The sequence below is a fragment of the Tetragenococcus halophilus genome, from assembly GCF_001712815.1.
Lineage (GTDB): Bacteria > Bacillota > Bacilli > Lactobacillales > Enterococcaceae > Tetragenococcus > Tetragenococcus halophilus.
Genome location: NZ_CP012047.1, coordinates 2,076,177 through 2,133,847, shown reverse-complemented (window position 1 = coordinate 2,133,847; position 57,671 = coordinate 2,076,177). Strand labels below are relative to the sequence as shown.

Here is a 57,671-nt window from a genome sequence, read left to right as displayed (position 1 = left end):
AAGAAAGGATATAAAAAATGAATTCAGCTTTATATGACGCAACAGAATTTACAAAAGTTAAGCAAAACGTTATTGATCGATGTATTAGTGATTATGCTAAAGAACGATTAGAAAACAAGCAACCTGCTATTAGTTATAATATGGTGCAAAAAAGGTTAACCGAGACGCAAGAAGCATTGGCAATCTTAAATTCGAATCAACATGTCCCATTTATGGGTTTGAGTCAAATTAAATATTTAACGAAGAAAATTGAAAATGGGGCTATCTTAGAAGCAAGTGAATTAACTGAATATAGCGATTTTTTACGTTCCTTTCATTTGATTGCTGCTTTCTTTGAAAAAAATCAATATCAGACGCCGACTTTATTTCGTTATGCAAATGATCTAACAGAATTTAAAAAGATTATTACGACTATTCAAGAAAAGGTCGATGGAAACCGTGTAAAAGATGAGGCTTCGCGAGAGTTAAAGAAAATCCGCGGGAAAACAGCTGATATCCAGGCAACTATTGAAAAAAGTTGTGATAAGTTGTTGAAAAAAGCGACGGCAAATGGTTGGGTACAAGAGCGACTGTTCATAAAAAAAGAGGACCGTTATACTTTACCTATTCAATCAACTTTTCAATCAAAAATCGCAGGGACGATTATTGAGCGATCCAATTGAGGAACTACCGTTTTTATTGAGCCCGAAAGTGTACGCAAGTTAAATGATCAATTAATTATTGCAAAAAGTGAAGAAACAGCAGCGGTTTATCAAATTTTAGCGACATTAACAGGAATAATCGCTGAACAAGCAACGGCGATTGGTTATTGTATAGATATTGTGGTGGAGTTGGATAGTATTTTTGCTCGGGGAAAATACAGTCAGAGCATCGATGGCAAAAAGATCGCGATAAATGATCAAGAAGAACTTATTTTCGACCAGGTAAAACATCCACTATTGCAAGATGCTGTTCCACTAGATTTGACCCTAGGGGTAGATAATCGCGGGTTAATTATTACTGGACCGAATGCCGGCGGGAAAACAGTGGTATTAAAAACGATTGCCTTGGTTTGCTTAATGACAGGATTTGGGCTGTGTGTTAACCATGGTGGAAATTCCTCCATAGGAATTTTCAAGAAAATTTTTATCGATATTGGAGACCAGCAAAGCTTGGAAAATTCATTGAGTACTTTTTCTGCCCATATGCAAAATATCAGTTATATCTTGCACCAAACAACGGACAATACTCTTATTTTATTAGACGAATTTGGTAGTGGCACAGAGCCTAATGAAGGGGCTGCTTTGGCGATTGCTACCATGGAATATATGTATAAAAAGAAAGCTATCATTATTGCTACCACGCATTATGGTGAGATTAAAGATTTTGCTTTGCAGCATGAAGATTTTCAAACGGCAGCTATGGCCTTTGATTCAGCAACTTTAACGCCAAAATATCAACTTTTACTCAATCAAGTAGGTCAAAGCAACGCTTTTTGGATTGCTCAAAAAATGGAAATTTATCCGGAAATTTTGCAGAATGCGCAACAGTATTTGGTAGATAAAAATTATACGACGGCAAAAATTGAGCGGAAAAGACCACAACGCTCTTTAAAAGAATCTTCTGCTCAGCCAGTTTTTCAAAAAGGGGATCGCATTGGAGTCAGGAGTTAAAAGAGAGCGGCCTTTTCTATAGCTACCAAGATCATGATCATGCACAAATTTCTATAAACAAACAATTTTATACGGTGCTTTTGAAGCGTTTGACACTAGAAATATCTAGGGAACACTTATATCCGGAAAACTACGATTTAGAGCAACTCTTCATTGATTTTCATGAAAGAAAATTCAATAAAGATATTGACCGTGGCTCTAAAAAAGTACAAAAGCAACTACGCAAACAAGCCGAGGATAGGAACAAACATCGTTAATAGATTATACATTTCCTGAAAGATAAAACCGGAAACAAAGAATCATAGTTATTCTATGGTTCTTTATTTCCGGTTTTTTTGTAAAAGGATAGCATAGGAATCGTAGCAACAAAATTTAAACAAGTACAAGTCGAAGGATGTTAAATACGGCAAACAATAGCAATGTACTTCCGGCTCCAATGCCTGTTATAGCGCTTGCTCTGTAGGAAATGTTTTTCATTCGTTGTATCGTAACAATTGTCGTAGCGACAAATAAAAGAGCTAATAGATGCATCGTAGGTTCTTGGAAGATAAAAGCCAAAGGGGAGAAATGGATTCCTACAATAAGACAAATCCATGGCGCAATGTAATTATCTGATTTCTTTTTATATAACAAATAAGCACCAATGCCTCCAACTAAAAATTCGATAATAACGATAATATAATACCATAAGGATAGTCCATATTCTGTTAATACACTGGCTTCTTCTTGATAAGTAAAAATTAGATAAACGCCTAATACGCCGAGTAAGAAAGAAGTAGCGCAAGCAATAATTAAATACTTCTCCCAACTCTTTTTAGGACCTTCCAATGCCCACCCAAACCAAACAAATGCAAAAAAACCATAAATAACAACTGACGTGGCAATATCTCTAAGATAATCCATTGGACATCCTCCTTAGGAAAAAGCTTGCTTAGATAAACTAGGTTTCTACATTTGATGGTGTTTTATAGCTTGCTAACATTTACAGTGTACTTATTTAACTTAAGTATAATTGACGCCTGCAAATAGTACAAGTTTTCTATGCCTATATTTGAAAGCCTTTTTATATGCGTTTGTTCATGGTAAACTATACAAAAGATGATCATTTCGAAAAATTAGACATTTTGTTTACTTAAGCCAATCGGTACGACTTCCAGTAGGTGGTACGAGGAGGTAAGAATATGAAAATCCAACGTATTGATCATGTTGGTATTATTGTCGATGACCTTGCTGATGTTAAAACTTTTTTCATTGAATTTGGGCTTAAGGAGTTGGGGGAAACCGAAGTAAAAGGCGAGTGGGTAGAAAAAATCATAGGACTTAGTAATGTAAAAGAGACCGTGGCGATGTTAGCTACACCAGAAGGAGAAACGATGATAGAGTTGGTAAAGTTTCATTCGCCTGCTGACAAAAATGGAATTCAATACCCTGGATCAAATACTTTAGGAATTCGCCACATTGCATTTGCCGTCGAAGATATTGAAGCTATTGTTGCCGATGTAAAAAAGAAGGGCGCAGTGCTTATTGGTGAAATACAAAACTATAAAAATATGTATAAACTGTGTTACATACGCGGACCAGAAGGTATCATTTTAGAATTGGCGGAAAAGATTGGTTAACTTTTTGTTGTAGACATTTTACAATTTTTATTTTAATAATAAGAAGAGTTTAATCTATAATCATAGCTAAGAAACTTTTCTGAATAGGTCAAAAGGAGGCTTTCTTATGAATCAATCGACAAAAATTGAAAATGTGATTAACTATGTTAAAGCACATGATATAGATTTTACTCATTCAAAATACGTTCTTTATGGAAGGACAGGTGCTACTAATGCTAGTCTATTTTTGTTTGGCGGGTTAGGTGCTCTGTCTATGAAACAATATATTATGGTTTTGGGTGAAAATTACCTAACGTTGATTTTGTTATCGATGAGTGGTGATTTTAAAGAAAGCTTCACAACTATTTCTTATGACGATATATTTGATATTTCTTTTAAAAAGGGCTTAATTACGAATTTATTTATTTTTCACACAGATAATGAAAAAATAAAAATCAGATGTAATAAAAAGGTTATAGGAATGCATTGGCAAAGTACAAATATGGATTCCTGTCTTAATCATCCTGCAATAGCTAAATATGTTTAATAAAAGCTTGATGTTTATAAGTTGGATATAAAAAACACCCACTGCTATAGCAAAAGTGGGTGTTTTTTGAACAATAACTTGTTATAAAGCTATACTTGCCCCAGGACCTATTGGCAATCCAAATAAGAACCAGATAACTAATAGAAGTGACCAAGTAACTAGGAATGCCATAGAATAAGCTAACATGGTAGATACTAAAGTACCAATACCTGCTTTATTATCATAACGTTGAGCAAAAATCAAAATCATCGGGAAATAATTCAACAATGGTGAAATAACATTAGTTGAAGAATCAGCGATCCGATAAGCGATCAATGTCATTTCAGGTGCAATGTCTAAATTGTAAAGCATAGGTGCAAAGATAGGAGCTAAGATCGCCCACTTTGCGGATGCTGAACCAATAAATAGGTTGATAAAACCAGCCACGACAATAAATCCTAAAACTAGCGGTAAACCAGTTAAGTGAATAGATTCTAGTAAGTCAGCTCCCGATACTGCTAAAATCGTCCCCAAATTAGTAAATTCGAAATAGTCGATCAATTGTGCAGCGAAGAAAGCTAAAACGATATAATTTCCCATAGAACTCATAGCCTCTGTCATGCCTTTTACAAAATCAGAAGAATTTTTAATTTTACCCACTGTTAGCCCATAAGCTAAACCAGGTAAAGCGAATAATAAGAAAATTGCCAAAAGCAGACCCGTAGATAAGAAATCGTTGATGGACTCTGCGCCAATTGCTTCGTCGAAACTTCTAAATACTGCTCCTTGTGGGAACATCAAAAAGGCCATAATAACAACATAGATGATTAAAACGATTAAAGAATTACGCAGCCCTTTTCTTTCAATATCGGTCAATGATTCAAAATCTGGACGATAGTCTCCTTTGTATTCGCCTAATCGAGGTTCAACAAATTTATCAGTGATCAAAGCGCCTACGATTGTGAGTACAACCGAAGAAACAATCATAAAGTACCAATTTGCTGTAATCGACATTTCATAATTAATACCTGCTGAATTAAGTGCTGCGTTTGTAATATCAACGAGTAAAGCATCAGTAGGACCAATCAGTAAGTTTGCAGAAAAACCACTAGATACCCCAGCAAAAGCAGCAGCAAGCCCTGCAAGTGGATGGCGTCCAGCACCAGCGAAGATAAGCGCGCCTAATGGAATAATAACAACATAACCTACATCAGAAGCGATGTTTGATATAATACCTGCAAATATAACAGCTGCTGAAAGTAAGAAAGCTGGAACATTTGATAATAAACGTTTTAACGTGGATACAATAAGTCCGGTCCATTCTGCGACGCCTACCCCTAACATAGCGACAAGTACAGTACCTAAAGGTGCGAAACCAGTAAAATTATCAACAGCTGAATTAAATATATGATTTAACCCTCCAGCTGAAAATAATGAAACTGCCTCTACTGTAAGGTTCTCTCCTTCTTCAGCGTCAAAGTATTCGACACTTAAGCCTGTTGCACCTGCGATGCCTGATATTACAATGACAATTGCAGCTAAAATAATGAATAACATAACAGGATCAGGCAATTTATTTCCGACTCTTTCTATCCAACCGAAAAAGCCTTTATTTTGCTGTTTTTCTATATCGTTCACGTGAACTCCCTCCTTGAAAAAAATACACAAAGATTATAAAAACTTTGTGAGTTACCAATGAGTTTACTAGTTGTTCACTGAGAAGACAAACAATTTTCATCAAAAATTAAGTAAGAGAAGGTGTTTAAGAAAATCATTATTTATAAACTTATTTTTCTCAATAAATGTTGTAAATCTGTTATAATATAATAAATATTGCGAAATATATCACAAATGTAGTTTTGCAAATAATAAAATAGAGGAGGAATAGTATGGAAATACAAGATATCATGAAAATTTTAGAAAAAGATATGAAAGTGGCTGTAATTTCAACTGTGGATGAAAACAATCAACCTCATGCACGTCATATTAATATCGGTGTGGCCAATGAAGAAGGCGTCTTTTTTATGACCAGTCCTAAAACCAATTTTTATAAGCAATTACAAAGTAACCCTAAAATAGCTATTACTGGTTTTTTAGAAGAAGATTATTTGATACAAGTGATTCGAATCGAAGGAAAAGTCCGGAAATTGGGAAAAGATAAGTTGCAAGAGGTGTTAAGTGGAAATCCTTATATAGAACAGGTCTATCCCGATGAAGATGAGCGTCAAAATGTGCAAGTCTTCCAACTTTATGAAGGAGAAGGCTTTTATCATAGCTTAACGCAAGGGCACAAGTATACATTTGAAATACATGCTTAAACTTTTAAAAGCTACTAATTAAAAAATAAAAGAGGCTGGGACAAAAGTCTCCTTAATAATAAAATATCCGAACTATAAGAGAGATCGTTTCTGCGGTTACTCGTCGCACGAATTGCGTTGCTCCTGCGATTACTCGTCGCACGAATTGCATTGCTCCTGCGGTCCAGCAGGTCCTCGTCGCAAATCCACGACAATTAGAAAATCTCATCAAATATAGTTCGGTTTTTTTCTTGTCTTTATTTATGTCCCCGCCTCTTTTAGCATTTTTTAAATAATTATACTCGCTCCACTTTTAGCTAATGGAACTGATGAAGAAATCATATATGAAATTGATGATATTAAAGTCTGTGGTGGATTTGTTGATGGTGACCGTGGTGCTGACCATAATGTTCTTATAAGCGAAGATGTGGACTGGGCAGATATCATTGAGTGGAGAACGATTGTTGTTCCTGAAATGGAATCCTATATCAGTGACGAATCGATTGAGAAGTATGAGAGCTTGGGGTATGAGAATTTCCCAACAGATAATAATCATATTATGGGCTTTAACGCATTTCAGTTAAGTGATGGTTTAGCATTCTAACTATTGTATGAAACGTGAATTATGTTATAATAGTATTGAGGTGACTTGCATGATTCAAGCTACATTACTTCAATTGTTTGAAGAACATAACGGCATTTTAACAACGGGGATGGCAAATGAATATGGTATCAATGATTCTACACTTAGGAAAGCTGTTGAACGAAACGATATTCAAAAGTATTGTCGAGGCGTTTATTTTTTAAATGACCTCTACTTTGATGATCTCTTTATGCTTCAATTGAAATATTCAAAAGGTGTCTTTTCTCATGAAACAGCAGTTATGCTGCACTGGTTAAGTACCAATTATCCATTTGTCTATCATGTATCTTTCCCCAGAGGGTATCATTTAATCTCAGCTAAGGAACAAAACATCAAGCCTTATTATGTGTCAGCAAATGATTTGACTAGTGAATATGTTGATGTGGTGGACAGTTGGGATTCCAATCCATTAAGAGTTACTAACTTGGAAAAAACAATCGTTGATATGTTGCGCCATGAAAAAGCAGCTCCTGGCATTATTGAGGAGATGTTAGATGATTATCTGAATAGAGAAGATAAAGATATTAAACGGTTAAAAGATTATGGGGAACGATTCAATATAGAAGACTTAATTAACGAAAGGGTTTTGTCCGTTGTTAAGTAAACAGAAAATGAAGAATCTTATTCGACAAAAAGCAAAAGAAACGGGATTGCCATTTCAACAATTATATGGGCTGTATGCTATGGATCAATTTGTAGCTCAATTGAGTGAAACAGAGTATTCAAAACACTTGACTGTGAAAGGTGGCTTTCTTCTTACAACGTCATATGGTTTGGAGAATCGAGCAACTGGTGATTTAGATTTTACAGTTAAAGGGCTTGACTTAAATGAAGAGAACATAAAAGAAATGGTTAATTCTTTACAAACGCCCGACGGTGAATATAAATTTGATTTTAAAGGGTTGAGGGAAACCAGAGAAGCCTTTGACTACAATGGTTATGAATTAAAGTTAATGTTTAATAATGGTAATGTTAAAATTCCACTTAATGTTGATTTAACTACTGGTGAGGACCTTATTGAAATGGATACCGATGAAAAAGTTCGTTCTGTTTTTACAGATGAAGAATATTCCATTACAGGCTATCCTGTTGAACAAATACTGACAGATAAATTTTATACGTTAATGGCTTATGGTGAAATTGACGATAGTAATTCAAGGATGAAGGATTATTATGATTTATATTTGTTGACAAAAGCAAAACTTGATATTGATTTGGATAAGGTTAATGTTGGTTTGGATAAAACGATGAATCAAAGAGATAATGCTATCGAGGCTGAAGATTATGATAGGATTTTAGAATATTTAAAACAATCGAATAAGCAAAAAGAAATGTGGTCGAATTTTGAAGTTAGTAAACCATATGCTGAAGGGATTAGCTTTGATGAAGTTATGGATCAAATTCAAGAATTTTTAGATGACTTAGTTGAAGTACGTAAACAAAATTATATTGATATTGATTTTGAAATCGATGAGATTTAGAACGGTAAAAAAGAAAGGTTGAGGGAGTCAAACGAGTAGAACCAGACAAAGAAGAAAAGTGGAGCAAAGCTCTTGTCCACAGATTTCAATCTGTGGACAAAAATAGCTAAACGTTGTGTTATGATGAAGTCGACAAAAACAAAACATAAATAACGAAAGACTGGCTGTTTTAGGTGGTCAGTATAATAAGACGAATCAGTTTATTGTGAAAAAATATTGTGTCATTGACAAGCCTGTACTAGTTTAAAACTCATTAAAAAGCCCCAGAATTGAATAGTTCTGGGGCTTTCGTTCGTTCTGTCGGTTTATTTATACAACGTAACTACTAAAGAAATGATTGGATTAAACGAATGTCTTTATGACTTATACACTTCCAAAAACTGATAGTTCATATTTTACATTAAAAACGTATTATTATTTAATTTTTAATCAGAACGTTATGTAAAACACGTATATTTCAAAACAAGGTTATTTTTTGAGGGACAAAAAAGGGGCAGAGAGGGAGCAATTTTATCATTTCTAAGCCTATCTAAGCAAAAACAAAAGAGGGGACAATCGTTGCTGTGACAACAATTACCCCCCCCCTCTTAGAACTTTTAAGAATTATACTCGCTCCACTTTTCCTGACTTCAAAGCACGAGCTGATACCCAAACTTTTTTTTGTTTGCCGTTTTCCAAAATGCGGACTTTTTGTAAGTTAGGTTTAACACTACGTTTAGTAGCGTTCATCGCATGTGAACGATTATTGCCACTTTTTGTTTTACGACCTGTATAATGACATACTTTTGACATGTGTAGTTTCCTCCTTTGCCTTGAACTAGGAGCGCTTGTTTTTTCGCTCATACTAGTTGAATTTAGCACAATTTTGAGCTGTTTGCAAGTAATATTTTCTTCTTACATTGACTTTTGCCCTGTAACATTGTAAATTAGACAAGGTTATGAAATTTTTTATGAAAATAATTGATGAAAAACTTGCAGGAGCTGTTTATCTATTAAATTAATTTCTATAAGAATAACTTTCTACATTATATCAACTAATTTCAGTTTTGATATTATATGAATAAAAAACAGCTTTGGATTTTTATAAACTTACCGCCATTTTACTAATAGCTTGTTAAGATAGGCCATCTTCTTTTATTTAGAGGTGGGCTGTGTTAAAATATTGTAGTATAAAATGGACGGCTTGTCGGCTAAGGAGGCTTATCATGGCTGTAAAAATAAATACATCGATAGGAACCATTGAAATAACAAATGAAGTCATTGCAACAGTTGTCGGTGGTGCGGCAACTGATGTTTTTGGTATCGTGGGTATGGCTAGTAAAAACCAGCTCAAAGATAACATTAATGAAATCTTACGTAAAGAAAACTACGCACGTGGTGTTGTGGTACGACAAGAAGAAAATGGTATCGCCGTTGACGTATACACAATCGTAAGTTATGGCACCAAAATCTCAGAAGTTTCACGTAATGTGCAAGAAAAAGTAAAATATAACCTTGAAACAATGCTTGGCGTTGTTGCTAATTCAGTGAATGTTTTTGTTCAGGGTGTTCGGGTCTTGCCTGATTAAAGGCAGAAAACTAGCTGAATATTCAGCGATTGTAACTTAAGGAGGATTACCAGTGAAAGTAACGGATATTAGCGCAAGCCAATTTCAAGAAATGGTTCAAGCAGGCGCGAATCGTCTTCAAACAAATGCAGAATTTGTTAATTCGTTAAATGTATTTCCAGTACCAGACGGCGATACTGGTACGAATATGAATTTATCAATGACCAGCGGCGCTAAGGCGGTGTCTGATTCAATGTCAGACAACATAGGAGAGCTAGCTGATTGCCTTTCAAAAGGACTTTTAATGGGTGCAAGAGGTAATTCAGGTGTTATTTTATCTCAATTATTCCGTGGTTTTAGTAAGCAAATTGGGGAATTGGATGTTTTATCGGCTAATGATTTAGCACAGGCCTTTAAACATGGTGTCAATACAGCTTATAAAGCGGTAATGAAACCAGTTGAAGGTACGATTTTGACAGTTGCAAGGATTGCAGCTGAATATGGCGAAAAAAAAGCAGCCTCTTCTGATGATTGTGTGGAGGTTATGACCGCTATTGTAAAAGGTGGAAAAAAAGCTTTAGATAAAACACCAGATTTATTGCCGGTTTTAAAAGAAGTTGGTGTTGTTGATAGTGGTGGACAAGGTCTGTTGTTTATTTATGAAGGTTTTTTAAATGCACTAAATGGAGAATATGAGGGAGAAGATCCTTTTGTATCACCAGCTGCTATGGACGAATTAGTGAATGCAGAACATCATCGTAGCGTACAAGGGCAGATGTCAACAGATGAAATTAAATACGGCTATTGTACTGAAATCATGATTGAGATCGGAGAAGGCCCTACGGTAGAAAGCGAATTTGATTATGATAGCTTTCGGAATTATTTAAATGAACTGGGAGATTCTTTGTTAGTTGTCAATGATGATGAAGTAATCAAGGTCCATGTACATACAGAATATCCAGGCGAAGTAATGAACTATGGCCAAAAATTTGGATCATTGATCAAGATAAAAGTTGACAATATGCGTTTGCAGCATGAAACCATTTTAAATAAAGATGAAGAAGACGAAGCTAACGCGCAACAGCAACCACGTTGTGCCTATGCTATTATTACTGTTGCTGCGGGCAATGGCGTGAAAGAACTTTTTGAAAGTTTGGGTGCTAAATATGTGATTTCTGGTGGTCAGACCATGAATCCGAGTACTGAAGATGTCATAAATGCTATTAAAGAGGTCAATGCTGATCAGGTGATCATCTTACCAAATAATAAAAATATTTTTATGGCAGCTAAGCAAGCAGCCGAAGTCGTTGAAATCCCTGTGGAAGTGGTACCTTCTAAGACCATTTCTCAAGGGATGGCAGCTATGTTAGGTTTTAATGAACGTCAGTCTTTAAAAGAAAACAAAGATGCTATGGTACAGATGCTTGATACCGTTGTTTCTGGTTCTATTACTCACGCGATCCGTGATTCGAGTATTGAAGGGATCAATATCAAAAAAGATGACTTTTTAGGTATTGTTGATGGAAAAATTGTCGTCTCAGAAGCGGATATGTTAGCTTCTGCTAAAGAGACTTTGAAACAAATGGTCACAGAAGATACAGAAATCATTACCATCATCATTGGAGAAGATGGTTCACAAAAAGATGCCAAAAAACTAGAAGAAGCTGTCTTAGCAGTTGATAGTGAATTAGAAGTAGAAATTCATGAAGGAAATCAACCTGTCTATCCTTATCTTTTTTCAGCTGAATAATAAGACAGCTCTTAAAAAACGTTAAAAGTTAGATAGAGGCTGGAACATTAGTCATTTCCAGCAATGAATCATAAAAGATGAGTTGTTCCAACAGTTCGCCGATTTTTTAGCGATGAGGGCGACTAAGACTGTCAGAGTAATTCTCTAGTCGTTCGGATTTGATCATTGCTGAAATCTTTTGTTTCAGCCTCTTTTTCGAAAGTTGGTGATAAAATGTTGCAAGAACCAATTACAAAACTTAGTGGGGTAGGAGAAAAACGTGCGCAAGCCTTGGCTGACTTGGGCATTGAGACAATTGAGAATCTGTTGAACTACTATCCGTTTCGTTATGATGATATCAAAGAAAGAAATTTGGCAGAAATCAATGACCAAGAAAAAGTGACGATCAAAGGAGTCGTAGTCTCTCCTCCAGTTGTTAATCGTTTTGGTTATAAAAAATCAAGATTGCAATTTCGTATGATGCAAGATCATGATGTTTTTAGCGTTTCTTTTTTTAACCAGCCTTACTTAAAGGATAAAATCGTCCTTTCTGAAGATATTGCTGTTTTTGGTAAGTGGGATGGTAAACGTAAATCATTAACAGGGATGAAAATACTTGGCGCTAAACAAGAAGGCGATTTTGCGCCTATTTATCATGTTAGTAAAGCGGTACGACAACAAACATTAGTTGATTTGATAAAAAAAGCCTTTGTTCACTTTGGCGATCAAATTGAAGAAAATCTTCCACTATCTTTAATTGAAAAATATCGTCTAATGGAAAAAAAAGAAGCGATGTATGCGATGCATTTTCCCAATACGCCAGAAGAACATCATCAAGCGAAGCGACGTGTAGTGTTTGAGGAATTCTTCTTATTTCAAATGAAAATTCAAGGTCTAAAAAAAGAAGAAAAATCAGAAAAACATGGTATCGTCATTGATTATGATGTAGAACGGGTAAAAGCATTTACGCAAAAATTACCTTTCTCATTAACCAATGCGCAAAAACGCGTAACTAATGAGATTTGTCGGGACTTTTTACAAGCTAAACATATGCAACGCTTATTACAAGGTGATGTAGGAAGCGGAAAGACAGTTGTTGCGGCGATTGCTTTATATGCGGCTGTTACAGCGGGCTTTCAAGGTGCTTTAATGGTGCCCACTGAAATTTTGGCGCAGCAGCATTTAGCGAGTTTGAACCAATTGTTTGATCCTCTGGAAATACATACTGCGCTTTTGACAAGTTCGACAAAAGCAAAAGAAAGACAAGAAATTATTGAAAAACTACAACAAGGAGAAATCGATGTTGTGGTTGGGACACACTCTTTGATTCAAGAAGGGGTAGACTTTTCTAATCTGGGTTTGGTAATTACTGACGAGCAACATCGTTTTGGGGTCAATCAACGCCGCGGCTTAAGAGAAAAAGGCTTTCAGCCGGACGTCTTATTTATGACCGCAACACCTATCCCGCGTACTTTAGCAATTACTGCTTATGGTGAAATGGATGTTTCGGTTATCGATGAAATGCCTGCGGGAAGGCTTCCTGTTAAAACACATTGGATCAAACGTGGGCAATTGGAAGATGCTTTAAAAAATGCGCGCTTAGAATTGGAAAAAGGGCAGCAAATGTATGTAATTTGTCCCTTGATCGAAGAATCTGAAAGCTTGGACGTGCAAAATGCTGTAGAGTTATACGAAGAATTGAAAGATTTCTTTTCTCCTAACTTTGTCGTAGGCTTACTTCACGGGAAAATAAAAGCTGAGGAAAAAGAAGAGATCATGGGAGCATTTAAAGATAATGAAATTCAAGTGCTCGTTTCAACGACAGTGATTGAAGTAGGTGTTGATGTTCCAAATGCGACAACAATGCTTATTATAGACGCGGATCGTTTTGGCTTAGCGCAGTTGCACCAGTTGCGAGGAAGGGTAGGAAGAGGACAGCAAGCTTCTTCTTGTATCTTAGTGGCTAATCCTAAAAATGAATTAGGCAAAGAACGTATGAAAATTATGACTGAAACCAACAATGGTTTTCTTTTAAGTCAAAAAGATTTGGAATTACGTGGTCCTGGAGAAGTATTTGGCTTTAAACAATCCGGCCTGCCTGAGTTTGTCGCAGCTGATATTGTAGCTGACGCTAATATCTTAGAAGTAGCCAAAGATGAAGCACAAAGTTTATGGCATAAAAAAAATTGGCAATTATTACCTGAATATGCAGGCTTGCTTGCTTATTTAAAAGAAAAGGATCCAGAGAACCAGTTTTTTGATTAAAGCTTTATGCTATACTAAAAAAAGATGAATCAGAAAAGGAAAGGTGTGCAAATAAAGTGAAGATCGCAGTAGATGCTATGGGTGGCGATAATGCACCAGAAGCAATTGTTTCTGGTGTAATGTTAGCCAAAAAGGATTTTCCTGAGCTTGAATTTCAGTTATACGGAAAAGAAGCAGAAATTAAAAAATATGTAACAGATGAAAGCAATATTACGGTTATCCACACAGATGAAAAGGTAGATAGTGAGGATGAACCTGTTCGCGCGATTCGTCGCAAAAAACAAGCTTCAATGGTTTTAGCGGCGCAAGCTGTAAAAAAAGGTGAAGCAGATGCTTGTTTTTCTGCAGGTAATACAGGTGCACTTTTGGCTGCTGGTTTATTTATTGTAGGACGTATTAAAGGCATAGAACGTCCTGGTTTAATGTCAACATTACCTGTTATTGGTGAAAATAGAGGATTTGATATGCTGGATTTAGGTGCTAATGCTGAAAATAAAGCGGAACATTTGCTTAAATACGGTATTCTGGGATCTTTTTATGCAGCCAATGTTCGAAAGGTAGAAAATCCTCGAGTAGGACTTTTAAATAATGGAACAGAAGAATCTAAGGGCAGCGAAGTAACTAAAAAAGCTTTTGAGCTTTTGACTAATGAAGCTAGCATTAATTTTGTGGGAAATATTGAGTCTCGCGACATTTTAAATGGCGTTGCTGATGTTGTTGTGACAGATGGGTTTACTGGTAATGCTGTCTTAAAATCAATCGAAGGAACGGCTTTAAATATTACTAAACTGTTGAAACAATCCATTCTTGATGAAGGCGTCAAAGGAAAATTGGGCGCTTTATTATTAAAAAATGCACTTGGTGGTTTAAAAAATGAAATGGATTATTCCAAATACGGGGGCGCCGTTTTATTCGGGGTGAAGTCTCCTGTTATAAAAACACACGGAGCAACAGAACCTGAAGCAGTGGCGGCAACAATTAGACAGATCCATACGATGTTGGAGACAAAGGTCGTTGAAAAGCTAACTGAACAATTTGAAAGAGATGATGCAGCTAATTAATGTAATGAAAATGCAACTTTTGTTACAAAAATGAAAAAAGTATAGACAAACGATATAAAAAATCGTAAAATATTGGGTAGCTATTTCTTGCTATGATAACGGCGTGGAGGTGAGTACAATTGACGCGTGATGAAATATTTAATAAAGTAGCTGAAGTGATCGCCAATCACTTTGAAGTGGCAGCTGATCAAGTAAATGAATCCATGAGTATTAAAGATGACTTAAATGCTGATTCAATCAGTGTGATGGAATTTGTGTTAGAATTAGAAGAAGCATTCGGTACAGAAATTTCCGATGAAGACGCAGAACAAATTCAAACGGTTGGCGCAGCAGTTGATTATATTAATTCAAATTTAAACTAATAAACGATCGATCCTCTAATGAGGGTCGTTTTTTTATTAGGGCTTAATTTCTGATTTTTTATTGAAATAAAAAGCCATAAATTTCCCCAAAGTTTTTTGCTTTCTTATCGCACAATCATTTCATTATTTAGTAAAAATCAGTATAATGTAAGAAGGTCAAAAAAGAAAAGGAATGGAAAAATGGACAAACAGTTTTTAAAAGAATTAAAAGAGAACTTTAGTATTGTGTTCCATGATGTCAATTTGTTAAATCAGGCATTTACCCATTCATCTTATGTGAATGAGCACCGTCAACTACAATTATCAGATAACGAACGTTTAGAATTTTTAGGAGATGCTGTCTTAGAATTATTAGTTTCTAGATTTTTATACTTTCAGTATCAAGACGTACCAGAAGGAACATTAACAAAATTAAGAGCGGCGATTGTAAGAGAAGACAGCTTAGCGTCATTTGCTAAGGAATGTCATTTTGATCGTTATATCGCTCTTGGTAAAGGTGAAGAGCATTCCGGTGGGCGTCAGCGTCTAGCTTTATTATGTGATTTATTTGAAGCTTTTTTAGGCGCTTTGTATATAGATCAAGGCTTAGAAAAAGTTGAGAAATTCTTAGAGATGGTTATTTACCCTAAAGTTGTATCAGGTACTTTTTCACATGAGATGGATTATAAAACACGTCTGCAAGAAGTTTTGCAGCGTTCTGGAGACCGTATTATCGACTATCGTTTAGTTAAAGAAGAAGGCCCTGCTCATGAGCGTCTTTTTTGGATTGAAGTATATTGTGATGACGAATTAGTCGGTAAAGGTCACGGCAAATCGAAAAAAATAGCAGAACAAGATGCGGCAGCTAATGCATTAGCCGATCTTGAACGTAAGTGAGGAACCTAGGTGTATTTAAAAAAAATCGAACTAGCCGGTTTTAAATCATTTGCTGACCGTACAGTGATCGACTTTGAAAATAGGCTAACCGGCGTTGTTGGTCCAAACGGCAGTGGAAAAAGCAATATAACTGAAGCTGTACGCTGGGTATTAGGCGAGCAATCTGCCCGCAATTTACGTGGTGGAAAAATGCCTGATGTGATTTTTGCTGGTTCGGATTCACGTAAACCGTTGAATATTAGTGAAGTCACAGTAATATTAGACAATACAGACCATTATTTACCAGTGGATTATAGTGAAGTAAATGTTACTCGCCGCTTACACCGAACGGGTGAAAGTGAGTTCTTTTTGAATAAACAAGCTTGTCGGCTAAAAGATATTCAAGAGTTGTTTATGGATTCCGGGCTTGGAAAAGAGTCTTTTTCCATCATTTCTCAAGGAAAAGTCGAAGCTATTTTTGCGAGCAAACCGCAAGATCGACGAGGGATTTTTGAAGAAGCTGCGGGTGTTTTAAAATATAAACAGCGAAAAAAACAAGCGGAACAAAAGCTTTTTGAAACTGAAGATAACTTAAGCCGTGTGCAAGACATCGTCTATGAACTAGAAGATCAGATGGCGCCTTTAAAAGAACAGAGTAAGATTGCCAAGCAGTATTTATCATTAAAAGAAGAATTCACTCAAATTGATGTCGCTTATACTGTTGCTGAAATGAAGGAAGCAAAGTCTGGTTTTGAACAAGCAGCACAGCAACTAGAAAGTTTAAACGAACAGTTGGCGGCTCTTGCACGGCAAATTCAGGAAAAAGAAAGTAAGTTACAAGAACAGCGTAAAAAACGTAGTCATCTTGATCAATGGTTAGAAGAAAACAATCAGAGTCAAGTTTCTTTGGCTGAAGCGTTAAAACAAGCTGAAGGACAAAAAGAGGTATTACAAGAACGTTCAAAGCATACGCAAAAGAGCGCACAAGAATACCAAGAAAACTTAACGGAAACAAACGAAAAAATTAGCACTTTAGAAAAAGAAAAAGCGAATTTGGTAGAAAAGTTATCGCAAAAAAATGGCTTTGCCCAAACAGTTGAAAAAGAAATAGAACAAGCAAATGCGGAATTACAAAAATACCAAAAATCGACGAAAGAATTAATCGAAGAACTGCGGGCTAAATATGTAGATCAGATGCAAGAACAGGCCAATATTGGTAACGAGCTAAAATATCTTGAACGGCAATATACACAAGAAGTGGCTAAAAACCAAAGTTCTTTGGAAAAACAAGAAAATGCAAACAAAGATTACCAGCAAAAACAAGAAAGTGTTACAGAAGTAAGTAACCAGCTAGAGCAATTGCAAGCTACAATATCTGAAGAAAACAAACAATTTGCTCGTTTACAAGAAAAACAACAATCCTATCAAAAACAATATGAAGATGCACAAAAGAAAATGTATCAATTGATGGATGAAACGCGTCAAATTAAAGCTAGAATTAAATCTTTACAAGATATTCAAGAAAATCATTCTGGCTTTTATCAAGGAGTACGTGTTGTCTTGCAACAACAAAATGAACTTTCGGGTATTGCAGGAGCGGTAGCTGAATTAATTGAGGTACCATCCGATTATACTCAGGCTATTGAAACAGCTTTGGGTGCGCAAGCACAGCATATTGTGGTAGAAAATGAAGTAGCTGCTAGAGAAGGGATCACCTTCTTGAAAAGGCGCCAAGCTGGACGAGCAACTTTTTTGCCGATGACTACAATCAAGCCACGACAAATATCCACTACAGCATTGAACCAAGCACAAAGTGTTAATGGTTTTATCGGCGTTGCTAGCCAATTGGTCCAGTTTTCTGCAGAATTTTCTGCGATTATGCAGAACTTATTAGGGACAACTTTGATCGCTAACGATTTAGAAAGTGCCAATGCTATTGCTCGCGCTGTACAATTTCGTTACCGAGTGGTTTCTTTGAGTGGAGATGTGATGAATGCTGGAGGTTCTATGACAGGTGGCGCGACTAAGCGTGGCAATAAGGGAAACTTATTTAGTCAGGCAAATGAACTCCAGAGTCTAAAAGAACAGGCGCAGCGCAGCGACCAAAGATTACAAACAATTGAAAAACAAGTAGCACAATTTCAAAAACAAGCGACAGATTGTCAAAAAGAACTGGAGAATTTGCGAACAAAAAGTGAATCTTCTCGTTTAGAAGAACAAGAATTACAAAGTCGTAAGAACCATATTTTGGAAGAAATTGAGCGTTTGGATAAAGAGCAGAAAATTTATGAATTTGAAAATCGTGAAGTACAAGACTTTATCAATAGTTATACAGAACAAAAAGAAAGCTTAACAAAACAGCAAGAAAATGTAGGAAAAGAGCTAGAAAAACTACAAAACGAAATGCAAGACTTAAATGAACAAGATGATTTAATAGAAAAAAGACGAGAAAGTCTTAGTCAAGAATTGTCTGAAAAAAAAGCAACACTTGCTGTAAATAAAGAACAAATAAATACACTTAAACAACAGATTCAAACAAATGAGCAATCTTTTTCAGAACAAACACAGCGAAAAGAAACATTGGAAAAGCAATTATCATCTTTAACATCGAACGTTTCAGATCATGAAGTATCCGAAGAATCTTTACAAAAGCAAATTGCATCTTTAACAGAAAAAAAAGATGAACTGCAAGTAAAATTACGTGATAAAAGAGAAAAACGTGACCGTTTGTATCAAGAAATCAATGAACAAGATGAAAGCTTGAGTCAGTTAAACCAAGAACAAAAAGAAAAATTAGCTGAAAAAACAACGGTTGAAGTAGCTAAAAATCGTCAAGAGAATTTACTAGATCATCGTCTTGCTTATTTACAAGAAGAATATCATATCACTTTTGAAAAAGCCGAAGCTGACTATCAAGCGGTAGAAAAAAATGATGAAACAAAAGAACAGATTCAACATTTACGTTATAAGATTGAACAGTTAGGTCCAGTAAATTTAAATGCGATTGAACAATATGAAGAAGTTTCTCAGCGTTATGACTTTTTGCATAAGCAAAGAGAAGATTTACTAGCAGCTAAAAATCAATTGTTTACTACCATGGGTGAAATGGATGAAGAAGTGAAAACTCGTTTTAAGGATATTTTCGAAAAAATTCGACAACAATTTAAAGTAGTTTTCCCTAATATGTTTGGTGGCGGACGTGCTGAATTATTTTTGACAGATCCTAATGATTTATTAAATACAGGAATTGAAATTGAGGCACAACCACCAGGCAAAAAATTACAGAATTTAAGTTTACTTTCTGGAGGAGAACGAGCCTTGACTGCTATTGCGTTACTTTTTTCCATTATTCAAGTACGCCCCGTTCCTTTTTGTATATTGGATGAAGTAGAAGCAGCACTTGATGAAGCGAATATACTACGCTTTGCTAATTACTTACAGACTTTTAATAATAACACGCAATTTATTATTGTAACCCATCGAAAAGGAACAATGGAAGCTTGTAATGTATTATATGGGGTTACAATGGAAGAATCTGGTGTTTCTAAAATTGTCTCGGTTCGGTTAAAAGATGTAGGAGAAAATGGACAAATTGCAGTTGAAGGGAAAGATAGTGTATGATTAAATTGATAGCCATTGATTTAGATGGCACATTGTTAGATGGACAAAAAAAGATTTCTTTAAAAAACAAAGAAGTTTTGCAAGAGGCTAGAGCACAAGGAACTAAAATCGTCATTTGTACTGGTCGCCCACTGGCGGGTATTCGTCCTTATTTAGAGGAATTGGATATGCAAGCTGTTGGGGATTACAGTATTACTTTTAATGGTGGTTTAGTGCAAAAAAATGATACGGGAGAAATTGTTGAAAAAGCAGCGATGAAATTAGAAGATATTATGGATTTGACGCACTTAGCTAGAGAACTAGATCTTCCCTTAGATATATTGTCAGATGATGTGGTGTTGTCTTTGCCAACTTCAGCTCAGCATTTATCAATTTATCCGCAGTTAAATCCGCTGTTAACTTTTCAAGCAGCGTCTGTTGAAGAACTAACAAGCAAACGTTTATATAATAAAGCTGTTGTAGGATATCATCAAGAGTATTTAGATGAGCAAATCGCTAAAATCCCAGCGATTTACAAAGATCGTTATGAAGTGATTAAATCTCGTGGCAATTTGTTGGAATTTATGCCTAAGGGAATTACTAAAGCCTTTGGCATTGCTTCTTTAGCCAAAGATCTTGCTTTTTCTCCTGAAGAAGTAATGGGGATTGGCGATGAAGAAAATGACTTGCCGATGATTGAATACGCAGGATTTGGTGTTGCGATGGCAAATGCTGTAGCACAGGTAAAAGAAAAAGCCAATATCATCACCACTTCTAATGAAGAAGATGGGGTTGCAGAAGTGGTTGCAAAATATGTACTCAATAATTGAGCGCCATTAAAATTTAGGCAAAGGAGTTGAAACATAAATGGGACTTTTTGATAAGATTAAACATGCCTTTGTGAAAGATAAAGAAGAAGAAAAGCAGACAGAAGATACAACACAAGAAACCTTAGAAGACGAAAAAACTGATGAGTCAACTGAAACTGATGCTGCAAAAGGCTCTGAAACAGAAGAAGAGTTTGAAGAAACCACTGAAAGTACGGCGTTTCCTGTTGATGAGCAAGAAGAAACTGAAAAAATAGAAGAAGCGCCAGCTGACACGCAGAAAAAGTATGAAAAAGGACTAAGCAAAACACGTAAAACGTTTAAAGATCGTATGAATGAGTTGTTTGCTAACTTTCGTTCGGTAGACGAAGACTTTTTTGAAGAGGTAGAAAATACTTTAATAGGTGCAGATGTGGGCTTTGATACTTCTATGCGGATTGCCGATGAACTAAGGGAAGAAGTAAAAATCAAGAATGCAAAGAAACCTGCAGCTGTCCAAAATACTATTATTGAAAAATTGGTGGACCTTTACGAAGAAGAAGGAGAGATGGAAGTCAATGAACTTAATGAGCAGCAAAACGACTTGTCCGTTTTCTTATTCGTGGGTGTAAATGGTACAGGAAAAACGACTAGTATTGGAAAACTTGCGCATCAATATAGACAAGAAGGTAAGAAAGTGTTACTAGCGGCGGCGGATACATTTCGTGCTGGGGCTATTGACCAATTGGTACAATGGGGAGAACGTGCTGATGTGGAAGTAGTACGCGGAAATACAGGTAGTGACCCCGCTTCTGTCGTTTTTGATGCCATGACTAGAGCTAAAGAAGAACAAGCTGATGTTTTGCTGATTGATACGGCTGGACGCTTGCAAAATAAAGTTAATTTAATGAATGAATTAGATAAAATTAAACGTATCATCAAACGAGAAGATCCTAGTGCACCGCATGAAGTATTGTTGGTAGTAGATGCTACAACGGGGCAAAATGCTATGAACCAAGCGCAACAATTTAAAGAAACGACTGATGTAACAGGTTTGGTGCTGACAAAATTGGATGGTACAGCTAAAGGTGGCATTGTGCTAGCTATTCGCAATGAACTGCATTTACCCGTAAAATTAGTCGGACTTGGTGAAGGTATTGATGATTTAGAAGTTTTTGATCCTAATGACTTTGTCGTCGGACTTTTCAAAGGACTTTTACAAGAAGAGTAAAAACCTTTATTTTCTTTATAAAAATATAACCAATCAGCTAAGCAAGATGAATGTTTAGCCGGTTGGTTATTTTTGTAAAAAAAGAAACACTCTAGAGAAAAACCTCCTATACAATAATTATCCAGAAGGTTAAAGTCTTTTATTTCTTTACCTGTTCATGCTTAACTGGGCAGCTATTGTCGCAATCTTCACAGTGGCCTCTACCCTTGATTTGTCGATAAATGGCCCAAGCGCTAAAACCGAAGATAATAACTGATAAAATAAATGTTGACATATTATTTCCCTTCTTTCAATGGTGGAAACATTGCTGTGTGAACGAGTTGTTTTTGTTGCGGTTTTCTTACGATAAAATAGATCATTGTAAGTAAGATAATAGTTGCAGCGGCTGTGCCCATAGATATTGCGGCTGTTCCAAAAATAACGGAGCCATATTGATAAGTAATTAAAGCTACAGCATAAGCTAAACCGCACTGATAGATAACCGCCAGTAGCGTCCATTTTGAATTAGCCATTTCTCGATGGATCGCGCCTATTGCCGCAAAACAAGGAGCACATAGGAGATTAAAAACCAAAAATGAATAGGCAGCAATAGCAGTAAAGTCGCCTTGTACAAGTCCCCAAACTTCTCTTCCGCTTTCTGAAACTGAAGCTAAGTTGCCATATAAGATACCAAAAGTACCGATAACATTTTCTTTTGCGATCAAGCCAGTAAGAGTAGCTACGGCACCTCGCCAATGTCCCCAGCCTAAAGGAGCAAATAGTGGTGCGATCAATCGACCGAACGCGGCTAAGATACTTTGATCTTCTGGTACTTGTTGCAAAGTAAAATTGAAACTAGAGGTAAACCAAATAAGAATACTAGAAACTAAAATAATTGTGCCCGCTTTTTTAACAAAAGCAGTTGCGCGATTCCAGGTTTGTTGTAGTACATTTTTTACTTGTGGTAGGTGGTAAGTAGGCAGCTCCATAACAAAAGGCGCAGGATCGCCACCTAGTGCGTGTGTCTTTTTTAAAGCAATGCCGGAAAGTACAATTGCTGCAATTCCGACAAAGTAAGCCGAAGGGGCTACCCAGCTGCTAGTTGGAAAAAAAGCGCCTGCAATCAATGCGATAATTGGTAATTTAGCAGAACAAGGCATAAAAGTTGTTACCATTACTGTCACTCGTCGATCATTTTCATTTTCGATTGTACGGCTAGCCATAACTCCTGGGACTCCGCAACCTGTTGCAATCAACATAGGGATGAATGATTTTCCCGAAAGACCGAACTTACGGAAAAGACGGTCCATGACAAAAGCAATCCGTGACATATATCCGCAGTCTTCTAATATTGCTAAACATAAGAATAAGATAATAATCTGAGGTAAAAAACCTAAGACTGCTCCGACACCAGCAATGATTCCCTCTAAAATTAACCCTTGCATCCAATCAGCAACATTCCAGCTAATAAGGTAAGTTTCAACAAAGTCAGGGACGATTTCACCAAAAAAGTCGTCGGTGACCCAATCTGTACTTATCGTTCCCACGGTTTGAATGGAAAGATAATAAATTCCCCACATGATCATAGCAAAAATAGGTAAAGCTAAAAAACGATTGGTAACGAAACGATCAATTTTATCACTAAGGTTTAGTTTAAAGCCATCTTCCTTGATCATAGCTAAAGAAATCAAGCGTGTGATAAATTCATAACGTTCATTGACTAAAATCGCATCACTTTGATCGTCAAATATCTTTTCGGTAATTTGGATAATATCGTCAATTTCTTTTTTCTGTATAGAACTTAAGTTTAAACTTTCTGTCGCTAATGGATCTTTTTCAAATAATTTGATAGCATACCAACGTACTTGTTTTTCGGAAACAGTATTACCTAAAATATCACTAATTTCATCTAAAGCCGACTCTAGTTTAGGATCGTAGGCAGGATAGGCGACTGTATTTTTCTCGGCTTCTTCTTGAGTTGTTTCAATTAACTTCTCTAAGCCTGTTTTTTTTAGGGCGCTCATTCCTATCACTGGTACCCCTAAACCATAGGCGAGTTTAGACAAATTGATTGTTTGCCCGTTTTTCTTTACTATATCCATCATGTTCATTCCTAGAACAACTGGAAGACCGGTTTCCAAAAGTTGCGTCGTTAAATAAAGATTTCGTTCTAAATTACTACTGTCAATGATATTAATGATCGCATCGGGTTTTTGATTAAGTAAATACTCTTGGGTAATGACTTCTTCTGGTGTATAAGGTGATAAAGAATAGATTCCAGGCAGATCTTGAAGCGCTATCATTTTACTTCTTTTTAATAACCCTGACTTGCGTTCAATTGTCACTCCAGGCCAATTTCCTACATATTGATTGGCTCCTGTTAGATGGTTAAAAGCACTCGTTTTTCCACTATTAGGGTTGCCTGCTAAGGCAAATTGTTTTTCCATTTTTAAATCTCCTTTTCTACCAAAATAAGCGAGGCTTCTTTTTTACGCAAAGTCAGCTCATATCCACGCAATGTTATTTCTACCGGATCACCTAAGGGTGCGAGTTTTCTTACATAAATTTGGACATTTTTTGTTACCCCCATATCCATCAAGCGCCTTCTAACAGCGCCTTCACCATGAATACTAACGACAGTTGCCTGCTCACTAGCATTTAACTGGTCAAGTGGAATCCAAGCACCTCTTTCTTGTACTTCTTCTACAAAAATGTTTTCTAAAATAGAACGATCTAGAGCGATACGACTTTTTTGCAGAAGAATGATACCATTTTGTTGTCCAAGTTGTAACAAAGAAATTTTTTTACCAGGAACAACGCCGATTGTTTGTAGATGTTTTTTTGTGTCGGGAAGTGTTGTGATATCGTGAACTTGATAAACGCTATGATATTCAACATCAATTAATTGTTTCATACGATTCCTTTCTTTATTAGCAATATAGCATTTTTGAATATTGAAAATGATATTCATTATCATTAGCGTACCCCCATTCTTATTTAATGTCAATGTTTATTGATATTAAATTCACAAAACTTCTAATTTTTTATTTTATATAATTAATTTTTTTGTTCGATACAAAATTAAAGCTTCCTATTTTATTGTTTGCTATAATAGCTATAGGATATAAAAAAGAAAGGATTATTTTATGAACGTTAAACCAATTTTAACCAATAAACAATTAAAACCTTACTTATTAAAAGCGCGATACGGTGTCGAAAAAGAAAGTCAGCGCGTAACTAAAGCAGGTGATTTGGTAGCCACAGATTATCCCAAAACGTTAGGTAATCGAAGCTTTCACCCTTATATTCAAACGGATTTTGCTGAGACACAAATGGAATTAGTGACGCCTATTACCGATAGTATAACTGAACTTTTTGATTGGTTAGCGGCTATTCATGATACAGCTTATCGTTCAATGGATTCAGAAGAAATGTTATGGCCAATGAGTATGCCGCCAGCCTTACCAGAAGTTGAAGAAAATATTGTCATTGCTAAACTTGATAACTTTGAAGATGTGCTGTATCGACGTTTTCTTGCCATGTCTTATGGAAGACGTAAACAAATGGTTAGCGGTATCCACTTTAATTTTGAATTCGATGATGAAATGGTACGTAAAATGTTTGAATTACAAGATGAGTATAAAAATTACCATCAGTTCAAATCAGAGGTCTACTTAAAAGTGACACGGAACTATTTACATTACCGTTGGTTTGCCACTTATTTTTTTGCTGCTTCACCATTAAGCGGCCCTCATTACTTTAATGGACATGAACGACCAGAAGAACCGGTACGAAGTATTCGTAATAGTAAATACGGCTATCAAAACCATGATGACGTAAAAGTTACTTATCGTTCGGTTGAAGAATACGTAGCTGATATACAACAAATGGTAGAAGAAGGCAAACTTTCTGAAGAAAAAGAATTTTACGCTCCGGTTCGTTTAAGAGGAGGAAAGAGTGTAGCCGACTTAGCGAATAAACCTGTCCGTTACATCGAATTGCGCAATATTGATTTGGACCCTTACCAACCATATGGGATTAGTAAGGAAGAAGTAGAATTTTTCCATATTTTTATGTTGTTTTTATTATGGACTGATGAAAAAGCAGAGGCTGATGAATGGGTGTTTCAAGGCGATCAATTAAATGAATTAGTTTCATTAGAGTCTCCTTTGTCACAAACAGCTTGTTATGATGAAGCACAAAAACTATTAGCTGAAATTAGAAGTTTTGTTGCACAAACAGGTCTTAATGTTTCTACTGAAATTTTAGATCATTTGGAGGAAATGCTCGAAGATCCAGCTAAAACACTGGCTGGAAGAATTTACTTAGCAAGCAAAGAAACTTCTCAAAAAGAATTAGCTGTACAACAAGGTTTATCTTATTACAGAAAAGCTTGGCAAGCTCCTTATCAACTAGCCGGTTTTACAGATATGGAACTTTCTACGCAAATATTTCTATTTGATGCTATACAAAAGGGTCTGCAAGTTGAAGTTTTAGATAGACAAGATCAGTTCTTAAAATTAACTGCACAAGATCATACTGAATACGTCAAAAACGGGAACATGACTAGTAAAGATACCTACATTACGCCTTTGATGATGGAAAACAAAACTGTCACTAAAAAACTTTTACAACGAGCAGGCTTTAAGGTACCTCAAGGAAAAGAGTTTACGGATAAAAAAGCAGCTTATTCAAGTTATGAAGAATTTCGTGATAAAGGAATTGTTGTAAAACCGAAATCCACCAATTATGGACTGGGAATTACCGTGTTTAAAGACGGTACAAATGAAAAAGACTATATAAAAGCTATAGACACTGCTTTTGCAGAAGATAGTTCGGTGTTAGTAGAAGAGTTTTTAGCTGGCACAGAGTACCGGTTTTTTGTTGTTGGCGATCAGGTGAAAGCTGTATTGTTGCGGGTGCCGGCTAATGTCAGTGGTGATGGGAAACATTCGATCAAAGAACTTGTTGATCGAAAAAATGATGATCCTTTACGCGGTGAAAATCATCGTACTCCTCTCGAAAAAATTCATTTAGGACAAAGTGAACAGTTTGTTTTGCAAGAACAAGGTTATCAAATAGATTCAATTCCTAATAAAGGGGAAACAATCTATCTACGTGATAATTCAAATGTCTCAACCGGCGGGGATTCAATTGATATGACAGATGCCTTTACAGATGATTATAAACAAATCGCAGTTGAGGTAGCTCAAACGCTGGGAGCGGCTATCTGTGGGATCGATATGATTATTACAGATATTAACTTACCTGCTAGTAGCTCAGACGTGTATGGTATTATTGAAGCTAATTTTAACCCGATGATGCATATGCACTGCTATCCCTTTGAGGGAAAAGGTCGTCGATTGACGATGGATATATTGAAGCTTTTATATCCTGACTTTATTCAAAGAAAAGATCGTTAAATAAACAAGAACTTGCTGGTACTTTGTTAATACATACCAGCAAGTTCTTGTTTATTTATCAAATTTTTGGATGTGAATGGTTTGTTTACTACTATCTGCTACTTGTAAACCGGTTAAATTTTCCCACCATTGTTTCATATCCTTTTCGTAAGTAGTAGGGAAGGTATCGGCGATTTCAATCAGTGTACGATTTTGAATTTTAGCCTGTGGATAATACAAAGCTAAATTGTGTTTTAATTCACTTAATAAACTGTAATACTGAAACATCAAAAAATTCATTTCCTCTGAGTCTTCTTCATATAAAACTTTAGGTGCACGATCAAGCATAAAACCGAAACTACGCATCATAAACATGACACCCTCTAAGTGTTTACCTTCAATTGTACTGACATCCTTTAAGATATCGATGTGGGTGTCTAACGCCAAGGTCATCTCTTTTTTCAGCTGCGCATAGGTAGGGACTATCATAAGCGCTTCCTCCTTTAATTATTATGAAAAAGTTTATGCCAAAAACTTTTTTTCTCTGTTTTTTCTTGAGGAGCTTGTGCGTGCTCAGCGGTAAATTTTTCTTGAATATCAATTGTGTCTTCATTGACTGCTTTATCAGAAATGACAAGCAGACCACTGTCCGTATCTTCTTTTAAATCAGTATCAACAACGGTAAATTTTAAGCTAGCTTTCATAACCATTTGGATGTAGCTGCTTTGTAGTGATTCATTGATGTTTCCATTGATCAAAACATTAGCATTAGGGTAATCTGTCAGATGTTTTTCTAAGATTTTTTTATTCTCTGTTTCTTTCATTTGTTGAATAGACATACGAACGTAAACACGTTCACGAAAAGTTCCTAAAAACCTTTTTTGTTCATCAGGATTTACAGAAGGGGTACCGTACATCCCTTTATCTAGATGTTTTTGCACTTCGTCTGTCATCGTAATCCTCCTTGATAAATCGTTAAATCTATTATAACACAGGCAGATTCTTTTTTTAAAATACTTCACAATTTCTTGAAATTGCGTATAATAGGGGATACTTTATAATAAATAAGAGTTTTAGCTAAACTAAGTATTGACGGACGATTAGGGCAGCTAAGACAAGCCTAATAAAACACAATGGGAAAGATGTCATTCGTAAAAGAAGGGTGCTATTTTGGGAAAGTTAGCAGTAATTTCAGATTTACATGCTGATATCAATCATTTAAATGAAGAACTTTATTTTATACGAGACTATTTGGAAAGTTTAAATGTAACCCATCTACATTTTGCTGGAGATGTGGCCAATAAAGTGGATAAAACTTTGGAGGTTGTCTATTTTTTTGATCAAAAAATAGACACGACTTTTCATTGGGGTAATCATGAAATGGCAGATATTGATAAGCAGACAAATTTTGAAGATTTTAATGACCCGCATTTTTTAAATTTTCAAAGTAAGAAACTATCAGATTCAACTGTTCTTTTGGGAGTTAACGGCTGGTATGATTATAGTTTTGTTCCGCGTGCCGAGGAAAAAGAATATCGGCGTAAAAAAAATCTTTATTGGTACGATCGTTTTATTGATCGAATAGGTTCAGATCCACAAATCACTGAATATATCTGTCGTCGGTTAAAAGAAACATTGCAGACTATCCCTGATACTAAAAAGGTCATTTTAAGTACTCACTTTGTGCCAAAAGAAGACTTCATTATACAACATAGCGAAAAATATGAACGTTGGAATCAGTTAAATGCATTTTTAGGTTCCAAGAAATTTGGGGCCGTATTGGATGAATTTACTAATGTTGAACAAGTTGTTTTTGGACATACACATCATCGCTTTACTAAACAAATGTTGCAACAAACGGTGTATCACTGTCGTCCATTTGGCTACTATTATGAGTGGTATTTAACGCGTTCGTTCATTTTAAAAAATCATTTAGCGGATACTTTTAACCCGCTTAAAGCTCGGACATTACTAAAACATTATACTAACGCTTTTGCTGAGTATAAAAAGCGTTATATTCTTAATGAGCTGCAAGAAGGAATGGTTTTACTTGATTATTAAAGAAAAAGCAGGAGGTATTTATGTTTACGCAAGAAAGTTTTAAAGTTTTTGATATTACGGGTTTAGACGAACGGATGGAAGCTATTCGCGAAAAAATTCAACCGATTTTTAAAGAACTAGATGAAAGGATAAAAAAAGAGCTAGAAAAAGAATTGAATGAGACATTATTTATCCATCTTGCGCAACATCGTAGAAGGAGTGTTTATCCCCCAGCGAATACATGGTCAGCCCTTAGCAATAATAAGCGGGGCTACAAAATGACCCCGCATTTCCAACTAGGCATTTGGCCAGAATATGTCTTTATGTATTTATCAATTATTGACCAACCGCCCAAAAAAGAACAAATGGCTGATCTGCTTTTACAAAATAGTTTATTGCTGACACAATTGCCAGTTGATACTGTCATGAATACTGATCATACGAAGGATAATTATGAATATATTGCACAAGCTAATGTTAAACAAGCTTTAGAACGTTTAAAAAACGTTAAAAAAGGTGAGTTTCAAGTAGGTAGAATCATTACTCGAGATAGTGAATTGTGGCAAGAACCGGAACAAGCATTAGAATATATGTTAGCGACTTACCGTTGTCTTGTCCCATGCTATCAACTGTTACAGTTTTAATAAAATACCAGCCCATGTGATTATGGACTGGTATTTTATTAAGTACTGAAAAATTTTTGGGGTAAGCGATGAATCAATAAAACGCTAAACCATCCCGAGCAGATAGACTTGATGATTTCAGGAAATAAAAAGCCTAAAAAGCCAGTAGCAAAAGCAGCCGACCAGGCCATATCGGCAATAAACTTCAGCCAAACTGTACCAAAACAAAGGGCCACAAGAAAGCCTATAAGGTTGGCGATAATTGTCCAAAAAAAGTTATACTTTCTATACTTCATTATGGTACCAATAATGAGCGAAGTAAAAATAAAGCCAATTAAATAGCCTCCTGTTGGTCCAAATAAGGCCGCTACACCACTGGCGCCACCGGCAAAAACAGGTAGACCAATCAATCCTAATAAAAAGTAGATTAAAACTGACCAAGTACCGACTCTTCTTCCTAATAAGGTAACGGATAAACCAATAATAAACGTTTGTAAACTCCAGGGGACGACGCCAACAGGGATAATAATCTGAGAAAAAATAGCAATAATACCGGCAAATGTAGCAGCCATTAGCTGCTGATGCAAAGTTAATTTCATTCGTTCACCTTTTTCGTAAACCTATTTTTTTATTGTTAGTTAACATAAAATATAGCATATTGTTAACCTTTTGTAAATAAAGTGTTTACGAAATTACAGTTGAAAGAAGAGACATCTTATTATGTTGCATATTGTAACCAATATATGCTGTTATGCCCCCTTTTTTGCTCTTTTTTTCGATAAAGCTCGATTGATTTTTCCCACTCTCAGCGAGTTTGAGATACAAGAAATAGCCCAGACACTAACATAAATAATAATAAATATTAACCAAAATTCAATATCATGCATGATATCATCAGCCCATTCGTTGTAAAACATGATTCCGATAGCAAGAGATAGCGTACATATAAAGTGTATTATAAGTGCCGATAAAAAATTTAATTTTTCAATATCAAATAAGATAGCACTGATCCCGATAAGGGCACTCATGAATAAAGTAGCTAAAATACTCTCTCTAGTAGGTGTTATGCCTTGTCTATAGAGTAATATCATTAAGTAAAAAAATGAACCATAACCAATGCCAATACAGGCATATTGAAGTATTTTTTTCAAAGGAAAACCTCCTATTTAATCCCTAGATGTTGCATTAATGATTTGACATATTTTCGACTAACATCTGTCTTCATGTTTTGAGACAATGTAGCAGTCATATTACCCGAAAAGCTATCAGACAAAGAAAGCAGATGGTCCAGATTGATGTAGGCGTGTTTTGAGATTTGGATAAAGTTAATGTTATCTACTCGTTTAGCAAAATGAACCAAGGTTTCTGAAGTGGCAAAGATTCCATCAACAGTGTAAATCAAAAGGGTTGATTGCTGAATATCAGCTAAAATAATAGCTTCAGCTTTAAGCATAATAAGCTGATCGTTTGTTTTTACAGGCAGAATTTTAGCTGAAGATAGCTGGTTTTGATACTGTTCGATATAGGCTATGAGATCTTGTATATCAATGTTTTTACTATCAGCACGAACGATAACTTCAGGTTCTGCCACAGAAAATTGTGGGTCCATTTCAAAACGACATCTAACCAAATCTAAGCCTTCTTTCTTTAAAAATTATTCTCGAAATAATGTATGGTATTTTTTGTATTTTTTAAGCCATTGAGGCAATAAAGCGACTAACAGAGCTATACACATCATAAGTATAACTAAAATGTAAGTTTGTTGAAAGGTTAATAATTCAGTAATTTTTAAACGTACGCCCATAGCCTCTTCAAAAGTTTCACCTACAGTAGGGTTATTTTTGAAAACTTCCGATAATGTAGGAGCTAATAGTATTTGTCGATATAAAGAAGCAATGTAACTTCCTGGAGTTAATTTCATCAAAGCTTGCGCAAAATGAGGTAATGCACCAATAGGAACATACGTCCCTACTAAAAAACCTGCAGCCGTTCCTACGATGGAACTAAATTTTGCGAGGGTATCTACTGTTTTTATTTGTTGTATAATCGCAAGATTCAAGGTAGCTGATAATAGCGCACTAAAAAGCATTAAAAGGAAAACATTTATCAATTGTAACAAATGAATCACTGTATGATTTACATAGTAGAAATAAGTGAACATTACAATGAATAAGATAGCCTGCATAATCATACCAATTAAAGTAGCACTAAGTAAGTAGCTCAATTGTAGACGCCTAGCCCCTATATCAGTTAATGAAAGATCATAAAAAACCTTTGTTTCTCGATCTTTAACAACTTGAGTTAAACTTGTGAGTGTTGTGGTGATTGCTGTTACTGTTAGCGTACCACTAATCAACCAAGTATCCAATAACTGATTGCTTTGCGATAGTTGGGGCCAATCCGGTGTCATTGTTTCTTTTAAAAAGATCAGGTAAAGGATAAAAGAAATAAGCGCACCTAATACAGAAAAAAACACACCCGATTTATTACGGAAATATAAAAGCAAATTACGTTTTATCAAAGCCTTCATTTAACGCACCTCGTTTCCGGTTAAATTCATAAAAGCGTCTTCTATAGTTCCTAATCGAAATTCAAAACTTTGAATATATGTCTGATATTTTGTCAGTAAATGGATTGCTTGTTGTGAACTTTCGGGTGAAAATGTAATTTTATTGGTTTCTTTACAAAAAGTAGAAACTTCTAATTCATCAAATGCTTGTAGGTCCTTTTGTGATTTTAGTTGAACAGATAATAAATTATTTGCGAACCGTTGTTTTATATTTTGGGCAGAACCTTGGGTAATTAATGTTCCGTGGTCGATGATAAAAATTTTGTCTGCCTCATCAACTTCATTTAAATAATGTGTGGTTAAGACGATCGTTAAATTTTGTTTAGTTTGTAAGTCTTTTAGTAAAGCCCAAATATTTGCGCGTGTTTGGATATCTAGTCCAGTTTGTGGGCTCGTCTAAAAATAGGATCTCCGGTTCGTTTAATAATGCCCGGGCGATATCTACTCTACGTTTTTGTCCGCCAGATAAATTACCGTAAGTTTGCTTAGAAAAGCTAACTAAACCTAATTGGTCGATCAATTCTTTTACTCTTGTTTTGGCAATATTGTGATATTGTTCAGCACGAATTTGTAGATTTTCTTTTACAGTTAACATATCGTCTAAAACACTGGTTTGAAAAACTGCACCAATTTTAAGCTGATTTTGATAAGAAATTTTTCCGCTTGTAGGTTGTATCAAGCCAATTAATAGCTGCATTGTTGTTGATTTACCAGCGCCATTTGGTCCCAGAAGAGCTGTCAGACTTCCTTTCTCGATGCTTAGATTTAAATGGTTGATGGCTGTTTGAGCCTTGTATTTTTTAGTGAGTTTATCAGTGGTTAGAATCATATTTATCCCGCCTTTCAAATAAAACTTAGCAGAATAAATATTATTTGTCCGTTGTTTATAGATAAGTGGTTGTTTTTACTTGCCAAGCAGTAAAATACTGAGGACAAAATTAGGGAAAATATTGATGTTGGAAAAAAATAAATGCAAGTGACTAAAGAAGCATAAAAAAAGACCAAAACTCTAATAAGAGTTTCGGCCTTAAAGTTAAAATCTTATAGCAATTGGTTGTAGTATTCAACAACTAGTGCTTCGTCAACATCAGGGGTCAATTCTTCGCGTTCTGGTAAGCGAGTCAATGAACCTTCTAATTTTTCATCATCGAAGCTAACAAAAGCAGGTGTACCTACAACAGATTCAACAGCTTCTGTGATTGCAGACATTTCTTTTGATTTTTCGCGTACGCCGATGACTTGTCCCACTGCTACATGGTAAGAAGGGATGTCCACGCGTTTACCATCAACTGTAATATGTCCATGGTTAACTAACTGACGTGATTGACGACGTGTAGTCGCTAAACCTAAACGATAAACGACATTATCCAAACGTTGTTCAAGTAAGATCATGAAGTTAACACCATGTTTACCTTCTTTAATTTTACTTGCTTTAGTAAATAATGTACGGAATTGACGTTCAGTGAGTCCATACATACGACGTAGTTTTTGTTTTTCTCTTAATTGCAAGCCGTATTCAGAGCGGGCACCACGACTAGTAGGGCCGTGTTGACCTGGTGCGTATGGGCGACGAGCCAATTCTTTTCCAGTGCCTGATAGGGAAATACCTAAGCGACGGGAAACTTTCCAAGATGGTCCTGTATAACGAGACATTAAAAAATTCCTCCAATAATTGTTTTTGGAGTAAAATAATCCGATGAAATATTCATAATTCGTGTAGTGCGCTCTTCAATCTTCACCTTTGCAGCCGCGGCTACGCAATTGAACCTAAATTAGGCGACGAACTGGTGACGAATTATTATATCTCTGCTGCATTATTTTACACGAAAGGTATTATACCTTGTCATTGCGCATGCTGTCAAGAAACTTTAGCCAAACGATCTTAAGGCTTTTATCTTATTTCTATACTGGATTAGTTAAGGAGCTTATTATTTGCTGGGAAAAGGCAGTCAATTTTCCGCTCAATCATAGGTGTTTTTTTATTTCTTAGCTGGAAATTTGTAAGCGATAAAAATAGAAATATAACGATATTAGAGTAAAACTGGGTAGAAACTTCTATAAGTAGGACGTTATTTTTCACGAAATCGCTTTACAAACCCATTTTGGCTCATTAGAATAAAAAGGATGGTTAACATTAATTAAATATTAAAGGTGGGAAAGTAATGAATCCGGTATCGGCATTATTTGAAAAAATAGATTCATCAATCATAAAAAAAGTGGATTTAATTGAAAGTAGTTATATCCGTTATGCGCTTCGCGCGATATTAGCATGTTTATTTCTAACGCTAGGAACCGCTGTTGCATTTGGTACAGCAATGCAGGCTGAGGAAGTTGCAGCAGGTTCGGGTAAGTTTATCTATGCGTTTATGTTTAGTTGGTCTTTAGTGATGATTTTATATATGAATGCAGAATTAGGGACTTCTAATATGCTTTATATGACAGTGGGGGTATATCGTAAAAAAATCAATTTAAAGATAGCCACTAAAATTTTATTTACTTGTATCTTATTTAATTTGATTGGCGGTATTTTATTTGGCTATTTAATTTCATTGACAGGAACTTTTCAAGACTTATCTGCGGATAATTATATGTTTACTTCACTTATAGCTAAGTTAGAAAAATCGACGGTACAAATCTTAGTAGAAGGAATTTTTGCTAATATTGTGGTAAATACAGCAGTTTTAGTTAGTTTAAGAATGAAAGATGATGCTGGCAAAGTTTTAGCTATTATTTTTATTATTTTTATCTTTGCCTTTTTAGGATATGAGCACGTTATTGCTAACTTTCCAGCATTTTCATTGGGATATTTTGCTTCAAACGGCGCTATGGGCGCAATGACTGTAACAAACCTTGTTCATAATATCGTCTTTGCTTTGCTGGGTAATTATATTGGCGGAGGTATAGTTATCGGCTTAGTTTACGCATGGTTAAACAATACAAAATCTGATTATGTGGATTAAATTGGGCAATAAAAATTAAGAACGTAAATATCAGGGTCATTGAAATTCATTGGAATTTGTGATTAAGTATTAAATGAATATAAATTTTAGCGAAAGAGAGCTTGACCTACAAGATGAGACGGAAATTATTTGCTTTTGATATTGATGGTACCTTATTGAATTCTGATAAACTTCCTTTGGCTAGTACTATTGAAGCTTTGCAGAAACTTAGAAAAGCAGGACACTTTGTGACATTAGCGACGGGTCGTACACGTTTTCTAGCACAAGAGTTAATTTATCAATTAGAATTTGATAATTATATTCTTTGTAACGGTTCAGCCGCTTTTTTAAAACACCATCAAGTTTATAAACGTTTACTACCCAAGATGGAAATGCAACGCTTTGTAAACGAAGCCAATGACTTAGGGGTTGATACGGTTTTTGTAGGAATTGACGCTTATAAGCGGAATACTACTTTTAATTTGGCGAACATAGAAGATGCGATGCATTCAGTAGGATCTAGCGCACCTGATTTAGATCCTAATTTTCCACAAAAAGAAGATATTTATCAAGGACTAGCGTTTTACGATACATCATTGGAACATTATTTTGATGAAAAATATCCTAATTTGTCTTTTGTACGTTGGCATGAAAATGGCGTAGATGTAATACCAAAAGGCGGTTCTAAAGCGGCAACGATTCTTGAAATCGCCCAACGATTAGGTATTGAACAAAAAGACATTGTTTCTTTTGGCGATGGTATGAATGATCGCGAGATGTTGCAAGCTTCGGGTTGTGGTGTTGCGATGGGAAATGCTTCTGATGAAGTGGCTTTATACGCTGATCGTATCACAGATGACAATGACCATGATGGTATTTGGCAAGCTTTAGACAAACTGGGCTTTTTAAATAATACAGTTAGAAAAAGAGCATAAATTAATTTTAGCCTTGTAAAACGGGAGTAAATTCCCATTTTACAAGGCTTTTTTATACTTAACAAATGCAGGAAGATATTTAGAAAAAGGGCTTTGCAACTACTTTTCTTTAATCTCGCTATAGTATTTCGTATTTGAGATAATCATGATGGTTCTGTTGCAAAGTTTTAAATAAAGAATAAAATCCCTTACGGTATCTATGATTTAAGCTGGGATTCCCAATAATACCTTGATTTCAGTACAGACCGAAAACCCGAAGAGAGTACCTTCTTTTCGGGTTTTCTTATATAATCCTCGAATGGCTTCCATGCCTTTAATCGTGGTAGAGGCAGTGCGTAAACTTCGATAGAATTTATTGCGTCTCTTTACTGGACGATGGTCTTGTTCAATCAAATTATTCAGGTATTTAATGGTACGATGTTCTGTCCCTTGATAAAAGCCGTATTCTTTTAGTTTCTTAAAGGCACTTGTAATAGAGGGGGCTTTATCTGTGACTACAACCTTCGGTTCATCAAACTGCTTCACTAACCGCTTAAGAAAAGCATAGGCTGCTTGTGTGTCCCGTTTTTTACGTAACCAAATATCCAAGGTTAAACCATCTGCATCGATGGCTCGATACAAATAATGCCATTTTCCTTTAATTTTGATGTACGTTTCATCCATTTTCCATGAATAAAAGGATTTTTTATTTTTCTTTTTCCAAATTTGATAGAGTAGTTTGCCATATTCTTGCACCCAACGATAAATCGTCGTATGAGAAACGTTACTGCCACGATCATATAAGATTTCTTGAACTTCACGATAGCTAAGGTTATAACGAAGATAGTAGCCCACGGCTACAATAATCACATCCTGCTGAAATTGCTTTCCTTTAAAATGATTCACCGTCATTCCTCCTGCTATCTTTTTCTATTATTCTACCTTATTTGATAGTAGATTTAAAACTTTGCAACAGAACCATCATGATGATACCTAGGATAATAATACTGAAAATTTGTGATTCACCAGTCAGCATCGAATAGGCTATTAATAGTAGGATACCAACAAATATCCCGACTTGAGTGAGAGAAAATGTTTTATAAAGCGCTGTTGTCATAATATGACGTTCTCCTTCATCAGACGCCAGTAATAATTTGTCGGTATAATTTTTATCTGATGGTTGAGGCAGATTTCGTTCTGGATAAAGTTTATTTATCAGTTTTGTTGTTCGCGTAAGAAATATGATTGATACAATATAGACAATAAAAGAAAATAAGAGTACTGATAAATTAAAATAGGTGATTAGGGGTATCGCAAGGCTGACTAGCGACAATACAAACCCTATCACACCGTATATTTGAATTTCGTTGTGCTTGTTGTAGCGGTATTTATCATAGGAATCTTCATCCATATATTTTACATAATCTTTGGCCACTGTTAATAAGCGACGATACTGAAAGATTCCTAAAACAATCAAAAAAGCAGCAACTATTGTTGTTGTAATACTGACGCCTAAGTAGAAACGGTCAGTAGAAACATCTCCTCCGATGCTTCGCGCCGTGCTTGAAATGAGTAAACCAACGGCTGCTCCAATAATTAAATATAGAAACATTTTTAAAGTTTTTCTCATCTTATAATTCCTCCTCTTCAAAGATAAAGATATTTTCAATGGGTTCATTAAAAATTTTCGCCATGCGTTTAGCGATTAATAGCGAGGGAATATACTCTTCCCGTTCAATTAAGCTGATGGTTTGTCTGCTAACCTTAGCTCTTTTAGCGAGCTCTGTTTGATTGAGTCTTTGGCGTGCACGCAGCTCTCTGAGTCTAGTCTTCATACTGAGCACCTCCAACTTCAATGTAACACATATAAGTCATAATGACAAATAAATTTGTCAAAAAGAAATTTTTTTTAGTCAAAATAATACATAGAAAATGCTATGATTTTATTTGTTTATCAGATGAAATCTGAGATTTTTTTGTAAAATGCTGACAATGGTGTGTTTAACCAAGCTTTTTCAAAATTTATTTTACAAATAAGACAAAACCTTTTTTTTAAAACATAAAACGATTATAATAGGAAAAAGAAGAAAAAAGAGAAGAGGAAATTCTGTGCGAATTTTGTTTATAGGTGATGTGGTGGGTTCTTTAGGAAGAAAAACAATCACCGAATATTTGCCGAAGTTAAAAAAAGAATACGCTCCGCAGGTAACGATCGCTAATGGAGAAAATGCAGCTGGCGGTAAAGGAATTACTGAAAAGATTTATAAAAAATTTCTACAAGAAGGTATTGATGTTATCACCTTGGGGAATCATGCTTGGGATAATCGAGATATTTTTGAATTTATTTCTGAAGCAAAACGTATGATTAGACCTGCAAATTTTCCGGAACAAGCGCCAGGTAAGGGAATTGTTTTTGTTAAAGTTAATGATATCGAATTAGCAGTAATCAATCTACAAGGTCGTTCATTTATGACAGATATTGACGACCCATTTAAAAAAGCAGATGAACTTGTGAAGATAGCTGCTAAACGAACAAAATATATATTTGTTGACTTTCACGCGGAAACAACGAGTGAAAAACAAGCAATGGCTTGGTTTCTAGATGGTCGTGTTTCTGCTGTAGTTGGTACACATACACATGTCCAAACCAACGATGCACGTGTTTTGCCAAGAGGGACCGCTTATTTGACCGATGTGGGGATGACCGGACCTTATGATGCAATTTTAGGGATGAAAAAAGACCCTATTATCGAAAAGTTTATTACAGCTTTGCCTAAGCGATTTGAAGTGGTAGAACAAGGACGAAATATTTTATCCGCGTGTCTTGTTGAAATTGACCCAAGAAGTTGTACTGCTAAAAGTATTGAGCCTATCGTAATAAATGAAGACCGGCCATTTTTAGCGTAAACAGGAATAATAGAGGTGTAAGTTTTGAACCCTTTAAATAAAGAACCAGAAATCCAAGTAGCCCTTGAACAATTAGTTGATTTACTAGCTGAACATGACAGCATCCAAGAATTTCAAAAGGTTCAACAACGGGCTTTGCAAAATGAAAAACTACAAACTTTGGAGGAGCAAATAAAACAAGTACAAAAAGCGGCAGTGCAATTTGCTCATTATGATAAACCGGAAGCAAAAAAACAAGCGAATGCAGAAATTGACCGGTTGAAAAAAGAATACGAAGATCAGCCGCTAGTTATCAGTTATCGGCAGAAGCTTTTAGATGCAAATGAAATTTTGCATTATATTACCGACAACTTTGAAAAACGAGTAAATGATGCAATCGAGGAGGAAGACTTAAATGCCTCAAAAGACTAAAAACACACCAATGATGGAACAATATTTAAGCATCAAGGAGCAATACCGTGATGCCTTTTTATTTTATCGTTTGGGCGATTTCTATGAACTATTCTTTGACGATGCTTTAAAAGTAGCACAGTTACTGGAACTGACGTTGACCAGTCGAAATAAAAACGCTGAAGATCCTATTCCAATGTGCGGTGTACCTTATCATGCAGCGACAAATTATATTGATATCCTCGTAGAACAGGGATATAAAGTGGCGATTTGTGAGCAAGTTGAAGATCCTAAAACGACCAAAGGTATGGTGAAAAGAGAAGTCATTCAATTAGTAACTCCTGGAACTTTGATGGAAGGAAAGGGCGTGAGTGCAAAAGAAAATAACTTTTTAACGGCCCTTGCTTTTGACAATCAGCAATATGGCTTAAGTTATGTTGATTTAACGACTGGGGAATTATGCAGTACTACACTAGAAGATGAAGATAGTGTTTTGAATGAGGCCTCAGCCTTGCAGACAAAAGAGATCGTCTTAACCGATGACAAAATCCCGGATTCTTTGAAAGAAACTTTAAAAAACCGTTTGGGTGTGGTGTTTTCTACCCAAGAAGACGATCAGACAAATGCCGAACTTGAGTTTTTAACAGATGGGCTTTCTGCTGAGTTAGAAAAAAAAGTGACAAGTAAGTTATTACGTTATCTTTTGTTAACACAAAAACGCAGCTTAGATCATATACAAAAGGCACAAAGTTATGAAGTAGATCATTATTTAAAGATGGATCATTATTCTAAAGCGAATTTAGAGCTCAGTCAGTCTATCCGTACAGGAAAAAAACATGGCACACTTTTGTGGCTTTTAGATGAAACTAAAACTGCAATGGGCGGCCGTTTGCTAAAACAATGGTTAGATCGTCCGTTGATTCAAAAAAGTGCGATTTTAAAACGACAGGATCAATTAGCAAGTTTATTACAAGCTTTTTTTGAGCGAGAAGATTTAAAACAAGCGCTGACGAAAGTTTATGATCTTGAACGTTTGGCTGGGCGAGTGGCTTTTGGCAATGTGAATGGTCGAGATTTATTACAATTAAAAACTTCATTAGAACAAGTGCCGGCGATTCGTAGCATTTTAGAAGGAATCGACCAAGGAGAATGGGTAGAAACGTTAAAAGGCATGGAACCGATGGAGGATTTAGTACAACTGATAGAACAGGCGATCAATGAAGAAGCTCCGATTGCAGTTACTGAAGGCAATGTAATAAAAGATGGCTTTAATGAACAATTAGATAAGTATCGAGAAGCTATGCGTAATGGGAAACAATGGATCGCCGAACTTGAAACAAAAGAGCGAAATAAAACGGGAATAAAGAACTTAAAAGTTGGCTATAATCGAGTTTTTGGTTATTATATTGAAATTACTAGAGCCAATCTAGCGAATCTTGAAGAAGGAAGGTATGAACGTAAGCAAACATTAGCCAATGCGGAACGTTTTATTACCCCGGAACTAAAGGAATTAGAAAAACAGATTTTAGAAGCTGAAGAAAAATCTGTTGATTTAGAATACGAATTGTTTTTGGATGTAAGGAAAAAGGTTAAACAAGCAATTGACCGCCTGCAGTATTTAGCAAAAATGATCAGCACGACAGATGTATTGCAAAGTTTTGCTGTAATCAGCGAGCGTTATCAATATGTTCGACCAGAATTAAGCGATGATAAAACATTAGATATTGTAGAAGGACGTCATCCAGTAGTAGAAAAAGTATTGGGTGCCCAAGAATATATTCCCAACTCTATTCAAATGGATCAAGAAACATTGATATTGTTGATTACCGGACCTAATATGTCAGGGAAAAGTACTTACATGAGACAATTAGCTTTGACAGTGATTTTAGCTCAGATGGGTTGCTTTGTACCGGCACAGTCTGCTGTTATGCCGATTTTTGATCGTATTTTTACACGAATTGGGGCAAGCGATGATTTAATTGCAGGTCAAAGTACCTTTATGGTTGAAATGATGGAAGCTAACCAAGCTTTATCGCATGCGACAGCTAATAGTCTAGTCCTATTTGATGAATTAGGACGGGGGACAGCTACTTATGACGGTATGGCGTTAGCTCAAGCAATTATTGAATACATTCACCAACATGTGGGGGCTAAAACTTTATTTTCTACCCATTACCATGAACTAACTGTCTTGCAAGATGAATTAACTCAGTTGAAAAATATACATGTGGGTGCAGTTGAAAAAGACGGAGATTTAGTATTTTTGCATAAAATGATGGATGGACCGGCAGATAAAAGTTACGGAATCCATGTGGCAAAAATTGCTGGATTACCTGAAGAACTGTTAGATAGAGCAGATATTATTTTACAAGCTTTAGAAAAAGGGAAAACCTTGCAAAATCAGAATATTCCTAAAGAAGCTGAAGTTGTAGAAGAAAATATTGAGCAAAGTCAGCAGTTATCTTTATTTAATGAAGATAGCAAAACAGAGTCTAATGTTATCAAAGAATTACAATCCTTAGATGTTATGGATATGACACCGCTAGATGCATTAAATAAATTATATGAACTAAAGCAATCGGCCCAAGAATAGAAAGAAGGGAAAGTAATGAGTGATAAAATCCTGGAATTATCCGAAAGACTCACCAATCAAATTGCTGCCGGAGAAGTTGTTGAGCGTCCAGCCTCAGTCGTCAAAGAGTTAATTGAAAATGCTATCGACGCAAATAGCACACAAATCAATATTTTATTAGAAGAGGCAGGGTTAAAAAAAATCCAAGTCATAGATAATGGAACAGGTATCAGCCCGGAAGATGCCGAGAGTGCTTTTAAACGTCATGCAACAAGTAAAATACATAGCCGTGACGACTTGTTTCGTATTCGTACGTTGGGTTTTCGTGGAGAAGCTTTACCTAGTATTGCTTCTGTATCAGAAATTACTTTTGAAACAGCGACTGAAAATGCCAGTCAAGGGACCTATCTTTATTTAAAAGGTGGAAAAATTGAAGAAAATCAACCTTCCGTATTACGACAAGGTACGAAGATTATTGTAGAGAATCTTTTTTATAATACGCCTGCTCGGTTGAAATACGTTAAAACACTGCAGACAGAGTTAGCTCATATAGGAGATATCGTTAATCGTTTAGCTTTAAGTCATCCCAATGTCGCCTTTCATTTAGTACATGAGGGAAATCAAATGCTTTCGACTTCTGGAAACGGCGACTTAAAACAGACTATGGCAGGGATTTATGGTGTTCAGACTGCTAAGAAAATGAGAGAAATTCAAGCGGAAGATTTAGACTTTAAAATTCATGGTTACGTCACTTTGCCTGAAGTAACGCGAGCAACCCGTAATTATTTGTCCACAATTGTCAACGGACGTTATATTAAAAATTTTGCTTTAAATAAAGCGATTGTTAACGGCTATGGTTCTAAGTTAATGGTGGGTAGATTTCCGATTGCGGTCATTGAAATTGAGATGGATCCACTACTTGTCGATGTTAACGTTCATCCAACTAAGCAAGAAGTACGCTTGTCAAAAGAACAGGAATTAACAACTTTGTTGTCTAAAACAATTAACGAACGTTTAAGAGAAGAAAATCTTATCCCTAATGCAGCGGAAAATTTAGATTTTAATAAAAAGGTTAGCGAACAAGAAAAAGCACAACAATTATCCATGGATTTTGAAGAATCTACAAAGAATGAAAAAAAAGGATTAGCTTATGATAAGCAGACAGGCGATTTCTACGTAAATGAAACGGTTAATAAGCCTGTGGAAAACTTTGTGGATAAAGTTGGGGATGAAAGTGGAAAAGTTGAGGGCTTTTATGGAAATACATCGGAGGAAGCTGACATATCAACATTTTCCAGTCAAGAAAATGAACTTGATAGTGAAAATAGCTCTCTAGAAACTGTGGAAAAAGAACAAGCGTATCTGAAAAAAAACGCTCAGGAATCGATAGCGGATCATCCAGAATTTGATGTACATCAGAAAGAGAATCGTCGATTGATGGAAAAAATAATGACAGAGAAACCAACTGAAGAACGTTTTCCGCAATTGGACTATTTTGGACAGATGCATGGGACTTATTTATTTGCACAAAATACAGAAGGCTTATATATTATTGATCAACATGCGGCGCAAGAACGTATCAAGTATGAATACTTTCGCCGTCAGATTGGAGAAGTTTCCACAGACCTCCAAGAATTGTTGGTCCCCATTGTTCTTGATTACCCTAATGATGATGCTCTTCGTTTAAAAGAACAAGCTGATTTGTTAGAAGGCGTAGGGATTTATTTGGAGGAATTTGGTGCGAATAGTTTTATTGTTCGTTCTCATCCTACTTGGTATCCACAAGGGCAAGAGGAAGAAACAATCCGTGAAATGATCGATATGCTTTTGACGACAGGAGAAGTCAGTGTAAAGAAATTTCGAGAAAAATCTGCGATTATGATGAGTTGTAAACGATCGATTAAAGCAAATCATTATTTGAACGATTCGCAAGCACGGGCTTTATTAACTGATTTAGCGGCATGCGAAAATCCGTTCAATTGTCCCCATGGAAGACCTGTATTGATTCATTTTGATAATTACGATATGGAAAGAATGTTCAAACGTATTCAAGATCCACATTAATCTATAACTGTAAAAAATAGCTTATTTTATTAGGTAAGCTATTTTTTATCTTTTTAATAATAAAAAATAGAAATTTATAATTGACTTTCGTAAAAAAACGTAGTAAAGTATTCAACGTTGTCGAAAACAACACATTTGTTTTAGCTGAACTTTCGCTCAGGATATTTTTTATAAATGACTAAAATGTTGTTGACATGTAAAATATCGCTTGTTATAATAACGGAGTTGCAAATAAAACATAGTTGAAATTTTGTTATTGAAAGAATAAAGAAAATGTTTGACGATGTGTTGCTTAGATGATATAATAAATGAGCTAATGAAGCAACAAGCAGTAGACCTTTGAAAACTGAACAAAGCAAGCAAACGAACCAATGTGTCGGGCGCTTCTTTAAAAGAAGAAGCAACCAAGCAATAACGCGAACAACACGCGAGCAAAAAGTTGAAGAGCTAAGTACGATCAACGGTGTTGATCGATCAAATTCAAGATGAGAGTTTGATCCTGGCTCAGGACGAACGCTGGCGGCGTGCCTAATACATGCAAGTCGAACGCTGCTTAAGAAGAAGCTTCGGTTTTTTCTTAAGCGGAGTGGCGGACGGGTGAGTAACACGTGGGGAACCTATCCATCAGCGGGGGATAACACTTGGAAACAGGTGCTAATACCGCATATGGCTTTTTTTCACCTGAAAGAAAGCTCAAAGGCGCTTTACAGCGTCACTGATGGCTGGTCCCGCGGTGCATTAGCCAGTTGGTGAGGTAACGGCTCACCAAAGCAACGATGCATAGCCGACCTGAGAGGGTGATCGGCCACACTGGGACTGAGACACGGCCCAGACTCCTACGGGAGGCAGCAGTAGGGAATCTTCGGCAATGGACGCAAGTCTGACCGAGCAACGCCGCGTGAGTGAAGAAGGTTTTCGGATCGTAAAGCTCTGTTGTCAGCAAAGAACAGGAGAAAGAGGAAATGCTTTTTCCATGACGGTAGCTGACCAGAAAGCCACGGCTAACTACGTGCCAGCAGCCGCGGTAATACGTAGGTGGCAAGCGTTGTCCGGATTTATTGGGCGTAAAGCGAGCGCAGGCGGTGATTTAAGTCTGATGTGAAAGCCCCCAGCTCAACTGGGGAGGGTCATTGGAAACTGGATCACTTGAGTGCAGAAGAGGAGAGTGGAATTCCATGTGTAGCGGTGAAATGCGTAGATATATGGAGGAACACCAGTGGCGAAGGCGGCTCTCTGGTCTGTAACTGACGCTGAGGCTCGAAAGCGTGGGTAGCAAACAGGATTAGATACCCTGGTAGTCCACGCCGTAAACGATGAGTGCTAAGTGTTGGAGGGTTTCCGCCCTTCAGTGCTGCAGTTAACGCATTAAGCACTCCGCCTGGGGAGTACGACCGCAAGGTTGAAACTCAAAGGAATTGACGGGGGCCCGCACAAGCGGTGGAGCATGTGGTTTAATTCGAAGCAACGCGAAGAACCTTACCAGGTCTTGACATCCTTTGACCGCCCTAGAGATAGGGTTTCCCCTTCGGGGGCAAAGTGACAGGTGGTGCATGGTTGTCGTCAGCTCGTGTCGTGAGATGTTGGGTTAAGTCCCGTAACGAGCGCAACCCTTATTGTTAGTTGCCAGCATTGAGTTGGGCACTCTAGCAAGACTGCCGGTGACAAACCGGAGGAAGGCGGGGATGACGTCAAATCATCATGCCCCTTATGACCTGGGCTACACACGTGCTACAATGGGAAGTACAACGAGCAAGCCAAGCCGCAAGGCCTAGCGAATCTCTGAAAGCTTCTCTCAGTTCGGATTGCAGGCTGCAACTCGCCTGCATGAAGCCGGAATCGCTAGTAATCGCGGATCAGCATGCCGCGGTGAATCCGTTCCCGGGCCTTGTACACACCGCCCGTCACACCACGAGAGTTTGTAACACCCAAAGTCGGTGCGGCAACCCTTAGGGGAGCCAGCCGCCTAAGGTGGGACGAATGATTGGGGTGAAGTCGTAACAAGGTAGCCGTATCGGAAGGTGCGGCTGGATCACCTCCTTTCTAAGGAAAAATACGGAAGGTCGACACATCGTTTGCGCTTTGTTCAGTTTTGAGAGGTTTACTCTCAAAATTTGGTTCTTTGAAAACTGGATAGAAAAACAACAATCAACACCAACCGAGAATCCGCGTTGAACACGTTTTTTAACGAAGTTTACGCACATGTTCGAAGGGCTTTGATCGCTCAAAGCAAGAACCTTCGAGAAACCCTTGACCGCAAGGTCAAGTCAGGTTAAGTAAGAAAGGGCGCACGGCGGATGCCTTGGCACTAGGAGCCGATGAAGGACGGGACCAACACCGATATGCTCTGGGGAGCTGTAAGTAAGCTTGGATCCAGAGATTTCCGAATGGGGAAACCTCGCATTTTTAATAGAATGCGGCTTGATCTGTGAATACATAGCAGGCAAGCGGAAGACGCAGTGAACTGAAACATCTTAGTAGCTGCAGGAAGAAAAAGAAAAATCGATTCCCTGAGTAGCGGCGAGCGAAACGGGAACAGCCCAAACCAGAATGCTTGCATTCTGGGGTTGTAGGACGTTTATACACGGACAGGACGGTTAGCCGAAGGCTTTGGGATAAGCCGCCGAAGCGGGTAAGAGCCCCGTAGGCGAAAACTGTCAGGTTCGTAAACGGATCCTGAGTACGACGGGACACGCGAAATGCCGTCGGAAACCGGGAGGACCATCTCCCAAGGCTAAATACTCCCTAGTGACCGATAGTGAACCAGTACCGTGAGGGAAAGGTGAAAAGCACCCCGGAAGGGGAGTGAAAGAGATCCTGAAACCGTGTGCTTACAAGGAGTTAGAGCCCGTTTATGGGTGATAGCGTGCCTTTTGCAGAATGAACCGGCGAGTTGCGCTGGCTGGCGAGGTTAAGTCTGAAAAGACGGAGCCGCAGCGAAAGCGAGTCTGAAATGGGCGTTGAGTCAGACGGCGCAGACCCGAAACCAGGTGATCTACCCATGTCCAGGTTGAAGGTGCGGTAAAACGCACTGGAGGACCGAACCCACGTACGTTGAAAAGTGCGGGGATGAGATGTGGGTAGCGGAGAAATTCCAAACGAACTTGGAGATAGCTGGTTCTCTCCGAAATAGCTTTAGGGCTAGCGTCAAGGAAGCAATGATGGAGGTAGAGCACTGTTTGGACGAGGGGCCCGTCTTGGGTTACCGAATCCAGATAAACTCCGAATGCCATTGATTGCCCCTTGGCAGTCAGACGGTGAGTGATAAGATCCATCGTCGAAAGGGAAACAGCCCAGACCACCAGCTAAGGCCCCTAAATGTATGTTAAGTGGAAAAGGAGGTGGGGTTGCTTAGACAACTAGGATGTTGGCTTAGAAGCAGCCATCATTGAAAGAGTGCGTAATAGCTCACTAGTCGAGTGACCCTGCGCCGAAAATGTACCGGGGCTAAACATACTGCCGAAGCTGTGGAAAACACCATAGGTGTTTTGGTAGGAGAGCGTTCTAAGGGCGGTGAAGGTCGACTGAAAAGACGGCTGGAGCGCTTAGAAGTGAGAATGCCGGTATGAGTAGCGAAAGACAGGTGAGAATCCTGTCCACCGTAAGACGAAGGTTTCCTGGGGAAGGCTCGTCCGCCCAGGGTTAGTCGGGACCTAAGCTGAGGCCGAAAGGCGTAAGCGATGGCCAACAGGTTGATATTCCTGTACCTGTTATCTTCATTTGAGTGATGGAGGGACGCAGGAGGCAAAAGAAAGCAGACGAATGGAAAGGTCTGTCCAAGCAGTGAGTCGGAGAAAGAGTCAAAGGCTTTTTCTTGTCAACGATCAGCTGTGACGGGGAGGGAAATTCAAGTACCGAAGTTCTGGCGTCACACTGCCAAGAAAAACTTCTAGCAAGAAGGTAATGGCCCGTACCGCAAACCGACACAGGTCGTCGAGGAGAGTATCCTCAGGTGAGCGAGCGAACTCTCGTTAAGGAACTCGGCAAAATGACCCCGTAACTTCGGGAGAAGGGGTGCTGCTCTAACGAGCAGCCGCAGTGAATAGGCCCAAGCGACTGTTTATCAAAAACACAGGTCTCTGCAAAATCGAAAGATGACGTATAGGGGCTGACGCCTGCCCGGTGCTGGAAGGTTAAGAGGAGTGCTTAGCGTAAGCGAAGGTACGAATTGAAGCCCCAGTAAACGGCGGCCGTAACTATAACGGTCCTAAGGTAGCGAAATTCCTTGTCGGGTAAGTTCCGACCCGCACGAAAGGCGCAACGATTTGGGCACTGTCTCAACGAGAGACTCGGTGAAATTTTAGTACCTGTGAAAATGCAGGTTACCCGCGACAGGACGGAAAGACCCCATGGAGCTTTACTGTAATTTGATATTGGGTGTCTGTGACGCATGTACAGCATAGGTAGGAGCCGTAGAATTCGGAACGCGAGTTTCGAAGGAGGCATCCGTGGGATACTACCCTTGCGTTATGGCCACTCTAACCCGCGCCACTGATCGTGGCGGGAGACAGTGTCAGATGGGCAGTTTGACTGGGGCGGTCGCCTCCTAAAAAGTAACGGAGGCGCCCCAAGGTTCCCTCAGAATGGTTGGAAATCATTCAAAGAGTGTAAAGGCAGAAGGGAGCTTGACTGTGAGAGCAACAACTCGAGCAGGGACGAAAGTCGGGCTTAGTGATCCGGTGGTTCCGCATGGAAGGGCCATCGCTCAACGGATAAAAGCTACCCTGGGGATAACAGGCTTATCTCCCCCAAGAGTCCACATCGACGGGGAGGTTTGGCACCTCGATGTCGGCTCGTCGCATCCTGGGGCTGTAGTCGGTCCCAAGGGTTGGGCTGTTCGCCCATTAAAGCGGCACGCGAGCTGGGTTCAGAACGTCGTGAGACAGTTCGGTCCCTATCCGTCGCGGGCGTAGGAAATTTGCGAGGCGCTGTCCTTAGTACGAGAGGACCGGGATGGACCTACCGCTGGTGGACCAGTTGTCGTGCCAACGGCATCGCTGGGTAGCTAAGTAGGGCAGGAATAAACGCTGAAAGCATCTAAGCGTGAAGTCCCCCTCAAGATGAGATTTCCCCTTTCTAAAAGAAAGTAAGATCCCTGAGAGAAGATCAGGTAGATAGGTTCGAAGTGGAAGACCCGTGAGGGTTGGAGCGGACGAATACTAATCGATCGAGGACTTAACCACAAAGGTTTGGATTTTCGGTGAAGCGAGAAGTTGTTTTTCATCCAGTTTTGAGGGAACCAAAAGGTTCACTCAACGTCAAGTTGTGTGGTGATGATGGCAAGAAGGAGACACCTGTTCCCATGCCGAACACAGTCGTTAAGCTTCTTAGCGCCAATTGTAGTGAGGGGCTTCCCCTTGTGAGAGTAGGACATCGCCACGCGAGATAAAGGTAAAGGATTCCAATCGCTGGAATCCTTTTTTTGTATTAAAAAAGCGTAATATTAGACAAATTGATTTAAACAAGAGAAAATGTATTTAAAGAGGGTGAGTAAATGTTTAAACAAACAAAAAATAATTTAAAAGGACAACTTTCTTCTACTGCCTATGCAGTGACACAAGAGAATGCGACAGAACGTCCTTTTTCAGGAGAATATGATGATTTTTATGAAAAAGGAATTTATGTTGACGTAGTAAGTGGAGAACCACTTTTTGCTTCAGCAAAAAAATATGATGCAGGGTGTGGCTGGCCATCCTTTTCTCAACCAATACCTGGCTCAAGCATACAGGAAAAGGCAGACTTTACTTTAGCCCAACCACGCACCGAAGTAAGAAGTGAACAAGCTGATTCACATTTGGGTCATGTTTTTAATGATGGTCCCAAAGAAGATGGTGGCTTGCGTTATTGTATTAATTCAGCTGCTTTATCATTTATTCCTCTAGCTGAAATGAAAGATAAGGGTTACAAAGATTACGTCCAATATGTTGAATAAAAATATTATTTATGATCGCTCCAATTTGGAGCGATTTTTTTATTAAGTCTTTAGACCGGGTTGAGCTCGCGTAGCGTGCGAAACAAAAAACCACCCGCTATGCGGGTGGAAAGGAAAAAGTTATACTAAAAAAATCTCTTCACTAGCGTTACAATGTAGTTGTTCAGGCTACATGATAATGAAAGGAAGAGATTCAGTTGGCTAACAAAGCAAATAGTTTAGCCCATACAAAATGGTTATGCAAATACCATATTGTATTCACCCCCAAGTATAGAAGAAAAATTGTTTATAATCAATACAGAGCAAGTCTACAAGAGATTATCAAAAGATTGTGCAGTTATAAAGGTGTAGAAATCCTAGAAGGACATATGATGCCCGATCATGTTCACTTGCTCGTAAGTATACCACCGAAGATAAGTATTTCTAGCTTTATGGGGTATTTAAAAGGAAAAAGCGCCATGATGATGTTTGATAAACATGCCAATTTGAAGTACAAATTTGGGAATCGTCATTTTTGGGCAGAAGGTTATTATGTGAGCACAGTGGGTCTTAATGAGGCAACCATCAAGAAATATATTCAAGAGCAAGAAAAACATGATATGGCCTTAGATAAACTAAGTGTTCGAGAATATGCAGACCCTTTTAAGGGTTAGAGAGTGATAAAAACACCTCTTGAGAGGTAGCAAAAGCGACAAAACCAGTGTGGCTTGAACAAAGTGAAAGCCAGCGCCTTGAGACGCTGGCTAGTATTGGGGGCTTATAGCCCCAGAGCAAACCACCCTTTTGAAGGGTGGTTATGATTGTGTGCCAGGCATGGCATTTATCTAGCTAGTGAAAGTCTAGTCACGGGTAGTTACCGCCAAGTGTAGCGAGCCACAAGCCGAAATCAGTGATGATGGGGTGAAGGAAGTGGTGGCGCAAATCTCTTGAGCCTACGTACAGGAACTTGATGAGGCTAAATGGGGGAAAAGGCTGCAATACAAGCCGAAGTCCAAAAGGTAAACGTAAAACCAAGACAGTAAATCAAGAGGTTGTGGAGAGAAAGATAAATGTCTTACCCTGGGAGATCTTACGGACGTTTGTGAACGGTCGAAAAAGGTTTGTCGTAAGAAGTCAGCTGAGGCCATAGTAGCTACTGCCTCATGTAGTGAAGGGCTGAATGTTTGTATAGTGTGAATCGCTAGAAGAAAATATCCAAGCAGTCTGGAAATGAGGATACCCTAGAACGGTAGAACGTAACTATCGATGGGAAAAGTAGTGAGGGCGATCTTGGATCCATCTACGTCTAGAGGAGGAACAGCGCATGAGATTCATTGAAAAGATCACGAGTCATCAAAATATGAGACAAGCCATCGAGCAGGTCAGAAAGAATAAAGGCGCTCCGGGTGTTGATAAAATGACAGTCAACGAACTTGACCATTACTTCTATCAACATGGACGAGACCTTGTTCAGGAGATTCGATCGATGACCTATCGACCTAAGGCAGTCAAGCGAGTCTATATCCCTAAAGCCGATGGAAAACAAAGACCTTTAGGGATTCCAAGCGTGGTAGACCGTGTGGTACAACAAGCAACCGCGCAACAACTGAGTCACATTTTCGATGTTCACTTCAGTGAAAGCAGTTATGGTTTTCGTCCCCATCGAAGTGCACATCAAGCGATTGGAAAAGCACTCGATTACTTGAATGAAGGTTATGAGTGGGTGATCGATATGGACATTGAGAAATATTTTGATACGGTTCATCATGATAAATTAATCTCGACCCTTAGAGAAAGGGTCAAAGATAGAGAAACTTTACATTTAATACGTGTTTTCTTAAAAGCAGGGATTATGGAGAATGGTTTAACGAGCCCAAACGAAAAAGGAGTCCCGCAGGGCGGCCCTCTAAGCCCCCTTTTAGCGAATATTTATCTGAATAAATTGGATAAAGAGTTAGAAGCAAGGGGGCTACGTTTTGTTCGTTATGCGGACGACGCGGATATCTTTGTCAAAAGTGAGCGGGCAGCCAATCGTGTAATGAAATCTATTACGAATTGGATTGAAAGAAAGCTTTCCTTACGAGTGAACGTCACAAAAACCAAGGTTGTACGACCGATACAGAGTCAATTTTTAGGGTTTACCTTTTGGAAGAACCAAAAGGGGTGGCAGTGTAAACCGAGCAAAGTCAGTAAAACAAAGCTCTATGACAAAACCAAAGCCATCCTTAAAAGAAAACAGGCGGTGTCGCGACCTTTAGCGGTGACATTCACGAAACTAAACCAAACGATAAGAGGCTGGATCAATTACTACCGTATCGGGCGTATGAAAACCTATCTAGCAAAGTTTGGACAATGGCTACGACATAAAGTCCGAGTGATCATCATAAAGCAATGGAAACTGCCACAACGAATCTATACGAATCTACAACAATTAAACCGATTATTCAAATGCCATTTTACCAAAGAGAATATTTATAAGGTGGCAAATTCGAGGTTAGGTTGGTATAGGAAATGTGGTATGGACGTCGTCAATTTTATCCTAAGTCCGAAAGTTTTAGCCATAAAGAAAAAGGATCGACCTGGATTGGTCAATCCTTTAAATTACTATCTTAATCAAGCGTGAAAACAATACAAATGGAGCGCCGTATACGAGAACCGTACGTACGGTGCGACGGGAGGGGCGGAAATTTATTTCCCCTCTACCCTATTTATATGGTTTTGTGTTATAATAAGGGAACATACGTGCAGAAAGGAAAAACTATGTACGAATATATTATCGGTAAATTAACAGAGATCCACCCAGCGTATATTGTTCTAGAAAATAATGGTGTTGGTTATCAAATTGCTGCAGGAAATCCTTATCAATATAGTAGTCAAGTGAATCAACAAGTGAAAATTTTTGTACATCAAGTCATTCGTGAAGATGCACATACATTGTATGGTTTTAATACTCTTGAAGAAAAAAATCTATTTTTACGATTGATCAGTGTTTCTGGAATTGGACCTAAAAGTGGTCTAGCGATTATGGCAAATGAAGATCATGAAGGTTTGATTACAGCAATAGAATCTTCTAATATTAATTTTTTAACGAAGTTTCCTGGTGTGGGGAAAAAAACCGCACAACAATTAATTTTGGATTTGCAAGGAAAGCTTGGCGAAGCACCAGCAACAAAGCAAAATACAGGCCAATCCTTCCTAGAAAATCCCGCTTTAGAGGAGGCTATGGAAGCTTTACAAGCGTTAGGTTATACTGAAAAGGAAGTTAAAAAGAGTTATAAGTCGTTAAAAGAAGAAGAGGCAATGACGACAGATGAATATTTGAGAAAAGCCTTGAAGATAATGATGAAAAAGTAATTAGTGTTTATTTGAATGAAAGGAGGGTCTTGTATGGCAGAACGGATGGGATCACCAAACGCAAGTCAGGAAGAAGAACTTTATGAAAAGTCATTACGTCCCCAGTTATTAGCACAATATATTGGGCAAGATAAGGTAAAAGAAGAGCTAAAGATCTATATTCAAGCGGCTAAAAATAGAGAAGAAGCGCTTGATCATGTCCTGTTATATGGCCCACCTGGTTTAGGAAAAACCACAATGGCAATGGTGATCGCCAATGAAATGCAAGTACATATACGTACAACAAGTGGCCCCTCTATTGAAAAACCAGGAGATTTAATTGCTACATTGAATGAGTTAGAACCTGGTGATGTATTATTTATAGATGAAATCCACCGACTACCAAGAGTTGCTGAGGAAATGCTATACTCTGCCATGGAAGATTTCTATGTGGATATCATGGTGGGTCAAGGCACAACAAGTCATCCGGTGCATTTTCCTTTACCACCTTTTACTCTAATTGGTGCTACAACTAGAGCGGGTATGCTCTCAGCTCCTTTAAGAGATCGCTTTGGAATTATTTCTCATATGGAGTATTATGAGGAAAAAGACTTAAAGGAAATTGTTTTACGTTCGTCCTCTGTTTTTCAAACAGAAATTGTTCATGAAGGGGCTATAGAAATTGCCCGTCGCTCTCGTGGTACCCCTCGCGTTGCGAATCGTTTATTAAAAAGAATTCGTGATTTTGCGCAAGTGCAAGCTGATGGTGTGATTGATCAAAAAATAGCGGATAAAGCTTTATCCTTGTTACAGGTGGACAATGAAGGACTTGATTATATTGACCAAAAGTTAATCAAAACGATGATTGAATTATATGAAGGTGGGCCGGTTGGTTTAAATACATTATCAGTAAACATTGGAGAAGAACGGGAAACCGTAGAAGATATGTATGAACCTTTTTTAATTCAAAAAGGATTTTTAAAACGTACGCCACGAGGAAGAGTTGCTACTGCTCGTTCTTATGAACATTTCCAATATCCTTATCAAGATAAATTTGTATAAGAGATAAAATAAGGGAGAAATTTATGCAAAAAGTTTTATTTGTCTGTTTAGGAAATATTTGTCGCTCGCCTATGGCAGAGGGATTAATGAAACAATATAGCAAAGAAAGAGGACACATACTACCCATTGATTCAGCTGGGACTAGTAGTTGGGAACAGGGGAATTTACCGCATCCCGGAACGCAAGCGATTTTAAAACGTGAAGGTATCGATTTTTCTTCAATGCGTTCACGTCCGATAACGGATGAAGATTATTATGTATTTGATTGGATTATTGGAATGGATCACCAGAATGTAGCTGATTTAATTGCTCGGGCACCACAAGGAACAGCGGATAAGGTTCATTTATATATGGAAGTTGTTAACGGAAAACAAAAGCAAGAAATCCCAGACCCATGGTACTCGGGTCAATTTGAAAAGACGTATCAAATGTTAATGGAAGGTATGAAGCCATGGTTAAATCGGTTTAAAGAAGGGTCTTAAGGACAAGAAAGGAAGATAGGGTATGGAAAAAAAGCCTAAAGTTTTAAATAAACTGGGAAAAATTATCCAACTATATTCTGCCACATTATTAGATACTTTTTTAAGTGATGACCATGATAAACGTGTGGAAAAAGAAAAACTAGCTTATATCCAGTTAAAATTACAGGAAGCTAAGGGACAAAATAGTTTATTAGTACTCCAATTAAAAACGGAAAAAGTTGATAAATTTGAAGTACTGGTCGGATGGGTCGTTGGCAAAACGATAAATAAAGACCAAATTGCAATAAGGTTAAGAAATAATTCGCAATTAACTCGTATGATCTCATTGAACAGGATTGATAAAATCAGTATTTTAACGCCAACAGGAGAAAACGTGAAATTTGCAAGATAAATGGATGATTATCTAATTTATATTTTTTAATAATATTTTATCATAAAATCTTCACATCTATCCTTTACACTATAATCATAGTTGCAGATAAACTTAAACAACTTTTTCACTTTTCATTTAACTCCGATCCCGTTGGTTAATAGCCAACGGGGATTTTTTTATAAAAATACCCCACCAAAAAGTTGATGGGGAAAATAGATCATTTGTTAAGTCAAGCATGCTGGTTTTTATTGATTGCATACCAGATTAGACTGATAATAAAACCAATGAATGCTGGTAAAACCCAACCCATGCCGATTGCAAATAGTGGAAAATATTGTTCGCCTAACTGGATAAGTGTTTGAGCAAATTCTGTTTGACTTACAACAGCTGGTGCAGCATTTAAACCATCAATAATGGAAGCCACTAAGGTAAATAAGGTAGTGATTTGATATACACGAGGGTCGTTATTAAATAGTCGGCCGATAATGGCTAGGATAATCAATGTCATTGCTAGAGGATATAAAAACATCAAGATAGGTGTAGCTAGTTCTATGATTTTTGTTAAACCAACGTTAGCAAATAAACAAGCCATCGCACTAACTAGTATAGTAAAAAACATGTATTTTCCTTTAGGGAATAGTTCTGAAAAGGTTTCGGAAAATGAGGTAATCAAACCGATTCCTGTTTTTAAACAAGCGACAATAACGATCAACGCTAAGATAATGCTACCGTAAGTCCCTAAGTAATGTTGCGAAAGTTGTGCTAAAGCAATACCACCGTTCTCACTAACAGAAAATCCTCCCAGACTCATCGTTCCCATGTAAGACAAAAGACTATAAATAATTCCCATTAATATGATACTAATCGTCCCGGATTTTATCGTATCTACTGCAACTGTCGAGGGATCTTTGATACCCCGGTTTTTTATTGCTTCTATAATTAAAATCCCGAAAGCTAATGAAGCTAATGCGTCTAAGGTATTATAACCTTCGATAAAACCACCTGAAAAGGCACCACTCTGGTAACTAGCTTGTACTGGAGCGCTAGTAACGTCTCCTAGGGGATTGGCAAATGCTAATAGTAGTAAAATTGCAAGTAAGACTAAAAAGACTGGGTTTAAAAACTTGCCAACATAATCTAAGATTTTTGAAGGTTTTCTGGAAAACCACCAAGCCGTTATAAAAAACAAAATACTAAAAACTGCTAATACTAGACTTTGCTGGTCATTGGGGATATGAGGCGCAATCCCAATTTCATAAGAAGTCGTAGCTAAACGCGGTAGCGCAAAGAAAGGACCAATGACCAAATAAAGCAAAATAGTAAAGATATAAGCATAAGGTTTGTTAACCCTTGAGGATAATTCAAACACACCGCTACTTTGCGAAAGGCCCATTGCAATAACTCCTAAAAAAGGTAACCCAACACCTGTAACTAACAGACCTAAGTTAGCAGCAGTGACATTTGCGCCTGCTTCCTGACCCAAATGAACGGGGAAAATCAAATTCCCTGCGCCAAAAAACAAGCCGAAAAGCATGGAACCAATGGTTAAGTAATCTCTAAATAATAGCTTTTTTTCCACATAAACCAACTTCTTTCACGTTTTATAACTAACAACTTAACAAAATCAACAAGAAATAGCAATTAGAAATGAAGACATTTTTTTTATTTTCTAAATTATTTGTTTACAAAAAAGAATTGAAACATTAGTATCTTCCACAATATTGCAGACTATTGTTCCAATTCTTTTTTTGTTATTTATGAACGAATTCGTTTTAAAAATTCTTGTGTTCGTGCTTCTTTTGGATGATCAAATAACTCTGTCGGTTCTCCTTCTTCGGCGATAAGGCCTTGATCCATAAAAATCACTCGATCGGAAACATCTCTAGCAAAACTCATTTCGTGCGTAACTATGACCATTGTCAGACCAGTCTCTGCTAGGTCCTGAATGGTTTTTAATACTTCACCGATCATTTCCGGGTCAAGAGCCGATGTTGGTTCATCGAAAAGCAAGACATCTGGGTTCATACAAAGAGCGCGAGCAATGGCTACTCTTTGCATTTGCCCGCCAGATAATTGAGCTGGTTTAGCAGAAACAAATTGGTCCATCCCTACATTTTTTAAATGTTTTAACGCAATTTCTTTTGCTTCTTCGGGCTTTCTCTTTAAGACCGTTGTTTGTCCGGTCGTACAATTTTCTAATACGTCCATATTGGCAAATAAATTAAATGATTGAAAGACCATGCCTAAATGTGTACGATATTCAGGCAGTTTATAACCTTTTTGTAGGACGTTTTCTCCTTTATAAAGGATTTGTCCGTCTGTCGGTTTTTCCAATAAATTAATGCAACGTAATAAGGTAGATTTTCCAGAACCGGAAGAGCCAATAATAGTTAAAACTTGTCCTTTATTTACCGTCGTTGAAATGTCTTTTAATACTTCATTTTCGCCAAAATTCTTTTTT

At 37.4% G+C, this 57,671-nt stretch carries 49 protein-coding genes, 3 rRNA genes and 2 pseudogenes (1 of these 54 only partly in view); 36 read left to right on the top strand and 18 right to left on the bottom strand.

The annotated features are described in order from the left end of the window. Positions 1 to 17 precede the first annotated feature (17 nt). Positions 18 to 1,909: pseudogene (locus tag AC806_RS12325) on the top strand (endonuclease MutS2). Between the two features lie 115 nt (positions 1,910 to 2,024). Here the strand turns inward: AC806_RS12325 and AC806_RS10150 are convergent. Then, positions 2,025 to 2,555, bottom strand: a complete 531-nt coding sequence (locus AC806_RS10150; protein ID WP_061840984.1) for a hypothetical protein — start codon at positions 2,553 to 2,555, stop codon at positions 2,025 to 2,027. Positions 2,556 to 2,833: 278 nt separating this feature from the next. On the opposite strand from AC806_RS10150, the gene AC806_RS10145 reads away from it, so the two are divergent. Both AC806_RS10145 and AC806_RS10140 read left to right on the top strand, forming a co-directional pair. Next, the gene (locus AC806_RS10145; protein ID WP_014125602.1) at positions 2,834 to 3,271 is read left to right on the top strand and encodes a VOC family protein; all 438 of its coding nucleotides are present in this window, start codon (positions 2,834 to 2,836) and stop codon (positions 3,269 to 3,271) included. 106 nt (positions 3,272 to 3,377) lie between these two features. Continuing rightward, positions 3,378 to 3,797 (top strand): PH domain-containing protein, encoded by a 420-nt coding sequence (locus tag AC806_RS10140; RefSeq protein WP_014125601.1) that lies wholly within the window; start codon positions 3,378 to 3,380, stop codon positions 3,795 to 3,797. An 81-nt stretch (positions 3,798 to 3,878) separates the two neighbouring features. Here AC806_RS10140 and AC806_RS10135 read toward each other — a convergent pair whose 3' ends face one another. Beyond that, positions 3,879 to 5,414 carry an AbgT family transporter gene (locus AC806_RS10135; protein ID WP_014125600.1) on the bottom strand — a complete coding sequence of 512 codons (1,536 nt, stop codon included), beginning with the start codon at positions 5,412 to 5,414 and terminating at the stop codon, positions 3,879 to 3,881. Positions 5,415 to 5,665: 251 nt separating this feature from the next. On the opposite strand from AC806_RS10135, the gene AC806_RS10130 reads away from it, so the two are divergent. From AC806_RS10130 to AC806_RS10120, 4 genes are all read left to right on the top strand, one after another. Continuing rightward, entirely contained in the window at positions 5,666 to 6,094 is a 429-nt protein-coding gene (locus tag AC806_RS10130; RefSeq protein ID WP_014125599.1) for a pyridoxamine 5'-phosphate oxidase family protein, read from the top strand. 406 nt (positions 6,095 to 6,500) lie between these two features. Beyond that, positions 6,501 to 6,677, top strand: coding sequence for a hypothetical protein (locus AC806_RS11905; RefSeq protein WP_014125598.1), 177 nt, complete (start codon positions 6,501 to 6,503; stop codon positions 6,675 to 6,677). Positions 6,678 to 6,726: 49 nt separating this feature from the next. Further along, positions 6,727 to 7,320: a type IV toxin-antitoxin system AbiEi family antitoxin domain-containing protein gene (locus tag AC806_RS10125; protein WP_014125597.1), complete on the top strand. Its 594-nt coding sequence runs from the start codon at positions 6,727 to 6,729 to the stop codon at positions 7,318 to 7,320. Further along, on the top strand, positions 7,310 to 8,197 hold the full coding sequence (locus tag AC806_RS10120) for a nucleotidyl transferase AbiEii/AbiGii toxin family protein (protein WP_014125596.1): 888 nt from the start codon (positions 7,310 to 7,312) through the stop codon (positions 8,195 to 8,197). The genes AC806_RS10125 and AC806_RS10120 overlap by 11 nt, the downstream gene beginning before the upstream one ends. Positions 8,198 to 8,800: 603 nt before the next feature. Here AC806_RS10120 and rpmB read toward each other — a convergent pair. Next, positions 8,801 to 8,989: a 50S ribosomal protein L28 gene (gene rpmB / locus AC806_RS10115; protein WP_061840985.1), complete on the bottom strand. Its 189-nt coding sequence runs from the start codon at positions 8,987 to 8,989 to the stop codon at positions 8,801 to 8,803. A gap of 413 nt (positions 8,990 to 9,402) precedes the next feature. Between rpmB and AC806_RS10110 the strand changes: the two genes are divergently transcribed. From AC806_RS10110 to ftsY, 9 genes are all read left to right on the top strand, one after another. Beyond that, positions 9,403 to 9,765 carry an Asp23/Gls24 family envelope stress response protein gene (locus tag AC806_RS10110; protein ID WP_014125594.1) on the top strand — a complete coding sequence of 121 codons (363 nt, stop codon included), beginning with the start codon at positions 9,403 to 9,405 and terminating at the stop codon, positions 9,763 to 9,765. 52 nt (positions 9,766 to 9,817) lie between these two features. Continuing rightward, positions 9,818 to 11,494 (top strand): DAK2 domain-containing protein, encoded by a 1,677-nt coding sequence (locus tag AC806_RS10105; RefSeq protein WP_061840986.1) that lies wholly within the window; start codon positions 9,818 to 9,820, stop codon positions 11,492 to 11,494. A gap of 213 nt (positions 11,495 to 11,707) precedes the next feature. Continuing rightward, positions 11,708 to 13,738 (top strand): ATP-dependent DNA helicase RecG, encoded by a 2,031-nt coding sequence (gene recG, locus AC806_RS10100; protein WP_014125592.1) that lies wholly within the window; start codon positions 11,708 to 11,710, stop codon positions 13,736 to 13,738. Between the two features lie 56 nt (positions 13,739 to 13,794). Then, positions 13,795 to 14,799: a phosphate acyltransferase PlsX gene (gene plsX, locus AC806_RS10095; RefSeq protein ID WP_014125591.1), complete on the top strand. Its 1,005-nt coding sequence runs from the start codon at positions 13,795 to 13,797 to the stop codon at positions 14,797 to 14,799. A gap of 119 nt (positions 14,800 to 14,918) precedes the next feature. Next, positions 14,919 to 15,161: an acyl carrier protein gene (gene acpP / locus AC806_RS10090; RefSeq protein ID WP_014125590.1), complete on the top strand. Its 243-nt coding sequence runs from the start codon at positions 14,919 to 14,921 to the stop codon at positions 15,159 to 15,161. Between the two features lie 180 nt (positions 15,162 to 15,341). Next, positions 15,342 to 16,037, top strand: coding sequence for a ribonuclease III (rnc, locus tag AC806_RS10085; protein ID WP_014125589.1), 696 nt, complete (start codon positions 15,342 to 15,344; stop codon positions 16,035 to 16,037). 9 nt (positions 16,038 to 16,046) lie between these two features. Continuing rightward, the gene (gene smc, locus AC806_RS10080) at positions 16,047 to 19,637 is read left to right on the top strand and encodes a chromosome segregation protein SMC (protein WP_014125588.1); all 3,591 of its coding nucleotides are present in this window, start codon (positions 16,047 to 16,049) and stop codon (positions 19,635 to 19,637) included. Continuing rightward, positions 19,634 to 20,446 carry a Cof-type HAD-IIB family hydrolase gene (locus tag AC806_RS10075; RefSeq protein WP_069029260.1) on the top strand — a complete coding sequence of 271 codons (813 nt, stop codon included), beginning with the start codon at positions 19,634 to 19,636 and terminating at the stop codon, positions 20,444 to 20,446. Before smc ends, AC806_RS10075 begins: the two co-directional genes overlap by 4 nt. A gap of 37 nt (positions 20,447 to 20,483) precedes the next feature. Continuing rightward, positions 20,484 to 21,653 carry a signal recognition particle-docking protein FtsY gene (gene ftsY / locus AC806_RS10070; protein WP_069029259.1) on the top strand — a complete coding sequence of 390 codons (1,170 nt, stop codon included), beginning with the start codon at positions 20,484 to 20,486 and terminating at the stop codon, positions 21,651 to 21,653. A gap of 275 nt (positions 21,654 to 21,928) precedes the next feature. On the opposite strand, the gene feoB is transcribed toward ftsY, so the two are convergent. Beyond that, positions 21,929 to 24,079: a ferrous iron transport protein B gene (feoB, locus tag AC806_RS10065; RefSeq protein ID WP_069029258.1), complete on the bottom strand. Its 2,151-nt coding sequence runs from the start codon at positions 24,077 to 24,079 to the stop codon at positions 21,929 to 21,931. 2 nt (positions 24,080 to 24,081) lie between these two features. Further along, on the bottom strand, positions 24,082 to 24,603 hold the full coding sequence (locus AC806_RS10060; protein ID WP_231960534.1) for a FeoA family protein: 522 nt from the start codon (positions 24,601 to 24,603) through the stop codon (positions 24,082 to 24,084). A gap of 175 nt (positions 24,604 to 24,778) precedes the next feature. On the opposite strand from AC806_RS10060, the gene gshAB reads away from it, so the two are divergent. Next, a complete protein-coding gene (gene gshAB, locus AC806_RS10055; RefSeq protein WP_014125583.1) occupies positions 24,779 to 27,055 on the top strand; it encodes a bifunctional glutamate--cysteine ligase GshA/glutathione synthetase GshB in 2,277 nt (758 codons plus the stop codon). A 51-nt stretch (positions 27,056 to 27,106) separates the two neighbouring features. Here gshAB and AC806_RS10050 read toward each other — a convergent pair whose 3' ends face one another. Next, complete coding sequence (locus AC806_RS10050; protein ID WP_061840992.1) at positions 27,107 to 27,523, bottom strand: hypothetical protein; 417 nt, start codon at positions 27,521 to 27,523, stop codon at positions 27,107 to 27,109. A gap of 14 nt (positions 27,524 to 27,537) precedes the next feature. After that, positions 27,538 to 27,987, bottom strand: a complete 450-nt coding sequence (locus tag AC806_RS10045; RefSeq protein ID WP_014125581.1) for a YueI family protein — start codon at positions 27,985 to 27,987, stop codon at positions 27,538 to 27,540. A gap of 217 nt (positions 27,988 to 28,204) precedes the next feature. Between AC806_RS10045 and AC806_RS10040 the strand changes: the two genes are divergently transcribed. After that, entirely contained in the window at positions 28,205 to 29,095 is an 891-nt protein-coding gene (locus AC806_RS10040) for a metallophosphoesterase (RefSeq protein ID WP_069029257.1), read from the top strand. Positions 29,096 to 29,115: 20 nt separating this feature from the next. Next, positions 29,116 to 29,718, top strand: coding sequence for a DUF1054 domain-containing protein (locus AC806_RS10035; RefSeq protein WP_014125578.1), 603 nt, complete (start codon positions 29,116 to 29,118; stop codon positions 29,716 to 29,718). A gap of 38 nt (positions 29,719 to 29,756) precedes the next feature. Here the strand turns inward: AC806_RS10035 and AC806_RS10030 are convergent, their stop codons facing one another. From AC806_RS10030 to rpsD, 6 genes and pseudogenes are all read right to left on the bottom strand, one after another. Next, the gene (locus AC806_RS10030; protein ID WP_014125577.1) at positions 29,757 to 30,296 is read right to left on the bottom strand and encodes a biotin transporter BioY; all 540 of its coding nucleotides are present in this window, start codon (positions 30,294 to 30,296) and stop codon (positions 29,757 to 29,759) included. Between the two features lie 150 nt (positions 30,297 to 30,446). Then, positions 30,447 to 30,848: a DUF3021 domain-containing protein gene (locus AC806_RS10025; RefSeq protein WP_061840994.1), complete on the bottom strand. Its 402-nt coding sequence runs from the start codon at positions 30,846 to 30,848 to the stop codon at positions 30,447 to 30,449. An 11-nt stretch (positions 30,849 to 30,859) separates the two neighbouring features. Next, positions 30,860 to 31,327, bottom strand: a complete 468-nt coding sequence (locus AC806_RS10020) for a LytTR family DNA-binding domain-containing protein (protein ID WP_082786922.1) — start codon at positions 31,325 to 31,327, stop codon at positions 30,860 to 30,862. 24 nt (positions 31,328 to 31,351) lie between these two features. Then, positions 31,352 to 32,227 carry an ABC transporter permease gene (locus tag AC806_RS10015; RefSeq protein WP_061840995.1) on the bottom strand — a complete coding sequence of 292 codons (876 nt, stop codon included), beginning with the start codon at positions 32,225 to 32,227 and terminating at the stop codon, positions 31,352 to 31,354. Further along, positions 32,228 to 33,095: pseudogene (locus AC806_RS10010) on the bottom strand (ABC transporter ATP-binding protein). Positions 33,096 to 33,307: 212 nt separating this feature from the next. Further along, positions 33,308 to 33,919, bottom strand: coding sequence for a 30S ribosomal protein S4 (rpsD, locus tag AC806_RS10005; RefSeq protein ID WP_014125572.1), 612 nt, complete (start codon positions 33,917 to 33,919; stop codon positions 33,308 to 33,310). A gap of 509 nt (positions 33,920 to 34,428) precedes the next feature. Here rpsD and AC806_RS10000 point away from each other — a divergent pair. Both AC806_RS10000 and AC806_RS09995 read left to right on the top strand, forming a co-directional pair. Beyond that, positions 34,429 to 35,226, top strand: a complete 798-nt coding sequence (locus AC806_RS10000; protein WP_061840996.1) for a formate/nitrite transporter family protein — start codon at positions 34,429 to 34,431, stop codon at positions 35,224 to 35,226. Between the two features lie 113 nt (positions 35,227 to 35,339). Continuing rightward, positions 35,340 to 36,140, top strand: a complete 801-nt coding sequence (locus tag AC806_RS09995; protein ID WP_069029256.1) for a Cof-type HAD-IIB family hydrolase — start codon at positions 35,340 to 35,342, stop codon at positions 36,138 to 36,140. 204 nt (positions 36,141 to 36,344) lie between these two features. On the opposite strand, the gene AC806_RS09990 is transcribed toward AC806_RS09995, so the two are convergent. The 3 genes from AC806_RS09990 to AC806_RS09980 are packed head-to-tail and all read right to left on the bottom strand — an operon-like array spanning position 36,345 to position 37,954. Continuing rightward, on the bottom strand, positions 36,345 to 37,025 hold the full coding sequence (locus AC806_RS09990) for an IS6-like element IS1216 family transposase (RefSeq protein WP_041591852.1): 681 nt from the start codon (positions 37,023 to 37,025) through the stop codon (positions 36,345 to 36,347). 37 nt (positions 37,026 to 37,062) lie between these two features. Beyond that, complete coding sequence (locus tag AC806_RS09985) at positions 37,063 to 37,749, bottom strand: DUF3169 family protein (RefSeq protein ID WP_014125565.1); 687 nt, start codon at positions 37,747 to 37,749, stop codon at positions 37,063 to 37,065. 1 nt (position 37,750) lies between these two features. Further along, positions 37,751 to 37,954, bottom strand: a complete 204-nt coding sequence (locus tag AC806_RS09980) for a helix-turn-helix transcriptional regulator (protein WP_014125564.1) — start codon at positions 37,952 to 37,954, stop codon at positions 37,751 to 37,753. A gap of 274 nt (positions 37,955 to 38,228) precedes the next feature. Between AC806_RS09980 and AC806_RS09975 the strand changes: the two genes are divergently transcribed. The 15 genes from AC806_RS09975 to AC806_RS09910 all read left to right on the top strand — a co-directional run bounded on the left by AC806_RS09975 (position 38,229) and on the right by AC806_RS09910 (position 55,228). After that, positions 38,229 to 39,026 carry a TIGR00282 family metallophosphoesterase gene (locus AC806_RS09975; RefSeq protein WP_061840998.1) on the top strand — a complete coding sequence of 266 codons (798 nt, stop codon included), beginning with the start codon at positions 38,229 to 38,231 and terminating at the stop codon, positions 39,024 to 39,026. A gap of 24 nt (positions 39,027 to 39,050) precedes the next feature. Continuing rightward, on the top strand, positions 39,051 to 39,437 hold the full coding sequence (locus AC806_RS09970) for a YlbF/YmcA family competence regulator (RefSeq protein WP_061840999.1): 387 nt from the start codon (positions 39,051 to 39,053) through the stop codon (positions 39,435 to 39,437). Next, positions 39,421 to 42,009: a DNA mismatch repair protein MutS gene (mutS, locus tag AC806_RS09965; RefSeq protein ID WP_069029255.1), complete on the top strand. Its 2,589-nt coding sequence runs from the start codon at positions 39,421 to 39,423 to the stop codon at positions 42,007 to 42,009. The genes AC806_RS09970 and mutS overlap by 17 nt, the downstream gene beginning before the upstream one ends. Before the next feature lie 15 nt (positions 42,010 to 42,024). Continuing rightward, on the top strand, positions 42,025 to 44,052 hold the full coding sequence (mutL, locus tag AC806_RS09960) for a DNA mismatch repair endonuclease MutL (protein ID WP_069029254.1): 2,028 nt from the start codon (positions 42,025 to 42,027) through the stop codon (positions 44,050 to 44,052). A 339-nt stretch (positions 44,053 to 44,391) separates the two neighbouring features. Continuing rightward, complete coding sequence (locus AC806_RS11900) at positions 44,392 to 44,541, top strand: hypothetical protein (RefSeq protein ID WP_155982965.1); 150 nt, start codon at positions 44,392 to 44,394, stop codon at positions 44,539 to 44,541. After that, positions 44,534 to 46,092: ribosomal RNA gene (locus tag AC806_RS09955) — 16S ribosomal RNA — on the top strand. The genes AC806_RS11900 and AC806_RS09955 overlap by 8 nt, the downstream gene beginning before the upstream one ends. 227 nt (positions 46,093 to 46,319) lie before the next feature. Next, positions 46,320 to 49,232 (top strand): 23S ribosomal RNA (locus AC806_RS09950). 83 nt (positions 49,233 to 49,315) lie between these two features. After that, a 5S ribosomal RNA gene (rrf, locus tag AC806_RS09945) occupies positions 49,316 to 49,431 on the top strand. The 16S, 23S and 5S rRNA genes sit together here, the layout of an rRNA operon. A 112-nt stretch (positions 49,432 to 49,543) precedes the next feature. Next, entirely contained in the window at positions 49,544 to 49,981 is a 438-nt protein-coding gene (gene msrB / locus AC806_RS09940) for a peptide-methionine (R)-S-oxide reductase MsrB (protein ID WP_014125559.1), read from the top strand. Between the two features lie 197 nt (positions 49,982 to 50,178). Then, positions 50,179 to 50,634 carry an IS200/IS605 family transposase gene (tnpA, locus tag AC806_RS09935; protein WP_014124664.1) on the top strand — a complete coding sequence of 152 codons (456 nt, stop codon included), beginning with the start codon at positions 50,179 to 50,181 and terminating at the stop codon, positions 50,632 to 50,634. 650 nt (positions 50,635 to 51,284) lie between these two features. Beyond that, the gene (gene ltrA / locus AC806_RS09930) at positions 51,285 to 52,583 is read left to right on the top strand and encodes a group II intron reverse transcriptase/maturase (protein ID WP_014124458.1); all 1,299 of its coding nucleotides are present in this window, start codon (positions 51,285 to 51,287) and stop codon (positions 52,581 to 52,583) included. A 137-nt stretch (positions 52,584 to 52,720) separates the two neighbouring features. Continuing rightward, positions 52,721 to 53,314 carry a Holliday junction branch migration protein RuvA gene (ruvA, locus tag AC806_RS09925; RefSeq protein WP_069029405.1) on the top strand — a complete coding sequence of 198 codons (594 nt, stop codon included), beginning with the start codon at positions 52,721 to 52,723 and terminating at the stop codon, positions 53,312 to 53,314. Between the two features lie 33 nt (positions 53,315 to 53,347). Continuing rightward, positions 53,348 to 54,355 (top strand): Holliday junction branch migration DNA helicase RuvB, encoded by a 1,008-nt coding sequence (gene ruvB, locus AC806_RS09920; RefSeq protein ID WP_069029253.1) that lies wholly within the window; start codon positions 53,348 to 53,350, stop codon positions 54,353 to 54,355. A gap of 23 nt (positions 54,356 to 54,378) precedes the next feature. Next, positions 54,379 to 54,837: a low molecular weight protein-tyrosine-phosphatase gene (locus tag AC806_RS09915; RefSeq protein ID WP_061840750.1), complete on the top strand. Its 459-nt coding sequence runs from the start codon at positions 54,379 to 54,381 to the stop codon at positions 54,835 to 54,837. A 22-nt stretch (positions 54,838 to 54,859) separates the two neighbouring features. Then, complete coding sequence (locus AC806_RS09910) at positions 54,860 to 55,228, top strand: hypothetical protein (RefSeq protein WP_061840749.1); 369 nt, start codon at positions 54,860 to 54,862, stop codon at positions 55,226 to 55,228. 211 nt (positions 55,229 to 55,439) lie between these two features. On the opposite strand, the gene brnQ is transcribed toward AC806_RS09910, so the two are convergent. Further along, positions 55,440 to 56,789: a branched-chain amino acid transport system II carrier protein gene (gene brnQ, locus AC806_RS09905; RefSeq protein WP_061840748.1), complete on the bottom strand. Its 1,350-nt coding sequence runs from the start codon at positions 56,787 to 56,789 to the stop codon at positions 55,440 to 55,442. Between the two features lie 176 nt (positions 56,790 to 56,965). Further along, positions 56,966 to 57,671, bottom strand: partial view of an amino acid ABC transporter ATP-binding protein gene (locus tag AC806_RS09900; RefSeq protein WP_061840747.1) — the 3' portion only. The gene runs 29 nt beyond the window's last position; the window shows 706 of its 735 coding nt (coding positions 30–735); its start codon lies beyond the right edge, outside the window — the gene reads right to left on this strand; it ends in the stop codon at positions 56,966 to 56,968.

Excerpts from the sequence above, each read along its gene's own strand:
- AC806_RS10075 (WP_069029260.1), top strand. The coding sequence starts at position 19,634 with ATGATTAAATTGATAGCCATTGATTTAGATGGCACATTGTTAGATGGA.
- feoB (WP_069029258.1), bottom strand. The coding sequence starts at position 24,079 with ATGGAAAAACAATTTGCCTTAGCAGGCAACCCTAATAGTGGAAAAACG.
- AC806_RS10030 (WP_014125577.1), bottom strand. The coding sequence starts at position 30,296 with ATGAAATTAACTTTGCATCAGCAGCTAATGGCTGCTACATTTGCCGGT.
- AC806_RS10145 (WP_014125602.1), top strand. The coding sequence starts at position 2,834 with ATGAAAATCCAACGTATTGATCATGTTGGTATTATTGTCGATGACCTT.
- ruvA (WP_069029405.1), top strand. The coding sequence starts at position 52,721 with ATGTACGAATATATTATCGGTAAATTAACAGAGATCCACCCAGCGTAT.
- AC806_RS10110 (WP_014125594.1), top strand. The coding sequence starts at position 9,403 with ATGGCTGTAAAAATAAATACATCGATAGGAACCATTGAAATAACAAAT.
- ftsY (WP_069029259.1), top strand. The coding sequence starts at position 20,484 with ATGGGACTTTTTGATAAGATTAAACATGCCTTTGTGAAAGATAAAGAA.
- AC806_RS10045 (WP_014125581.1), bottom strand. The coding sequence starts at position 27,987 with ATGACAGACGAAGTGCAAAAACATCTAGATAAAGGGATGTACGGTACC.
- AC806_RS10130 (WP_014125599.1), top strand. The coding sequence starts at position 5,666 with ATGGAAATACAAGATATCATGAAAATTTTAGAAAAAGATATGAAAGTG.
- rpsD (WP_014125572.1), bottom strand. The coding sequence starts at position 33,919 with ATGTCTCGTTATACAGGACCATCTTGGAAAGTTTCCCGTCGCTTAGGT.
- AC806_RS09985 (WP_014125565.1), bottom strand. The coding sequence starts at position 37,749 with ATGAGAAAAACTTTAAAAATGTTTCTATATTTAATTATTGGAGCAGCC.
- rnc (WP_014125589.1), top strand. The coding sequence starts at position 15,342 with ATGGACAAACAGTTTTTAAAAGAATTAAAAGAGAACTTTAGTATTGTG.
- gshAB (WP_014125583.1), top strand. The coding sequence starts at position 24,779 with ATGAACGTTAAACCAATTTTAACCAATAAACAATTAAAACCTTACTTA.
- rpmB (WP_061840985.1), bottom strand. The coding sequence starts at position 8,989 with ATGTCAAAAGTATGTCATTATACAGGTCGTAAAACAAAAAGTGGCAAT.
- AC806_RS10125 (WP_014125597.1), top strand. The coding sequence starts at position 6,727 with ATGATTCAAGCTACATTACTTCAATTGTTTGAAGAACATAACGGCATT.
- msrB (WP_014125559.1), top strand. The coding sequence starts at position 49,544 with ATGTTTAAACAAACAAAAAATAATTTAAAAGGACAACTTTCTTCTACT.
- AC806_RS10150 (WP_061840984.1), bottom strand. The coding sequence starts at position 2,555 with ATGGATTATCTTAGAGATATTGCCACGTCAGTTGTTATTTATGGTTTT.
- ltrA (WP_014124458.1), top strand. The coding sequence starts at position 51,285 with ATGAGATTCATTGAAAAGATCACGAGTCATCAAAATATGAGACAAGCC.
- AC806_RS10050 (WP_061840992.1), bottom strand. The coding sequence starts at position 27,523 with ATGATAGTCCCTACCTATGCGCAGCTGAAAAAAGAGATGACCTTGGCG.
- ruvB (WP_069029253.1), top strand. The coding sequence starts at position 53,348 with ATGGCAGAACGGATGGGATCACCAAACGCAAGTCAGGAAGAAGAACTT.
- AC806_RS10060 (WP_231960534.1), bottom strand. The coding sequence starts at position 24,603 with ATGAATATCATTTTCAATATTCAAAAATGCTATATTGCTAATAAAGAA.
- mutS (WP_069029255.1), top strand. The coding sequence starts at position 39,421 with ATGCCTCAAAAGACTAAAAACACACCAATGATGGAACAATATTTAAGC.
- AC806_RS10000 (WP_061840996.1), top strand. The coding sequence starts at position 34,429 with ATGAATCCGGTATCGGCATTATTTGAAAAAATAGATTCATCAATCATA.
- AC806_RS09910 (WP_061840749.1), top strand. The coding sequence starts at position 54,860 with ATGGAAAAAAAGCCTAAAGTTTTAAATAAACTGGGAAAAATTATCCAA.
- AC806_RS10015 (WP_061840995.1), bottom strand. The coding sequence starts at position 32,227 with ATGAAGGCTTTGATAAAACGTAATTTGCTTTTATATTTCCGTAATAAA.
- AC806_RS09915 (WP_061840750.1), top strand. The coding sequence starts at position 54,379 with ATGCAAAAAGTTTTATTTGTCTGTTTAGGAAATATTTGTCGCTCGCCT.
- AC806_RS09995 (WP_069029256.1), top strand. The coding sequence starts at position 35,340 with ATGAGACGGAAATTATTTGCTTTTGATATTGATGGTACCTTATTGAAT.
- AC806_RS10035 (WP_014125578.1), top strand. The coding sequence starts at position 29,116 with ATGTTTACGCAAGAAAGTTTTAAAGTTTTTGATATTACGGGTTTAGAC.
- AC806_RS10140 (WP_014125601.1), top strand. The coding sequence starts at position 3,378 with ATGAATCAATCGACAAAAATTGAAAATGTGATTAACTATGTTAAAGCA.
- mutL (WP_069029254.1), top strand. The coding sequence starts at position 42,025 with ATGAGTGATAAAATCCTGGAATTATCCGAAAGACTCACCAATCAAATT.
- AC806_RS09980 (WP_014125564.1), bottom strand. The coding sequence starts at position 37,954 with ATGAAGACTAGACTCAGAGAGCTGCGTGCACGCCAAAGACTCAATCAA.
- recG (WP_014125592.1), top strand. The coding sequence starts at position 11,708 with ATGTTGCAAGAACCAATTACAAAACTTAGTGGGGTAGGAGAAAAACGT.